The organism is Leuconostoc sp. C5 (assembly GCF_056530425.1).
The window spans coordinates 1132916-1190586 of the sequence record NZ_CP134351.1; the positions used below are offsets into that span (position 1 = coordinate 1132916).

Sequence of the window (57671 nt, forward strand, 5' to 3'; positions counted from 1 at the left end):
ATATCTCCTCAGCACATCCCTCTCCTAAATAAAAAGACTTGGATTTATCCAAGTCAAGCATGATCGCAATATCTTACGAAAATCAAATTGTTAACAATTCTTTTTCTTTTTCAGCTGCTATTTCATCAATTGCTTTAATGTTTTCATCAGTCAACTTTTGTGTCTGATCTTCGGCCTTGCGGGCATCATCTTCAGGCATGTCTTTGTCTTTTTTAATATCATCCATAATATCACGACGAACATTACGAACTGAAACTTTAGCTTTTTCAGCTTCAGCCTTCACTTCTTTAGCAAGTTCTTTACGACGTTCTTCTGTCATTTGTGGAATCGCCAAGCGCACAATATTTCCGTCAGAAGCAGGATTCAAACCAAGATCGGACACGTTAATTGCATGTACAATTGCTTCCAAGGCACTTTTATCAAACGGCGTAATTAGCAATATTCGTGCTTCCGGTACTGAAATTGAAGCCACTTGGTTCAATGGTGTCATTGCCCCATAATATTCAACTTCGACGCGATTCAAAATATTGGGATTCGCACGACCTGTACGGATGTTGGCTAATTCACGTTGAAGTGCCTCTTGTGCCCCCTTCATACGCTCTTTAGCATTAGTTAAATCAAAAGTCATTATTTTTCTCCTGTTACTGTTGTTCCGATGGCTTCACCAAGCACAACTCGTTTCAAGTTACCTGGTGTGTTAAGGTTAAACACCACCAATGGCATATTATTATCCATAGATAGTGAGCTTGCTGTCGAATCCATTACTTTCAAACCTTTTTGCAAAATGTCAAGGTGAGTTAATTCCGTAAACTTCACCGCATTAGCATTTTTATTTGGATCTGAGTCATAAATACCATCAACGCCATTTTTACCCATTAAGATGGCATCAGCATTAATTTCGTTTGCACGCAAGGCTGCCGTCGTATCTGTAGAGAAATACGGAGAACCTGTACCTGCTGCAAAAATGACAATTCGTCCCTTTTCTAGATGACGAATCGCACGACCACGTATGTAAGGTTCAGCAATCTGCTGCATTGTAATAGCAGTTTGCACACGTGTTTGGACACCAGCGCGTTCCAATGAATCTTGCAAAACTAGAGCATTCATTGTTGTACCAAGCATGCCAGTATAATCAGCACGAGACCGTTCCATACCAATTTTTGATGCTGGCTCTCCACGCCACAAGTTTCCACCGCCAACAACAATGGCAATTTGAGTACCTAGGTCATGGACATCTTTTAGCTCTTCAGCAATTGCAGAAACAGTCTCAAGATCGATGCCTTGACCTTTGTCCCCTGCCAATGCTTCACCAGAGAGCTTCATCAAAACGCGTTTGTACTTAATATCAGTCATGTTTAACCTCTTTTATTTGCTTATACAAGTATATCAAAAATTCCGAAAAATTTCCGAAAAAAAAGTGCGCTATTTATAATAGTACACTTTTTAACTAATTAGCTGCATTGATAAAACAATCAATGGCAATTAGTAGTTTTTAAATATTAACCAAGTTGCTTAGCAACTTCTTCAGCTAAATCAGTGACTTGCTTTTCAATGCCATCACCAACTTGGTAACGAACAAATGACTTAACTGATCCATTTTGTGAAGAAATGAATTGTGCAACTGTTTGGTCGCCATTTTTAACAAATGGTTGATCCAACAAAGAAATTTCAGCCAAGAACTTCTTGATACGTCCTTCGACCATGCGTTCCTTAATGTTATCAGGCTTACCATTCAAATCTTCAGAAGCTAATTGCACTTCCTTTTCCTTAGCAATAACATCAGCAGGTACTTGATCATCAGATACAAATTGTGGTGCAATAGCAGCAACATGCATTGCGATATCCTTGGCAGCTTCTTCTGAAGCACCATCAACAACAACCAAAGCTGAAATTGAGCCTGCCAAGTGAGAATATGAACCAAAGTTTTCTGAATCTGACTTTTCTACTACTGAGAAACGACGCAAAGTAATCTTTTCACCAGTAATTTGAGTTGTTCCGATAATTTTGTCGTTCAAAGTTTGACCTTCTTGAACTTCAAGTGCCAAAGCAGCTTCAACGTCAGCAGGCGCAAATTCGACGATTGTGTTGGCAACTGCGTTTAGCAATTCGTTAAATTCAGCGTTACCAGCCACGAAGTCAGTTTCTGAGTTTAATTCAATGATTGCAGCGCGGTTACCCTTAACGGCAACAGCTGTCATGCCTTCGGCAGCGACACGATCACCCTTTTTAGCGGCCTTTGCCATACCCTTTTCACGCAATAAATCAATTGCCTTGTCTAGATCGCCATCAGCTTCAACCAATGCTTTTTTAGCATCCATCATTCCAACAGATGTTTTATCACGTAATTCCTTTACTTGTGCAGCAGTAATTGCCATTATAGTGCTCCTCTAAAATAGTTTAATGTATTTTTATTATAACATATTAAAATACCATTCCGCGTCCCGAACAGGTCCGCTAGGAACGGTATTTATAGAATAAAATTAATTAGTTATTGCCTTCTTCAACGATGTTAGCAATTTCTTCGATTGATTCTGTGTTTTCGTCACCTTCAACGAATGCATCTTCAGGTGCTGAATCTTGGCCTTGACGACCTTCAATAACAGCATCGGCAATCTTTGATGTGATCAAACGTACGGCACGAATAGCATCATCGTTAGCAGGAATCTTAACATCGACTACATCTGGGTTAGCATTTGTATCGATCATAGCTACAACTGGGATATTCAACATGTTTGCTTCCTTGACGGCAATTTCTTCCTTCTTTGGATCAACAACAAACAATACATCTGGCAAGCCAGGCATGTCTTGAATACCACCTAAGAACTTTTCCAACTTTTCACGTTGCTTGTTCAACAAAACAACTTCTTTTTTAGGCAATTGCTCAAATGTACCGTCTTCGGCCATTGTTTGCAAATCCTTCAAACGTTGGATACGTGTCTTGATAGTGTTCCAGTTTGTCAATGTACCACCCAACCAACGATGGTTGATATAGTATTGGCCAGCACGTGTTGCTTCTTCAGCAATCGCATCAGAAGCTTGTTTCTTTGTACCAACGAATAATACGTTAGCGCCATCAGTAGAAGCGTTACGAATAAAGTTATAAGCTTCGTCAACTAACTTAACTGTCTTTTGTAAATCGATGATGTGAATACCATTACGTTCTGTAAAGATATATTCGTCCATCTTTGGGTCCCAACGACGTGTTTGGTGACCGAAGTGTACTCCTGCTTCGAGGAGTTCTTTCATTGAAATAACTGCCATGATATGGCCTCCTAGGTTTTTCCGCCGACAAATTCGTTGTTCACGCTGACATTTCTGCACCTACGTGTTCTCATTTATCGTGTGTATTTGCTGCTTTTCACAACATATTACATTTTACATTATTTTTGGTTCCTTGACAAGCATATTACCAAATTTTGATTACGTGGTGTACTAATAAATACTTTTCCTTGTTAATTCGTGTTAATTTCTTAAAATTTGCCTCTGCTTTTAACGCTTCGCTCTTTGTCTGGAACTCTTCATAGTGAATCAATTTTAATGGATGCCGCGACTTTACGCGGGTAAACTTAGCCCCTTTACCAGACTCATGTGTCGCTAGACGACGTTGTACGTTATCCGTGAATCCACCATAAAAATAACCATCCGCTGTATATAAAACATAAAAATAATAATACTTCATTCATGCCACGCTTTACCATAAAGGATGTCGTGAACCTCTGATGTATAGTCATTGTCATCAGTATAGGCGATAAGGGGTGGCATAATGCGCACGCCACCTGGTCGGCCAGATTTAATGGCTTCTATTAAAACCATATTGGCTTCGCGGTTTGCCTTTCCATAAACAAATTGAACTCTTTTAATCATAAGCTTTCGTGCAGCAAACGCTGCAAATATATCTGCTAGCCTTTCCGGCCGGTGTACCATATAGACCTTACCATTATTTTTCAGCAGTTTATTGGCAATTTGGGCCAGTTCAGGTAAGTTAATCATCAACTCGTGGCGCGCAATTTCATAATGTTTATCTATATTAGTCTTGGTAGTCTCAGTTAAGGGAAAATAAGGTGGATTAGTCAGAACAGTTTCAACAGATCCAGGTTTAATTTCATTAAATATATCTTTCATGTCAGCCTGAACGACTGAAACACGTTCATGTAAATTGTTCAGTTCAATGCTACGTTGTGCCATTTCAGCTAATTCTGGTTGTATCTCGACTAACTTTATTTCCCCAGTCACTTTTGGAGCGTAAAAAAGCCCAACCGCGCCAGTACCTGATCCCAAATCAACAGATAACCCTTTACCTTTTCCTTTTACATCAGCAAAATGTGCTAATAAAATCGCGTCTAAGGAATATGAAAACATGTCTGGATTCTGGATGATATTAATATTTTGTGATGGAAGTCCATCAATACGTTCATTTGCTTTAAGAAATGGTTGTGTCATTTGCGTTTCTTTCTGTTTATCTGTAAAATTGAAATGATTAATTTATGAGGTAAATAAATATGAAATTCTATGATTTTTTACGCGGCATTGCTGTTGCTTTAATATGGGCAGTTACTGGCCGCATTAAATACATGAATCGCGACAGAATACCCCAAAACGATAACTATGTGCTAGTTGGTCCACACCGCACTTGGTGGGATCCAGTATGGTATGCTGTGGCAGCCTACCCAAAACACTTTATTTTCATGGCAAAAATTGAATTATTTAAATTCAAGCCACTTGCATGGTTAATCAAATCAGCCGGCGCATTCCCAGTTGATCGTGAAAATGTTGGCCCAAGCGTCATCAAAATACCTGTACGCGAATTAAAAGATGGCAAGCGCTCTTTAATAATGTTTCCTTCTGGTTCTAGACACAGTGATGATTTAAAATCAGGTTCCATTCTAATTGCACGAATGGCTGGAAAGGCAATCGTACCAGCTGTATATCAAGGCCCTGTTAAGTTCAGTCAACTTTTCAAACGTAATAATACCACAGTTAATTTTGGTGAGCCAATTATTATTGATCGTAAAGACCGATTGAACAAGGAAAATATTGCTAAATATACTGAGCAGATGCAAGCAGCTTTCCAAGAATTAGATGCTGAGATTGACCCAACTTGGAAATATGTAGATCCAAAACGTTCAGAAAAAAAATAAGCCGATTGGCTTATTTTTTTTGCGAATTGGCACTTTGTTGCTTCATCTGAGCCATCATTTGGTTCAATTTCTTTTGAGATGGTTTTTGTCCCATTGACATCATCATTGATTTCATCATTTCTTCTGAAATAGGTGGGTTTTTTGCAAGATAACTCTTCATTGAGTTACGTGCCAAGAAAAAGCCACCGACCAAACCAATAATTAAAGTTAACACTGCAATCAAAATTGCTAGCCATGTGCTAATCATGCATATTCTCCTTACTAAAATGTCTGATAATTATTATAGCACAGCCAGCAAAGGCGTGCTATAATAACTTGCAGAGTTAACGTTTTCAATATGAACCATTTTGTTCGTTATAAAAATAAATAACACGAATTTTTTATTATTTATTTAATATTAGGTTGAATTTTTAAAAAAATAACGAACAAACGTTTGATTTGTTCGTGTTTTTCCGTTATACTGATGATAGTAAATTTAACAAGTAGGAAACCCATCATGGCAATTACACAAGAAAGCAAACAAATTCAAGTGCTTCGATTTATTCATGAAGCACAATCAGAAAATGGTTACCCACCAACCGTCCGAGAAATTGGTGAAGCTGTTGGATTATCATCTTCTTCAACTATTCACGGTCACATCGAACGTCTGGTAAAAAAAGGTTATCTTTTAAAAGATGCTTCTAAACCAAGAGCTCGTGCGATTGAAGTAACCGATATTGGTTTAGAGATGCTTGGGATTTCAACCACACCCGGAAAAATTCCGGTACTTGGAATGGTTACAGCGGGTACACCAATTTTGGCAGTAGAAGAAGAAGCAACTGAATTTTTCCCTATCCCAGATAATTTAATGCAATTTGATGGTGACCTATTCATGCTTAATGTTCATGGTGATTCAATGGTTAACATTGGCATTCTAGATGGAGACAAAGTTATCGTACGTAAGCAAGAGAATGCTGATAATGGTGATGTTGTTGTCGCAATGAATGATAACAATGAAGCGACAGTTAAGCGTTTTTTCCGTGAAGCCGATCATTATCGCTTACAACCTGAAAATAACAGCATGGCGCCAATTATTTTGCAAAAAGTCTCTATTTTAGGAAAAGTAATCGGACTGTATCGCGACGCTATTTATTAAAAACCAAATAAAAAGGCTCATCTCTGATGAGCCTTTTTATTATGCTTGCCAAGCATTTGGATTTTCCTTCCAGTTTTGTAAGGTTTCAACTTGTGATTTATCGAGATCCCCACGCTTAACGGCTGTTTCAATTAGTTGTGAATATGTTGTCAGTGAGTTAAATGTTAGTCCTGCTTCAGCAAAATTTTTTTTACCAGCTGGTAATTCATAAGAAAATATGGAAACAACACCAAGGACACTTGCTCCCTCCTTACGCACCGCATTTACTGCGGCCAACACAGACCCACCTGTTGATATCAAATCATCAATCAGAACGACTTTACGATTTTTTACCAATGCACCTTCCGTTTGACGACCTGCCCCGTGATCTTTGGGTTTTGAACGTACATAGACCATTGGTTTATTTAATTCTTCAGCTACCCAAGCTGAATGTGGAATACCTGCAGTAGCCACTCCACCAATAATCTCAACGTCACTATATTCTTTTTTTATTAGTTCAGACAGCCCTTTGTATATATTTTGACGTACCGAAGGGAAACCAATGGTCATCCGATTATCTGTATATATTGGACTCTTAATACCCGAGGCCCACGTGAAAGGTTCTTCTGGCGAAAATTTTACGGCACCAATTTCAAGTAAATCATTAGCTACTTGTTGTTTATAGTCTGTCATTTATTTTCTCCATTCATTGACAACACGTTGATATGCAGCCACTGGGTTGGTCGATTGTGTAATTGATCGACCAACAACTAATCCAGTTGAATTCAACTTCTTGGCTTCCCCTGGCGTAGTCACACGCACTTGATCTCCAGCTTCATCACCAGCTAAACGAATACCAGGTGTGATACGTAAAAATCGATCATTCGTGTGTGACTTAATTAAACTAGCCTCTAAGGGTGAACTAATTGTCCCGTCTATGCCCACCGAGTAAGCAAGCTCAGCCAAATGTGCAACACTTTCTTCAATAGTTGCTGTGGTTAATTGTATCTCTTGTATCTCAGCTTCAGAAAAAGAAGTTAGCTGCGTCACTGCAAGTAATTTTAACGCTTCACTTTTATTGGCAACAGCTGCTTCTAGCATTTTTTTCCCTCCAGCTGCATGCAGAGTTAAATATTGTACATCTAGTTTTGATATATTAGCGACTGCACGACCAACAGTGTTTGGAATATCGTAAAGTTTTAAATCTAAGAAAATCGTATAGCCCAATGCACGTAGTTCTGTGATGAACTCTGGTCCCGTACGATAAAAAAGTTCCATACCAACTTTCAATGCTGGCTTTTCTACTAAATCTGAAAAAGGCTTCAAAAATTTGTAAGTAGTAGTTGCATCAGGAAAGTCCAAAGCAATAAAAACTGGCTGTTCTGTCATTATGATCCTCCTATGTACATAAGCCGAAGCTTATTTGAAAAAGTTTAGTGCATTTCTTTCACTGTAAAACTGCGCGACTCTAATACTTCTAAGAAGGCACTAACTGTGTCTAAGGCAGTAAACAAAGGCACGGCATTTTCAATCGCAGCATTTCTAATCAAGCGGCCATCGCTTTCAGCACGGTCATCTGCTTGAGTTGTGTTAATAACAACCTGCACTTTTTGTTGACGCAGTGCTGCAACCGCATTATTATCTGATTCCGAAATTTTATCGAGTACTTCCACAGGCAAGTCATTGTCTGACAAGTAAGCACCCGTACCGGCAGTTGCAAACAAAGCAAATCCCAAATCATTGAATCTCTTTGCTAATTCGAGCGCCTCTTCTTTGTCATCATCAGCAACTGTGAATAAGACATTGCCGTAACGTGGTACTTTAATGTTAGAAGCAATAAAGGCCTTATACAACGCCTTGGACAGGTTAATATCTGACCCCATGACTTCACCAGTAGACTTCATTTCTGGGCCGAGCAAAGAATCAACATCGGGCAACTTTGTGAACGAGAATATTGGTGCTTTAACGTGCACCATATCATCGTTAGGAACAAGTCCCGTCTCAAATCCCATTTCTGACAATTTTTCACCTAACATAACTCTTGTTGCTAATTGAGCGAGCGGAAGATGCGTGACTTTCGATATGAACGGTACTGTACGTGATGCACGTGGATTTACTTCGATAACATATGCCGTATTTTCATGGATAACAAACTGCACGTTCATCAACCCTATTGTGTTCATAGCTTTAGCCAAATTAATAGAGGCTTGCACCATTTCATCTTGAACCTTTTGTGACAAGTATTGTGGTGGGTAAACTGACATAGAATCCCCTGAATGGACCCCCGCCCGTTCAATATGTTCCATAATACCGGGGATTACAGCTGTTTCACCATCTGACAAAACATCTACTTCTGCTTCTTGTCCCACTAAGTACGAATCAATCAATACCGGATGATCATTTGAAACCTTGACCGCACGCTGCATGTAGTCCTGGAGTTCATCGTCAGAAGAAACAATTTCCATTGCTCGACCACCCAAAACGTATGAAGGACGAATCAATACAGGATATCCAATGGATTGTGCAGCTGCTAATGCACCGTCTACTGTGGTTGCTGTTTTACCAACAGGTTGTGGTAAAGCAAGTTCTTTTATGACCTGATCAAATGCTTCACGATCTTCGGCACGATTTAGATCCTCTACAGAGGTTCCTAAAATGTTTACGCCATTGTCTAACAAAGGTTGAGCTAAATTAATTGCAGTTTGTCCGCCGAATTGCACCACCACACCGACTGGATTCTCTAAATCAATCACATTGAGAACATCTTCCAAGGTAAGTGGTTCAAAATACAATTTATCTGAGATAGAGAAATCCGTTGAAACGGTTTCTGGATTAGAATTCATAATAATCGCTTCATATCCAGCCCGTTGAATAGCCTTAACAGCATGAACAGTTGCATAATCAAATTCAACACCCTGCCCGATGCGAATCGGTCCAGAACCTAGTACAAGTACCGATTTTTTTGTACTAATAATCGATTCATTTTCCTGTTCATAGGTTGCATAATAATACGGTGTTGCCGATTCAAATTCTGCCGCAACAGTATCAACCATTTTATAAACTGGCTTAATTTTTTTATCTTTGCGTAGTGTTCTAATATCAGCAGCTGTCTTGCCCCAGATTTTAGCAATTGTTTCGTCAGCAAACCCATTCTTTTTAGCATATTGCAACTGATCAATATCTCCAACATGGCTGGCAAGGTCTTGCTCAATTTCGATAACATGCAATACTTTATCCAAGAAGAATTCATTGATTAGTGTTTTATCATGAATAGTTTCAATTGAAACACCTCGGCGCAATAAATCAGCAATCATAAACAAACGATCATCTCGAGCAGGCATTAATGCTGCTAGCAGTTCATCATCTGAAAGATCCTTATAGGTTATATCATCTAAACCAATAGCCCCAATCTCTAGTGAGCGAACAGCCTTTAACATGGCTTCTTCCATATTGCGACCGATAGCCATCACTTCACCAGTTGCCTTCATTTGCGTGCCTAGGCGACGATCTGCTGTTGAAAATTTGTCAAATGGCCAGCGTGGAATTTTAAACACAACATAATCTAATGCTGGTTCAAACTCTGCCTTTGTCGTGCCAGTTACTGGATTGATGATCTCATCAAGTGTTAAGCCAACGGCAATTTTTGCAGCCATTTTGGCAATCGGATATCCAGTCGCCTTTGAAGCTAACGCTGAAGAACGACTGACACGTGGATTGACTTCAATAATATAATATTTGTATGAATCAGGATCAAGTGCCATTTGAATATTGACACCACCCTCGATTTTCAATGCACGAATAATTTTTAACGCTGCATCACGCATCATTTGAACTTCGCGATCAGATAATGTTTGAACTGGTGCAGTCACAATCGAGTCTCCAGTATGAATACCAACTGGATCAAAGTTTTCCATTGAAGCAACAACCAATGCGTTGTCATTAGCGTCACGCATCACTTCAAATTCAATCTCTTTGTAACCTGCAATCGAACGTTCAATCAACACTTGTGTTACAGGAGAAAGTTCTAATCCATTGGCCGTAATTTCCGAAAGCTCTTCATGGGTTTGAGCAATACCTCCGCCGGTACCGCCTAACGTGTAGGCTGGACGAACAATTACTGGATAACCATGTGTGTCAGCAAAATTAAGTGATTCTTCTAAAGTAGTTGCAATGATGGACTCTGGAATGGGCTCATTCAAACGTTCCATCAAGGCTTTAAATTCTTCACGATCTTCGGCCTCTTCGATTGCTGATAGCTTAGTTCCAAGTAACTCGATATTGAGTTCATCCAAAATTCCCGCTTCGGAAAGGTCTTTAGCCATATTTAATCCAGTTTGACCACCTAGCGTCGGCAAAATAGCATCTGGACGCTCTTTACGTAAAATACGTTCAATAAAGTCAATTGACAAAGGCTCAATGTATACCTTGTCAGCAATTTCAGCGTCAGTCATAATCGTTGCCGGATTAGAATTTACTAAAATAACATGATACCCTTCTTCCTTTAAAGAGAGCGCGGCTTGTGTGCCAGAATAATCAAATTCGGCTGCTTGACCAATAACAATTGGTCCAGAACCAATCACTAATATTTTACTAATGTCTTGACGTTTAGGCATTTGTAGTCTCCTTCTTTGAATCAGCTATCATATCCAAAAATTCATCAAATAAATATTCAGCATCGTGTGGACCAGGTGCTGCATCTGGGTGGAATTGAACAGAGAAAGCATTGTAGCCTTTTAGACGAACACCTTCAACAGTCTGATCATTAATTTCCTCGTGTGTCACAACTAGATCTGTTTTCTCTAAGCTTGCTCGTTCTACTGCGTAGCCGTGATTTTGTGACGTAAAATCTAATCTCGCTTTGGAAATCGTGCGCACGGCATGATTAAAACCACGATGACCGAATTTCATTTTGTAAGTTTCTGCGCCATTGGCGATTGCGAACAGCTGATGTCCCAAGCAAATGCCCATTAGCGGTAAATGCTTTTGTAGCTTCTGAATTGTTGGAATGGCATATTTTACATCTTTGGGATCACCAGGTCCATTCGACAATAAGATACCGTCAGGGTTCGCTGCCAATACTGTTTCTGCGTCCACATTAGCAGGAAATACCATCACGTTAACACCGCGCTTCGCAAGCGAGCGAAGAATTGAATTTTTCAGTCCAAAATCAATGAGCGCGATTGATACACCATCAGTTGGGTTTTGATACTGTGTCTTTGTTGTTGCATCTGCAACCATTGTTTTCGATGTTTCAAACGCTTTTAGTCTCGCAACGACTTCGTCCGTTATTTCATCAACAAGCGCTGCTTTCATGGAACCCTGATTACGTAACTCTTTTGTTAAAGCGCGCGTATCAATGCCCGTTATACCGGGCATTCCAGTTTTTTCTGCCCATTCAGGCAAACTCATTGTTTTGCGCCAATTGCTTGGTCGTCGAGCGATTTCGTGCACCACAATCGCAGATGCAGCTGGTCGCAAACTTTCAAAGTCATCACGATTAACCCCGTAATTACCGATTAGTGGGTAAGTAAATACAATAATTTCACCTCGGTATGATAAATCTGTAATTGATTCTTGATAGCCGGACATACCAGTATTAAAAACTAACTCGGCCATGATATCAACATCAGCACCAAAAGCTTCCCCTTCATATACTGATCCATTTTCTAATAATAAGTAGCGTTTTTTCATTTTACGTTATCCTTATATACAATTTCACCGTCAACCCATGTGGCCAGTGTTTTTCCATACACTTTCCATCCAATAAATGGTGAGTTTTTTCCCATCGATTCAAAGCTTTCAGTATCGATTTCATAGTTATTATCTAGATCAAACAGAGCGAGGTCTGCTCGCGCACCTTCTTCGATACTAGTGGGCGCTTGCAAGTGGAATGCACTGACTGGAGCAGTGACCGTTCGCTCAAGCAAAGTTTCTAGAGTCATCACACCATTTTTAACCAAATAAGTATAAAGCAGTTGGAAACTCGTTTCGATTCCGGTAATGCCAAATGGTGCCTCTCGGAAAGACTTCTGTTTCTCTTCTTTTCCATGTGGCGCATGATCAGTAGCAACCATATCGATGGTTCCATCCAACAATCCAGCAATGACTGCTTCACGATCTCTCTGAGTTCGTAGTGGTGGATTCATTTTAAACATTGCATTATCAGAATTGATATCTTCTTCTGATAATAATAAGTGATGCGGAGAAACCTCTGCAGTAACATGAACACCTTCATGTTTAGCAATTCGCACCAATTCAACCGATTCCTTAGTTGAAATATGCGCAACATGGTAATGAACGCCAGCAGCTTTAGCTAGTACCAAATCTCGAGCAAGTTGTGAACTTTCCGCCAATCCTGTAATTCCTGGTAATTCTAATTTTGTTGATGCTTTCCCCTCGTTCATGACACCATCATGAACCAGCGTATCGTCTTCCAAATGCGCGGCTAAAGGTTTGTTAACCGATGCAGCGGCGACCATTGCTTCGAGCATAGTATTTGCTGTCTGTACCCCTTTACCATCATTTGTGAATGCTTTGGCCCCAGCTGCTGACATTCCTTTAATATTGGTTACTTGAGTTGACGTCAAATTATTTGAGATTGCCCCGTACTGTTCAATATGAATCACACCATTTTGTTTATTTCGTGCGATTTGATTCGTTATCTTCTCTTCGTTATCAGGAACTGGATTTAAGTTAGGCATAGCAATCACAGTCGTAAACCCACCGCGTGCAGCCGCCTTAGATCCGCTATTAATCGTTTCCTTATACTCAAAACCAGGTTCACGAAAATGTACGTGCACATCTACTAATCCCGTTGAAAGGAAGGCCCCTTTGGCATCAAAAACGGTAGCTGCTTTACTTTCAAGATGATTACTAATCTTTTGAATAATTCCTTGGTCAATTAAAATATCTCGAAGAACGAGTTGATTGTTCCATAAAATTTTAGCATTTTTTATTAGTTGCATTTACTTACTCCGTAACGTATTCTAAAATGGCCATTCGTGCATAAACGCCATTGGTCATCTGGTCAAATATGCGTGATTTTGGTGCTTCAACTAAATCATCGGCAATTTCAACGTCTCGATTAACTGGGGCCGGGTGCATAATAATACTATTTTCTTTCAAATTTTCATAACGTGATTCAGTCAAACCATACACTTCATGATACTTTTTTGCCGAAAAATTTTGATTTTCAGTATGTGTAATTCGTTCATGCTGTACTCTAAGAAACATCACAACATCTTGTTCCGACCAACCAACATCAAGGTCCACATGTTCGCCAAATGAATCAAAATCAACTGGTTGCCAGTCTTTTGGTCCACTGAATGTCACTGTTGCGCCAAGCTTGTTGAGTATCTCTGCATTTGAACGCGCTACTCGTGAATGTGCTAGGTCACCAATAATTCGAACCTTCAAACCTTCAAAATGTCCAAACTCTTGGTAAATTGTCACTAAATCTAACAAACTTTGTGAAGGGTGTTGGCCGCTGCCGTCCCCCGCATTTACAAGTTGTGGAATTGCATGCCCTTCACTCCGTAAGACGCTTTCATACCATGAATTTTGAGAGTGACGAATTACTGCAACATCCACACCAATCGCTTTAAGGGTTTTTAATGTATCAACCAAACTCTCTCCTTTTGTCATTGAACTAGTTTGAGGGTCGATTTGTATCTGTTTCCAATTAAGTTGATTCTCTGCCATTTGGAAACTACTATGCGTTCTCGTTGAATTTTCAAAAAATAAATTTACAGCCGTTATCGATTTTGTTTTAGGTTGCTCACCTGATTTTAACGCCAACGCACGTTGTATTAAGTGTAGCACGTCATTTTTATTAATTGCATTTATATTCAAATAATTTCGCATATTACCCTTCTTTATACAAAAAACCAAGCGATCTGAGCGACCGCTTGGTTCTAGAAAATGAGGGTAAAAGTGTACACTTCACCAAAAGTATCTAAAGCCTTGCAGGTCTCTCTGGACCTGATTAAAGGTTTTATTTTATTGATAGTAATCATAGCATTTTTTAAAAGTTAATGCAACTTACTTACTAAAGAAATTTTTATTCCCTTGATTGACATTTGCTTTAGCCGTTTTGTTACTATTCCAAAATGGAACAATGACTTTACCAACAACGTGCTTTTTATCTACAAATCCAAAATACCGACCATCATTTGAAACTGACCGATGATCGCCCATGACAAAATACTTACCTTTTGGAACTGTAGAATTATTGCGATCCTTTTTCTGCCATAGCGTACCGGAGGAAAGTGTCTTAAGAGACCATGTGCTACCAAAAGACATTTCCGTTCCCTGTGTACGTTCATTCAAACTAATGAAGCTTTGATTAACTTTCTTGCCATTGACGTACAGATTAGACGCTTTGTATTCAACTGTATCACCTGGGATCGCAATAATACGCTTCACGTACTTATCGTCCCCAGACTGGTACCTAGGATCTTCATCTTTAGCGTTAAATACAATAACATCTCCACGCTTATAACTTGCCACTTTGTTTAGAAACACATTCTCGTTATCTTGCAAATTTGGTTCCATTGATGGCCCACTAACTTTTACGCGTGTGAATAAAAATGAGCGAATAAGCACAACAATAAGAATTGCAATGGCAATTGGAAAAACCCACTCCTTCAAAAATTTCATAAACATAAATAACTTCCTTTACATAAAATCACCAACAGCATAACTGTCGGTGATAGTGAGCTTAATTTACTTCTGCAACTTAGAATATGCTTCGGCAACGGGTTTTGTAACGATGTCATTTAATTCCGTTAGCAAAGTGTTCAAAGCCTGTTCTGCTTCCATCAGCGCATTAATTTTTTCGTCTTTTTGTACTTTTGCAGCAACAGCATCCCATTCCTTTTCTTGTTCAGGTTTTGGTTGTTGCTGACTTTGCATCATTTGTTGTACTGCCATTTGAATTTCTTGGAATTCACCAAACAACGCCTTAGAATCAGTGTCATTTTGTATTGCGTTAAATGCATTTTGCCATGCAATATATTGTTGTGTTTCTGTCAAAATATTTGCCATTTCATTGGCGTTATCGTAAATATTTACTGTCATGTTATTTTCCTTTTTTTAACGTTATTCTATGTCACTAAAATCATATCACAACCCATAACTAATGTGAAACACTAATCAATCTAAACGATTAATTACCAAATAATCCTTTGACATTATTCCACAATTGACCCGCTCCTTCAACAGCTTTGTCAACACCACTATTGAAATCATCTTGAATCGTTCCCCATAAGTCACTACTTTGACTTATACTACTTGATGTAGTGTTAGGATTTGTTACTGTAAAGGCGGTTTGATCCGTATTTGGCAAAATTTGTTCCAAAGACGTTTTAACCAGTGGTCCCATTGTAGACGTTAATCCTAACGGTAAAGAACCAGTATTGTTCCCTTCCAGTCCCATCCAAGTTGCTTGAACAATGTCTTTCGTATACGCCATTGCCCATGAATCCTTTGACGAACTAGCATTATTGGTACTATTAGGATTTTCAGTAGTACCGGTTTTACCAGCAATAGTGTAACCCGATGGTGCAGATCCAACACCTGTACCATCCGTATAGGTACCTAGCATCATACGTGTCATATTATTTGCAACCTTACTACTGATGACCTGTGTTTGTTTTGCCTTTGGTGAGCTAACAATTACTTTGCCACTCGCATCAACTATTTTAGTAATATAATGTGCCTGACTCATCACACCACCATTGGCAAAAGCTGTGTATGCTTGTGCCATTTGTTGTGGGGATACACCTTTGGTCAATCCGCCTAGTGCTAGTGATAGGTTCTTATCCTTTTTGGTTAATGGTAAGCCAAACTTAGTACCACTCTTATAACCAACCTCTACACCCATTTTATTAAGCAAATAAACTGCCGGAATATTATACGAATGTTCCAAAGCTGAATACATAGGAACATCAGCCGTTTCAACGTTCATGGCATTGTTTGGTGTATAATTGTTCGTCCCAAAACTCATCGATTGGTTAGGCAATTTTGTACTAATACTATAACCTCGTTGTAGAGCTGGTGCATAAACGACCATTGGTTTGATTGCTGAACCAGGTTGTAATTGTGATTGATTAGCACGATTAAAGCCACGGAAAGTATGAGATGTTTCACGACCACCAACTACAGCCAATACCCCACCAGTTTTAGCATTCAAAACAATAGATGCTGCTTGTGCGTCATCAACATAGTTAAATAATGCTGAATTATCGAAATCATTTTGTAAATTCGTTTGATCCTTTTGGTTTAACGTTGTGTATATTTTATACCCACGATTCATAACATCGTTTTCTGTTAAACCGTAGGTATTAATGGCTTCGTTAATCACTGAATCGAAATACCAAGGATAATTATAATCACCAGAATCATCATAAGTATCATTTAGCGTATCCGTCGTCGATTTGGCTGCACTAGCCTGCGCTGAAGTGATCTTTTTATTCTCAACCATGGTTGTCAAAACTAAATTACGTCGAGCCTTGGAAGCTTCTGGATAATCGATAGGATTAAATTTGGCGGGACTAGTTAACATACCCGCTAGTGTAGCCGCTTGTGTTGTCGTTAATTCACTAGCATGAACACCAAAATATTTCTGTGATGCATCTTCTACGCCCCAGACACCATGACCAAACCATGCATTATTAAGGTACATCGTAAAAATTTCATTTTTAGTGTAATCTTGTTCAACCTGCATGGACAAAAAGATTTCTTTGGCTTTTCTGGTAAATGTCTGTTCTTGCGACAAATAAGCATTTTTAACCAATTGCTGTGTTAACGTAGAACCGCCACCAGAAATAGTATTAGATCCGGTTATTTTGTTTTTAACCAATAAAACAGCTGCACGTGCAATCCCTTTTACCGAGAAGCCATACTCATGATAAAAATTACGGTCTTCGATTGATAAAACTGCATCTCGCATGTTCTGTGAAATCTTATTATACGAGACATAGGTGCCTTTTTGTGAATATAATTCGCCTGCTTTTTCACCCTGATCATCGTAAACTGTTGCCGTTTGAGAGAGCGTTGCTTCTAAATTTTTAACGTGTGCAGTTTTAGCTAAAATTGCTAAGTAGGCACTTGTGACCAAAAATAATGTTAAAAATAAAATAATCAGCAAGCGACCAAATTGCCAACGATGCCAAATTGGTCCAAACTTATCCCACACTTTTTGACTTATTGCTTTCAACCACTTCATTCATCAACCTATCAATTCCGCCCAATGATCAGCTAGCTTTGCGGCATCTGTTTCATTTTTACTTGTAACGTAAATTGTGTTAAATCCCGCTAGTGTCGTAATAACTTCAGGTAAATTCGCGTCATCGATAATGCCAGCAACTGAGTTACCACTACCATCAGTCGTTTTAATAATCGTTAAGAACTCAACGTGAGTCACGAATGAAGCATATTCTTTGATTGCTTCATCAACGGCGTTAGTCGTTACCAAATTTTGAACATTTTTCGTTGTATCATTGAGTTGCTGGTAACGTAACTGTCCGCTGTCGCTCTTTTGGCGAATAATATTCATTGCTCGAATATCACGTGATACGGTTGTTTGTGTTGTCTCAACACCATGCTTGATAAGTTGAGCAAGCAATTCTTCTTGGCTGGCAATGATATTATCCTGAATAATATCTAAAATAAGCTTTTGCCGTTCTTGTTTTGAAATCATTGATTTCTCCTTTGTATCATGATGCACGGTTATCTAAAAATATATCATTTACTACCGTTTTGTGCATCACTTTAACAGTTAGCTTAAATAGCACTTGATCTGTCCAGATCAGTTACATTTCTTCAGGTGCCTTGACACCTAATAATCTCAAACTTTCTGTCAAAACAATAGACACTGATTTAACCAACACCAAACGAGCATTTAATTGAGCGTCTTCTGTTAATATTTTTGAGTTGGCATAGTACTTGTTAAACGCTCTTGACAAATTTAACGCATATTTAGCAATAATGCTGGCCTCGCGTTGTTGCCAAGCACGTTGCACTGTCTTGGGGAAGTTGTTCAGTGTCGTAATAATATCCCATGTTGCTGGATCAGTCAAATTCAAGTCATCACTCGTCAATTGAACCGACGTCTTGCGTAAAATTGATTTTGCTCGGGCATTCGTATACTGTACGTATGGTCCAGTATCTCCTTCAAAACGGACAACTTCTTCTAAATTAAAGTCAAAGTTGTTGGTACGATCATTCATTAAGTCATGAAACACAACAGCACCGGCGCCCACTTCTTCTGCCACTGTATCTTTATCACCCAAAGCAGGATTTTTCTCTTGAATTTGCTTCAAAGCCAATTCATGAGCATCATCTAATACATCCTTCAGTAAAACAACATCACCCTTACGTGTTGACATTTTTTTGCCATTAAACGTAATTAGACCAAAGGCAATGTGTTCAATGTCATCAGACCACTCAAAGCCCATCAATGATAAGACGGCCTTCATCTGCACAAAATGTTCTCGCTGCTCACCACCGACAACATACAACGATTTCGCAAAATCATATGTTTCTTTTCTATAAAGTGCGGCTGCTAAGTCACGAGTCATATATAAAGTTGCACCATCTGAACGCTTAATCATGGCCGGTGTTAGATTTGGATTGATATGGCTCAAATCAACAATCTGTGCCCCCTGTGATTCAACTAGAAGATTTTTTTCTTCTAAGAGATCAACTACCTTGTCCATTTTATCATTATAAAATGCTTCGCCGTTGAATGAATCAAACGTTATATCTAAGCGGTCGTATATTTCAGAAAACTCTTTCAACGACTCAGCACGGAACCATTGCCACAAACGATGTGCCTCTTCATCACCATCTTCAAGTTTCTTAAACCAAGCACGACCTTCATCATTTAGTGAGTCATTTTCCTTAGCTTTTTCGTGAAACTCAACGTAGTACTTTAACAAAGTGGCAATTGGGTCTGATTTGACTTCTTCTTCAGAACCCCATGCTTTGTAAGCATATATTAGTTTACCAAATTGCGTACCCCAGTCACCTAAATGATTTATTTTAACCGGTGCATAACCATTTTTTGCTGTGATGTTTGCTAGTGCATTACCGATAACAGTCGACCGTAAGTGTCCCATCGACATTGGCTTGGCGATGTTTGGGCTGGACATGTCAATCGTGACTTTGGCACCCTGTCCATCCACATTGTCACCGTAGGCACCTTCCAAGTCAAATACTGTCTTCAATACTTGATTAGACGTAGCTACTTTGTCCAAGAAAAAGTTAACATAAGGCCCAGTAGCAACAACTTTTTCAAATCCTTCTTGATCAATTGCAGCAACGATGTCTGCTGCAATTAATTGCGGTGCTTTATGTAATGTCTTGGCTAATGTAAATGTTGGAAAAGCAACATCTCCAAGGTCAGATGATTTTGGTGCTTCTAGTTTTTCAGAAATTTCTTGTAAAGTAAGGTCAGTTAGCACTGCGTTAAGTGCCTCAACAATTTGTATATTATCTACCATTTTTTTTCCTTTTGGTTTTTAATTATGATTTTTAGTAAAAATACATTATAATCAAAAATTCGATATTCTTATTATACCGTATTTTAGGCATTATTCATCTAAAAATAAATAAGCTCGCCTCTTGTTTTCATCAACAAAGAGACGAGCCTAGCCCGCGGTACCACTCTAATAGCTTTCGCCACTCAAATTTATTAACTTTGGACTCTTAGTACGCGCCGTTTTGACTATGGCTTGACTTCCATCAACTCAAGCTCGCTTAATCATAGTTCCAAAACATCTTTACTTATCTTCGTCTTTTACAGATTTTTCAGGCGCAGGGCCGTGTTTAATCACTTCAACCTCATCCATGCGAACAACCGCACGATGGTTCATTTCGTTAACTGCTGGTTGGTCAGCTGGAGCATTTTCCGTAATCTCAACCAACAATGAGTTTTCATAAATTTTTTCAACTTGACCTGTAAAAGGTTTTTCTAAGTTACCATAAGCTGGTGCTAATAAAACATCTCCAAGGTTAAATCCAGAGGTATTTTCTTCTACTTCTTCTGCCATGTTTGCCTCCATTTTAACGTTATTTAACAGTTTATTCTAGCATAAAACAGATGTTTATGCGAGTGTTTTAACTACTCTATCTAATATAGCCCGCGCAATGTCAATTTTTGGTAACAATTCAATTTTTTCTGGGTCTTTATCACGTGATAAAATCGTTACTTTATTATTATCAGAGTCAAAACCACTATCCACATTACTAACATCATTAGCAATTAAGAAATCTGCATTCTTCTTTGATAGCTTTTTTTGTGCAGACGCGAGAACATTTTGCGTTTCAGCAGCAAATCCCACAACAATTTGCCCGGCTTTCTTCATATGACCAATATCTGATAATATATCAGGATTTTGAATTAATTCAATCGTTAAATTCTCGTGACCTACTTTTTTTATTTTGTTTTCAGCTTGTGAAGCAGGCCGATAATCAGATACAGCTGCCGAACTAATGAAAACATCCGCATCAGAAAATTCTTGCACAACCGCTGTATGCATGTCACGTGTAGAAGTAACAACTATTTCTCGGACGCCGTACAATTCTTCACGTTTTGTTGTGGTTATAAGTACCACCGTTGCACCTAACTCTGCAGCTACCTGTGCCAAAGCATAGCCCATTTTTCCTGAAGAACGATTTGTTAAATACCGCACTGGATCAAGCGCTTCACGTGTCCCGCCAGCTGTAATAACAAGTTTCTTTCCTTTTAGTTCACCGCCACGCGCCTGTATACGAATAGCTGCCTGATTTATAATTGTCACAGGTTCCGGTAGGCGACCTTGCGACTCGTAACCTTCGGCTAAGAAACCAATCGCTGGGTCAATAATAAACCAACCATCACTTTTTAATAAATTCAAATTACGAACAACCGCGTCATTATTAAACATAACATCGTTCATCGCTGGGGCGATAACTTTAGCCGCAGGTGATGCCATTACCGTCGCAGTCACAGCATCATCAGCGATACCATTTGCTATTTTTCCAATAATGTTAGCAGTGGCCGGCACAACAAATATCATGTCTGCCCACTTAGCCCATTCAATATGAGTAACCGCAGCCTTCTCATCACGAAAAAGATCAGTTAACACATCATGTTTAGATAAAACAGCTAATGTTTGTACAGTAATAAATTTTTGGGCCGCAGCCGTCATTCCTACACGAACATGAGCACCGCTTTTAACAAATTCGCGTACTAATGTTGCTGACTTGTAAGCCGAAATGCTACCTGTCACAATCACTAATATATTCTTATTTCTATAGAAATCATTCATGCCATTTATTATATCATGGAATGTTTTAAACACGATTCAAAAAGCGATATTCTAAGAATATCGCTTTCTTCTAGGAAGTTGCAGAACTAGAATTGTGAGATTGTGCTTTAACATAATCAATTGCTACCACTACCGCCACAACAACAGATTCCAAAGACTCGTCCTCAATTTTAATGTCATAGGTGCTTGTCATTGCTAACCAGCGCTGATCAACAGAGCCAATTTCACGTCCATCTTGCAGGATGGCAAAATTCATGTCCCAGATATTACCTTCTACACTTAGACCAAGTCCTTCAATTTCGTATCTTGGTTTTAAAAAGGAAAAACGTTTAATGATTTCAACTTCTTCTGGAAACTCATTAATAATTAACTTAAACTTTGGTAAAAAAGTAAACACTTGATGCGTTAAACGCGCAATAGGTATACTGTTCAAATCTAGAATATCAAAATACTTTGGAATACTAAATGTACTGCCAGAAACGGTGTAGCGTGTGTTCTCACTGTCGTCAGTTATATCAAACTTTCCGCCCAACGAAAACAAGTGTTGTCTCATCAGTAAATGTTTCATTTAAGTCCTTTTTCTAGTAATTTACCAGCAACTGGTATTTGACCCAACTGATCTAATTCCTGACCATTCACAACTACCAAATTGCTAGATGATTCAGCCAAAGTTGAGAAAGCATTGATTGACTGGTTTTGGAAATACTTATCATCAGCACCAGCTAAACCAGCCTGAACAGTGTCAATACGATATTTTTCAGCTTCAGCACGAGTTTTCGTAGCATCAGCTTCAGCCTTGGCAGTAGCCATCAATGCATCGTTTTTAGCTTTTGTTGTCAATTCAATTGAACGTGCTTCACCTTCAGCCTTAGCAATTGTAGCAACTCGCTCACGATCTGCCGTTAATTGCTTATCCATTGCTTCTTGAATTGAAGCAGAAGGGCGTAATTCATCAATATTGATACGATCAACATTGATACCGTACGTATTCGTTAAATCACCAATGGCATCCGCTAATTGGACATTAATTTTGGTAGTAGAACCAAGCGCTTCGTTTAACTCCATGCGACCAATAATATCACGTAAGTGCCCACGCACAAGTTGTGCCATAGATTCAACTGAATCCGTGTTTTCGTACATATATTTAACTGCGTTAGTTACATGATAATTTAAAGTAACACTTGCCTTGATATCAGCGTTATCGGCAGTAATCACCGAGTAATCAGGCAGACGTAGTGGGCGCATAGCCAAACTTACCTTACGAATTGTTTGAAAGAACGGTACATAAAAATGTAATCCGGCCTCTCTTCGGGCACGATATTTTCCCAACGTCTCTACAAGACCCGCATTGTTCTGCGGAACAATCTTAAAAAAAAGCATAACTTCTCCCTCTAATCTTTCATGATTTGTCGTAATGTCAAGATATTCCCGTTTGCCTCGAGAATCACGTAATCTTCATCACTTTTAGCAACAGCACTATTATCAATCAAATATCGATAATAGATACCAGAAACGTTGACCAAACCGCTTTTAATATCAATATTTTTACCTGAAATGACCTGACCCACAAATTGACGGTCTTCAAAGTTGCTTGGATGATAGTTAGCCATCAGTAATTGGGTGATGTAATTATTTAATGACCTCCCCTCCTTGCTGGCCTGTTCCGCCAAAAACTCATGTAGTTTGGGATCAATTCTCAATGGTATGTTGCCTGACTTCATGTTTTTTTCTTTAACCATATCTTTATGATATCACATTTAAATCATTTTGCAATTATTAAAATTTTTTTTACATAATAAAAACGCCTAACTACTGCAAGCTAGGCGCTTTTTATTTGTTAATTACTTTTTATCGTTCTTTAAATTGTCAATACTATCTTTGACAGCATCTTTGGCTTCCGTTACGGCATCCTTAGCTTTTCCAAACAAGCCTTGGGCCTTACCTTCTGCTTCACGCTGCTTATCACCGGTAACCTTGCCTTCAACTTCTTTTGCTTTACCAGCAACCTTGTCCTTAGCATTATCAAACTTTTCTTCAACTGACATATAATACGTTCTCCTTGAGGTTTATTTGATGTTACAAGTTCATTGTAACATTTCTAATAAAAAATGACAGTAAAAAAGAACCACTAGAGAAGTTAGACGCGGTTCTTAACATTGGGAGTTGTGATTTTCGGGATAATTAAAAACCACAATTTTATTCTATGCCTATGCAAAGGCTAAAACAACGTATTTCCCTGGTCAATTGACTATCTTATGTTCAAAAAAACCACGTGGCATGAGCAGACACGTGGTTTAAAGATTAGAGTTCTGGTTTTCGTGGCAAATAACAAATCAGAAACCATACACACATTTTAGTTTTATTGATGGCAGAATACAACAGTATTTGCTGGGCAATATCATTTAGTTTGTTCAAAAATAATTTTATTTTAATTCTTGGTTTTCCAGATGTTACACACTGGCCATTTTATACACAAATCATTAGCTATAGTTGAAAAGACTTTTTGCGAGTTTTGCTTGACGTAGATATCCCAATTCAGTCCAATTATTATTTGTTTAAATAGTATTGACAATGAGAAAATTTCGCTATTCACATATGTACGATGCCCCCGAAGGGAAGAAGCAATACATTTTGGGAGTGTATTTAATAATTTCTAGGGACATCTTACCTAAATGTTAGCACGCTAATTACATTTTCTCTAGCAATAACACTTATAACAACTGGTTAAACGTTCGACAATACATCAATTAGAATTTAATACACAATAAAATGCCCAACCTGAGTTTCGGGATAAAACATACAAATGGTTGGGCATTTGATAATGTCTAAATAACATTACAAAATTTAGTATATCGGATCAATCATTTAAAGATATAAAATATGTTAACTTTCTTGACAAAATTGACAAAACAAATACCGACCAGAATGTCTTCTAGCCGGTATTCTTTGCAATGAGTTTCACTCGTTCTATTTGAGATATTCACTCAAACTAAATTCTTCCCCATGCATAAAGCATATCATGAAACATCGATAGAAAATTCAATTGTTTATTATTAAAATTAACTTATTTAATTCAAATTTAATTATCATTTTAAGCATTTAAATAGCCAGGATTTAATTTTTTCATCAATATCATTAACAAACTTCAACTTGCCGTAGTAAATATTATCTAACGCGTCTATTGCGTAGACCTTAAGTTTTTTCGCATCTTGAGCCGTGATAATTACTCCTAACTCCTCCTCAACCCACGGCATATTAAGAGGCAAAGCTGTTTTTCCTATAATTTCTTTGTTGGGCTCAAAGCTATATTTTGCATAGTTCTTTTCTCGCAGATCTTGCCAAGTATCAGCATAAGTAAACTCTTTGTCAGTAATACCAGCCTCAACTATTTTCATATCAATATCACCAACATTTTTAACATTGATTTTAAAATATGTATTTTCGTAATTTTCCTTGGACCGATGATCTTTGTTTTGTGGAACAGGACGTTTGATATCTTTTTTGAAATGATACAAATATCCCTTTATCTCAATCTGAATTTTTTTATCATGAGAACGGTAAAAGGAACCCACAAAAATAGAAATTATCGCCCCTAAACCACCCAATCAGCAAGTGGTCCCATTTCACTTGTTGTTAAAGTCGTCATAGTATAGCGCCCTCCAATAGACAGCAAAAAAAGCATCCGAAGATACTTTTAAGTGATCCAAACAACGGTGTTATGATTTTGTATATTAATCAAGTTTCAGGAAATTACATAGTGCATTTGGATCACCACGAGCTAAATATTAGCACACTAAGCCTGTCTTGTCACTAAAATATTTGTACAATACAAATAATTGGAAATGTAGTAGTCTTTATAAATCGCCTTGCTTATGAAAAACCCTTAGCGAATCTTTCTGGTTGCAGGCTTTTGGTAACAAAAAACAAGGCTTAATCCTCACTCAAGAAAAAGCCTTGCAAACTCAGTAATTCTCGGCTTACCAAGCTTATTGATATACATTTATGGATGAATATCATTCTTGTAAACATTTTTTGGTAACGCTTACATAATGATTATATACAATTTTAATATGCTTGGCAATAATTATTTTGCTTAGTTTCTTATAGGTAGTTATTTGATTTTCCATTCATTGTTTTAGTGATATACTTTTAATAAATCAAATAGGGGGAAACATGTTAAATATTATTACTGAAATACTAGTTCTTATCATGTTTGTAAGTGGCGTTGGTTCATTTCTCACCTTAAGGCCAGCATATGAAATACGCTCAAAAACACAAAAAATATGGGTGTCTATTTTTCTTACAGCAATTATTGCCGCATTCATAATAACATTATTAACTGCAGTACCTGACTTCATTCACGGCTTTATAGACGGAATATCAGGCAAATAAATAATGAAACATCATCTTAATTGATGGTGTTTTTTACTTGATTTAAAAATAAAAAACACTCGAGTGCTCAATTAACCCTGGTACAACAAACATTTCACAACTATTAAGTAATACTCTTCCAACTCAGAAGTTAATTCTAACTTGATCATCAATAAAGAAACCAATGTATATTACTACAATAACGAGCGGATAAAAAACTGGCCGGAAACATTCCGGTTCAATACCGAAATCTTGCCAACCAGTTAGCCACTTAAATTTCACACTCAATTTTCGAGGTGAAGTTCATATTTTTTGTTTATATAAAACTCTATAAACCTTGTCGCTCTAAAAGTGAGCTTTAATCTTATAAATTGGTTGACCCTTAGCCATAAACTTTTGTTCATACTCGGTCTCAACGTTACCCTGTACCTTGTCATCATCAGCATGCAAGTCCAGCGTGTAATCTTCCGGTGTCCATCGCATGCCATAGTCCATAAAACTAACCATTGAATACTCAAATAAATGACGATTATCTGTTTTGAACTCAACTTCGCCATGTTCTGGCAAAACTGCTTCATAAGATTTCAAGAATGACTTATACGTTAATCGACGGGATTCATGACGCTTTTTTGGCCAAGGATCAGAAAAGTTCAAGTAAACTTTGCTAACTTCGCCTTTTTCAAAATAAGTCTCAACACCATTACCATTACCATAAATATAACGCAAGTTTGGCAATGTGCCGACCTGATCAAAGCTCTTACGTGCTGCAATGGCAATTGCCGTCTCCTGAATTTCCATGCCAATATAATTAATTTCCGGATGTGCCAAGGCCATGCCAAGAATAAACTGACCCTTACCAGAGCCAATCTCCAAATGTATTGGTTGTTCTTGGTCAAATAATGATTGCCACTGTCCAATTTGTGCTGTTGCACGATCTTGATCAATCACTATATCTGAATGCTCAGCCAGCCAATCGCTAGCCCAAGGTTTTGAGCGTAAATGCATAAAATCTCTCCGTTACTTTTTCATTTTTTTAATCATGTATGGAATATAACTTTTTTGTAGCGCAATAGTAACTACAATCAACAATACAAATAATAACAATATCCGTTGTAAAGAGCCACTTGTCACGGCTACCGTAACAATCAACAACGTGCAAACAATGTAGTTCACCAATCTATGCACCTGAATAAATGCGCTCTGTTTCTGAGAATTGGTGATTGGCATCAAACGCGTCCAAATTTTCTTTTGCGTATCTGAAAATAGTGGCAATAACTGAAAATTAACAAGATATACTGTCAATGCACCAACTACAGCAACAAGCCAATCGGGTGCAGTCTGCAACACACCTACGATAATCATCCCCACAATTATTAATCTAAGAACCAAAGGCAATATTTCCGTGTCTCGCGCTAAACGTGTCCAATATAATCGCAACATTGCTGGTTTATTCTTTATCAAACGTTGCAGACAAAAATCTAGGTAACGTCGTCTTTTAATTGATTTAGGTTGATTGGGGATTTCAGCAAAAAGTGCAAAAAAGTGCAATACTCTTTGCTTTTGTTGTTGTGCTTGTTGTGTTGCGATGGCCCAATTGATTGCGAATGAGTTTGCCTTATGATTGCTGATATGAAAATAGTAAGCCGTTACTACCATCAATACCAACCAAGCACTCATCAAAATATATACTTGCGTCTGGGTCAATATAAGGATAAATTCTAAGAAAATGCTAGGCAATAAAACACGGAAGAGAAGCCCCTCAGCTGTTGAATTTGCTTCAAATATCGTAATCGTTTGCACGCGTTGCTTCAAGAATAGCTTATCTCGTTCAAATAACAATAGAAGCAACTTATAACTAATTGCAAAAATCAGCAACGAACTAATTCGTAATAAACCACTGACATAAATTCGCAATAGAATTGGTATGATAGCACTGACAAAAACAGCTTGCCATACGCTAGCATATAAAATACTCAAATTTACAGAACGCGTCAAATATTTCTTGATAATTTCCGAGTCGTTTCCTAATAAGTAAAGCCTATCTGCTGGCTTGAAGTACGTAATTAAATCACCTATCTGTAGCCCTATCAGTAACCACGTAATGATGATTACTTGCCACCAATTAGAGCGCCAAAACATCATCGACTGCGGCGTACTGAGCAGTTCGCGATAAGCAAGCACAATACCACCCAAAGCAATAATCAAAAAAATCACAAAATGATCATTAAATAATAATCGCAGATATTTAGCACTTGTCCGCTGTTCGTCTCGAAAGCGCCGCCAAAATAAATCGCTAGCCTTCATTAGCTAACTCCTTTTGCATTAAATCAAACAAATCATCAAGATGATCAACTGTTAACTGATTTTCTTCTGCTAAAGCGGAAGGTGTGCCCACGAAACGTACTTTACCATCATGTAGAACAACGAACCTGTCCACAAATGTTGCCGCTGAAGCTAATAAATGAGTTGTCATCAAAATACTATTTCCAAGTTTTGCTTGTTCTTTCATCAAAGATACAACATCCCTTTGCGCTAATGTATCTAAGCCCAAAAAAGGCTCATCAACAATTAGCAATGGGGCGTTCAACATAAATGCAGACACAAGCATTACTTTTTGTCTCATCCCCTTAGAAAAATGGATTGGTAGCCAGTTTAACTTATCCTCTAATCTAAACATGGTTAATAATGACACAACACGTTCCCAAGTATTCTCATTGTCTTTTTCATGCGCCGCTAGCATCAAATGTAAATGTTCAGCCAACGTCAATTCGTCATACAATATTGGTTGTTCGGGAATATATGCAAGTTGTGATTTAAAAGCTGTCGGCTCTGATACTATATTAGTATCATTAAGAACTATTGATCCCATCTGAGGCTGTAGTTCTCCGATAATGTGATTAACTGTCGTTGATTTTCCAGCACCATTTAGACCAATTAAGGCAACGATTTCACCATTAGGCACGTCAAAAGAAATGTTTTTCAATATATTATTGCCTGCGTACCCGCCAGATATATTGTTAATTTTTAATCCCATACATTTATTATAGCAAGCATTACATGATATTTGTATGAAATCTATAAATATAGATAATGACCGTCTCTTTTCAATTTGTTTACTAAAAATAACACTTCATTTTTGTTATATAACCTTATTTGTTATAATGAAAGATAATAAATAGAAACGGAGATTATTACATTGGATATTTTTGACAAAATTATTACAGGTGAAATACCAAGTTATAAAGTTTATGAAGATGAAGACGTTCTCGCCTTTTTGGATATCTCACAAGTAACCCCTGGACATACACTCGTTGTACCAAAGAAAAACGTTGATAATATTTTTGACTACGATGACGATACCGCCAAAAAAGTTTTGTTGAAGTTGCCTGTCATTGCGCGCGCCATAAAAGCCAGTGACGACAAGATTACAGGTCTAAATGTCCAATCAAACAATGGTCCTTCTGCTGGTCAAACCGTTATCCATTCTCACTGGCACCTAATTCCTCGTTATGATGATGATAATCTAAATAGCGTGTTAGCACCAACTATTGATAACAGTGCTCATTTTTCAGCAGAACAGTACCAAGCCATTGCTGATAGTATTGCTTCACAATTTTAAAACATCCGACGTAACGATGTTTGGGAGAAATAATATGAAATTATTTGATCAATTCAAAAATCTCATCACGAATATAAAAGAAATAACATCTTTGCTCAAACAACTCCAGTTACAACAGCATGAATTAACAGAACAATTAAAAGAGATACAGAGTGTTTCTGAGGACATTCAGTCAGACATCGAAAAAATGAATTTCAAAAATCAACCACATATTTCACGTATTAATGAAGCTACTGAGCATTTAAATACTGAATTATCTAAGTTTAAAGCGCATTAGATTCATTTATGGTAAAATACTTAGTATTGTATCTAGAAAAGGAAAGTATTATCACATGCGAAAATTTATTTGGGGGCTTCTCGTCGTTGTTTTTGTCGGCGGACTGGTCTTTCTTGGTTTTAACTCGTCAAAAACATTAATGACTTCAAAAGTTGGTAAAATTACTGAAAAGCAATTTTACGAAGATATCAAAACATCATCAGCTGGTCAGCAAGAATTTGCTAATATGGTTATTAATAAGGTCCTAGGGGCCGAATATGGCGACCAAGTTTCTGACACAGATGTACAAAACGCCTACGACGCACAAAAGGCACAGTATGGTTCATCGTTCAAGACTGTTTTGGCATCAAACAACACAACTGATGCCCAATTTAAAAAGAATATCAAAAATAATCTGATCATCAACGCTGCCATCAAGGCTAACTATAAGGTAACCGATAAGCAACTGAAAACTGCTTATACAAACTACCACTCAGACACGACGATTTCGATGATTACAGCCAAGAATGAAGCTAAGGCTAAAGAAGCAATTGCTGCATTGAAGAACGGTGATAACTGGAATACAGTGTACAAAAAGTATTCTACAGATAGTACTTATAAATCATCAAATGGTAAAATGCCAGCGTTTAATTCAACAAATACAAGCATCGACTCAGCCGTGCAAACTGCAGCATTCAAGCTCGATAAAGTTGGCGACTACTCAACGGAACCTGTAACTGGTACAAGTGGCAGTTACTATGTCATTAAATTGAATAAGAAAACAACAAAACCTTCAATGAGCAGTTTGCGCAGTACCTTATCAACTCAGATAGTGACTGACTTCATTAATGATTCAAGCAACACCAGTGAAATACAAGCCATTGTCGGAAAGATTTTGCGTAAAAACAATGTTAGTGTTAAAGACAGCGACTTGAAAACTGCTTTGAATACCTATCTAACGGCTGGTATTTCTTCTTCAAGTTCTTCAAGTTCTTCAAGTTCTTCAAGTTCTTCAAGTTCTTCAAGTTCTTCAAGTTCTTCAAGTTCTTCAAGTTCTTCAAGTTCTTCAAGTTCTTCATCAAAATAACTGCTGAATCATTTATTGTCAATGATTGTGCAAAGAAAAACGATCTAATTGCTTAGATCGTTTTTTTATACCAATTTTTTTATGTAGGAGCCGTTGAATTGTCCAGTTCTCCTTTCTTCAATAATACGTAACTGATCATTAAGGCACCACTAGCAATGTAAAATAGATTATTCAACGGCATAAATTGACTCAGGTATGCACCAAGAATAGATCCAGCTAAACTACCAAGTGATTGTGCCGATAAACTCATACTAAAAACCGTACTCAATCGATTACTAGCTTTTGACAATAATACTTGTATCATTGGCGTCATACCAGCGTTAGCAATTCCAATTAAAAATCTTAGTCCTGCAAAAAACATTAAACTGGTGGTCATACCAAGCAAAGCATAAATTATTATTGCTGCAAGTTCACACAATTTAAGTATTTTTAAAGTACCAAAATGGCTACTCATTTTACCAACAAAGGTTGCAAATACAGCTGTTGAGACACCTGGCAAAGCAGAAACAATACCCGTCATGATAGTCAAATAATGCTCTGAAAATAACAAATATTTAATCATCAAACTAACATAAGGAATTATGGCACTCTCTACAAACTGAATTAGCATGGTAGCACTGAGCAATATTAAGATTGGCACAGTCCAAACGCTTTCCTTTTTAGATGAGGCTAACTTTTCGGTCGGACTTGTATTGATTTTCTGAAAGTTTTCCTGAATACCATAAAAACTGATGAAAGCTACGCATAACAAAATTATACCCGTAATAAAAAAGGTCATCCTAATGCTAAATATTGTAGCGAGTACGCCGCCAATTAGCGGGCCCATTAACCCACCAATAATATATCCGGTGGACAATTTACTAATCACTACGGATCGCTCCTCAAGTGGCGTTTCAGCAGCAATTAAGGCAATTACACTGGGTGTATAACCATCAAAAAGCCCTTGACAAAGACGGAGAATAATAATCTGCCAAATATTCGTCACACAACTCAATAAGATGATTACAATCCCCATCCCCGCCGCTGTGCGAAGCAGCATTGGTTTTCGCCCGTGTTGGTCTGCAATTTTACCCCAAATTGGTGAGACTAATATCACTACTAAATACGAAGCCGCATATGAAATACCGGCATAAAAACTAACTTGTGCCTGATTAAAATGACTAATTTGCATGATATAAAGAGCCAAAAAAGGCATGGCTTCACTAAATGCCATGCCCGCCATAAATGTTCCTATCCATGCTATCTTGAAATTTCTAATTCTTTGTTCACTTTTGATTTGCCCCACACTTCCACCTCTTAGCTGAGGCTTTTTTGATTGTTTAATTTAGCCACGGCAGCTTGAAACCTGTCCAAAGCTTCTTTTAGAATTGATAAATCCATTGCATAGGAAATTCGAATAAATCCTTCACCAAATTCAGTAAAAGCGGAGCCATGAACAACAGCCAAATCCACTGTCTCTATTAGAAACTTCACGAAGTCTAATGAAGTCATGCCAAACTTTTCAATATTTGCAAAGACATAAAATGTTCCCTCTGGTTTAATATAGCTAATACCAATTTCATCCAATCGTTTCAGAACATAGTCTCGCCTTTCTCTAAATATGGGCACGATCTCAGACGGGTTATCGCGATCCACTGTTAAAGCTGTCATTGCAGCTTCTTGAGAGATACTTGAGGCACAGCCAACATCGGTTTGATGGATTTTATATAATTCATGAATTAAACATTCTGGCCCTAATAAATAACCAATGCGCCAACCCGTCATACTGTGCGATTTAGATAAACCGTTTAATACTAAGGTTCTTTCCTTCATATCGGGCACACTTGCAATAGATGGTGCGAAATCTTGATCGTAAACTAAACGATTATACACATCATCTGTCAACACATATAAATCATGTCTCTTGATGACATTAGCTAATTCTACTAACTCTTGAGAAGATAAAACAACGCCACTCGGATTATTCGGATAATTGAGTATAACTAATTTACTTTTCTCACTAATGACCTCCTCTAATTGATTTGGTAATAGCCTAAAATTACTCGATCGTGTATCAACAACTACTGGAACACCCCCTGCTAAAGTAACGGCTTGCGTATAAGCAGTATAACCAGGTGAAACAAGGATGACTTCATCACCAGGATTCACTAGTGCTCGGATTGCTAGGTCAATGCCTTCACTTGCACCAACTGTCACTAGTACCTCTGTAACAGGATTATAAGGTTCACTGTAAAATTCTTGCGCGTACTCAGTGATGATTCTTCTAAGTGCTAATATACCCATATTATCAGTATATTTTGTGTGATCTTGCTCAATCGCTTTAATGCCAGCTTGCTTGGTAGCAAATGGTGTTGGTAAATCAATTTCACCAACTGTCAGTTGAATGACCTCGTTTACCGGCTTTTTTATAAAATTAGAAACCAAACGAATACCTGACAGTCCTGTGTTATGAACATTTTTATTAATATTTTTTGTCATTAATGGCGTACCTTTCATCACCTAATTGTGCTAGTTTAATCTGTATATCGGCTTTTGGTTGTTAAAAAAATCAAGAACGCTTGCCACTACTTTTTCAGCAGTCAAGTATTCGGATTCTACTGTATTTGCACCAATATGTGGTGTAATCACAATTTGATCATGATTCAATAAAGGACTAGCTGTTTTTATGGTCTCATAACTTGTTGTGTCTAGACCTGCACCTGCTATTTTTCCAGTATTTATTGCCTCAACCAACGCCTCTTCATCTACTAAAGCAGCTCGTGCTGTATTAATTAGAATAGCGTTCGTTTTCATCTTTGAAAACGCTTCATGATTTAAAATACCACTTGTTTCTGGTGTAGCAGGAATATGTAACGATATGATATCTGATTGTGCTAGTAGTGTGTCATACGATACAAATTGACCATAAAGCGTTTCTCGCTTTGTTCGACTATAAACCAATACATGCGCCCCAAAACCATGCAATATTTTTTCTAAATTTTGCGCAATTTGACCATACCCGATGAGTCCTATTATTTTCCCAGATAAATTATGACCCATTAAACTTGCTGGATATGTTAATGCCTCACCTTTTTGCACGCTATTGGTTGCTTGGTTGACCTTACGCAAAACTGTTAATATCAAAGTAACAGCCAGTTCCGCAACAGCAATAGCATTTGCACCGGGTGTATTTGTCACCCACACACCGTGTTTGGTAGCTGATTCCACCGGAATGTTATCATATCCTACACCACGACGGGCGATTAATTTTAGATTTGGCAAGGCATCAAACCAATTCTTGTCAAATGCCATATCAGTCATAATAATGACCGCTGCATCAGAAGCTAAGGACAATAATTTTTTTTCATCATAATTCGGGCTATGCGATACATCATATCCTGCACTGGTAAATTTTTGAATAGCAACTTCGTGTAAATCACCTACAATGTGTATGCGTTTTTCTGACATATATAGTTCCTCAATTTTTCATAATACTTTTCCCAAAAATTCCTTTGTTCTGACATGCTGTGGTGCGCCAAATATCGCATTTGGAGATCCTTCTTCAACGACCACACCATCGGCCATAAAAATAACCTTATTAGCTATTTCTCTGGCAAAGCCCATTTCATGGGTCACTACAATCATGGTCATGCCCTGCTTAGCTAAATCCTTCATTACTTCAAGAACATCATCAACCATTTCTGGATCTAAGGCCGAAGTTGGCTCGTCAAACAATAAGTAGTTAGGATGCATCGCAAGCGATCTCGCTATTCCTACACGTTGCTGCTGCCCACCAGACAAAGATTTAGGATAGGCATTCACTTTGTCAGATAAGCCGACTAATGCCAACAGTTTTTTTGCCTCTTCATTGGCCTCATCAACACTCAAGCGCTTCACGCGCTTAGGCGCTAATGTTATGTTTTCTAACACGGTTAAATTTGGGAACAAATTAAAATGTTGAAAAACCATTCCCATCTTGGCTTGAATACTAGAAATATCGTTATTCTCATCTGTTATATCTTCACCATCAACATGGATATACCCGCTTGTTGCAACATCTAAGTGATTGATGAGTCGCAGCAATGTTGATTTACCAGACCCTGATGGTCCAATGATAACAACGACTTCATTTTCTGGCACTTCTAAGTTAATATCTTTTAAAACATCATTGGTACCAAATTGTTTTGAAATGTGTTCTACTTTAATCATTTTGCGCCATTTTCCTTTCCCATAGTTTCATTAGTCGACTTGCTGACAAGGTCAAAATCAAATACAGTACGGCAACTGTGAGATATGGCGTCCAAACAACATAGTATTGTGCATTCATAGCTTGAGCCCAATACGTAATTTCTGGTGCGGATATTGCTGATACCAAAGATGAATCTTTGATTAAACTAATAAATTCGTTTCCTAATGCCGGTATCACTATCTTTATGGCTTGCGGCACTATGATAAAACGCATCGTATCAAATTGAGACAAACCCAATGTTCTAGCCGCCTCACGTTGCCCTTCAGAAATGGATTGAATACCTGAACGAAATGTTTCAGCAATGTAGGCCGCTGCATTCAGGGACAAGGACAGGGCACCGGCTATATATGGATTGGAATGTCCAAAAATTGCCGGTACGACACCAAAGTTGGTAATCAAAATTTGTACAAACAATGGTGTGCCACGAAACAAACCAATATAGGTTTTAAATATTCCAGAAATAACGGGGTTTTTCGACATACGGCCAAGTGCAATAATCAGTCCAAATATCGTTCCAAAAACTACCCCACAAAGGGAAAACAGCAAAGTGTATAGTAAACCATGCATGAAAAATGGGGCGTAATCTAAAATCATTTCATAACTAAAACTCATAGATCATCTCCTCATTGCTGTGACTTTATGACATCAAGTGATGGCTTACTACCAAACCACTTTTCATAAATTTTTGTATATTCGCCATTGTCAATTATTTTTTTCAAAGCAGCGTTATATGTTGAACGGTATTTTGAATTTTTAGTAAACATCAAACCAAAATATTCTGGTTCAAAGTTTTTATCGTCATAAATAACTTTTAATTTGTATGAGGGATTACTTGCCACATACTTTTTAACAGTGGTTTCGTCACCAATTGCAGCGTCTGCTTGCCCATGAACAACCTGTAAAAATGTTGTGCCGCCTTTGTCTTTGCTAATATTTGAACTATTCTTGCCAAGGATTGATTCAGCAGCTTCCTCTCCGGTTGAACCTAGCTGAACAGCAACTTTTTTATTCTTCAGATCAGTTGCATTTTTAATTACTGTGTCAGTTTTCTTAACAATGATTGCCTGTCGAGAAACAAGGTAAGGCTTTGAAAACGAATATGTTTTTTGACGATCTTTTGTAATTGTAATACCAGAAATAGCTGCATCAGCTGAACCAGAATTTAATTGTGTAAACATCGAGTCCCAACCAGTATTCTTAATCGTATACTGATAGCCCGCTTCTTTAGACAAAGATTTTAAGATATCTAAATCAAACCCAACAACCTTACCATTTTTTATGTATTCAAACGGGTTCCAGTTAGCATACGTTAATACTGATATTTTCTTTTCTGATTTACTTTTGGTGGTTGCTGAATGTCCCACCAATTTTGTTGTGCCTATGACAATCCCTACAATAACGACACCTAAGACAATATACACAATATTATTGTGTGACTTTTTTTGACGTGGAGCTACCATGTTTATTCACCTTCCTCTAACTCTATCTGAGATAATGCATACTCAAAGTCATGAATTAAGTCTGCTTCATCCTCAATACCGACACTAACACGCAGTAGTTGGTCAGTAATACCAATCTTTGCTTTCTCTTCTTCTGGCGTATCATAATGAGATGAAGAGACTGGATGTGATATTGTTGTTCGTATGCCTCCAAGGGTCATGGCATACTTCGTCAAGTTTAGCTCCTGTAAAAACTTATTAATTGTTTGACGATCGCCTTTTAATTCAAAACTCAACATGCCCCCATATTGGTTAGAAAATTGCGCTTCCGCTAAGTCATGTTGTGGATGGCTCTTTAAACCAGCGTAATAAACCTTGCTAATTAGCTGATGGTTTTCCAAAAATGTTGCTAATGACAAAGCATTACTTGATTGTTTTTTAACACGTAAGTCTAAGGTTCTGATACCACGTGTTGCTAACCATGAATCAAAAGGATCCCCCGTCGTACCCAGTAGCACCTGAAGGTTATAAATTTTTTCTATTATCTCAGCCTTAGCGCTAATTGATCCTAAAGTTACATCACCATGGCCATTTGCAAATTTAGTTAAACTATTAATCACAACATCTGCACCATCAGTTAGTGCGTGAAATAAAACTGGCGTCATAAAGGTGTTGTCAACAATAAGATAACTTTGGTGGCTATGCGCTAAATCTGCAATTGCCTTAATATTTGCAACTGTCATCATGGGATTGCTAACTGTTTCTGTATAAAGAATTCGAGTGTTCGCATTTATAACCGAAGCAACCTCATCTAGGTTTGTAATGTCAACAAAGTCAACTAAAATTCCGTATTTACTTAGTGTCTTAAGAAAATCAATTGATTCACCATACAGCGTTTTATCAGCCACAACGTGATCACCTGATGTCAAAAGTGCTAAGAGTGTTGTTGATATAGCAGACATACCTGTGTTCGTGATGACACTATTTTCTGATTGCTCCAAGTAGGTCATAAGTTCTGCAATCCCATCACGATTCGCATTATGGGACCTCGTATACGCATAACCTTTTCGATCATAAGTATTTTGCAGATCATCTAAATCTGCCACATTGTGAGCTGTTGACAAATATAAAGGCATCACTTCTGGATCACTGACACGATTGGGGTTAATTTTATTCCCTTTGTACAATATGTTTGTATTTTGTTCATTTTTGTATGTCATTACGACAATACCTCCCTTAAAATAAAAATAAAAATGCACTGATTTGTATCAAAGTTCGTATTTACGGATCCGCTATTTGATATTGCAGTCTACTCTACATACTTATCTATTTTATTTCATTAGTTAAATTGCCTTTTTAAAAATATAATTTGTACAAATTGCACAAATAACATCTCTTTTCAGGAACAAAAAACAGCATACCTAAGTTAGGTATACTGTTTTTAGAAAACTATTTACTCGCAATGTTTAAATAATCTTATCTTGGTTCCACTGAATAAATGCTATAATCGATTAACAACTTTTTTTGAAAGTGTGGTGCGTATGGAAATTAAGCAATTAGAATATTTTGTTACTGCCCATAACTGTGGCAGTTTGAGCAAAGCTGCCGCTAAACTGTTTACAACCCAACCCAATGTCAGCAGGGTCATCAAACTTTTTGAACAAGAGTTAGGCTCTCCTCTATTTGAACGAACTAGCAAAGGATTGAAACTAACGGCGTATGGCAAATCAATTTATAGTTATGCTGAAAATATTTTGAAAAACGTAAATTTGATTACTGATACAAATTCTATATCAAGTAATAATAATTTTTCCGTAGCAACCTATCCCAGTAATATCATGTCATGGCTGTTAGTTGAACTATACCAGAAAAACCCAGATATGATTCTTTCTCACCAACAAGGTACCGTTGAAGAAATAACGACTCAAGTTTCCCAAGGATTCTCTGAGCTAGGCATTCTATACGTTTCTCAAAACCAGTTAAAGGCTTTTCGACATATTATTTCTCACAAGAAACTCAAATTTATTGAGATTGAAAAAAGAGAGGCGTGTATTTATGTCGGACATAACAACCCTCTTTACAATAAAACCTCAATCTCGTTTGAAGAACTACTAAAATTAAAATTTGTCCGCGGATTAAATGATTTTTTTTCTATGGAACACCAATTGGAACAAGTTAATGTTGGTGGCTTCGCTACAGATACGCTACAACCAACTGTTTACACCAATAGCGAGCATCTTTTAACAAATATCATTTTAGAAACAGATGTCGTTGAGCTAGGTATTAATATGGTTTCTCCTAGCCATAAACAATATGATATCAAAAATTTAAAAATTGAAGGAGAAGATGCCTACTTAACATTTGGCTACGTGATCCAACAGGATCACAATCTTAGTCATAATGCGCAAGAACTACTAAAAAGTCTCGAAAAATTACTAAAGCCATAACAAAATGTTATGGCTTTTTACCTATAAACTGGTAATTGTTCTAAATAATTATATCAGGTATAGTGATTGTATATTAATCATTCGAAAAAGGCCACTTTTGAATGAAGCCATCATTATACTTTAAAACTTCAAATCAGCGATAACCCACACTCATGCAAAAATTCATCTGCCAGTAAATAAATATTATAATACAAATACTCTTTAAATCTAATTTGTCTACCCTTATTTAATTGTGACATGGATTGACTATATTATATGGAAGAAAAAAATATTTTTTGTTCAATGTCCTAATGTCCAACCACCGTCAATTGGTACTACTGTGCCATTAATATAGTCAGCTTGTGGGCTTGTCAAAAACATTGTTAAATCAGCGACTTCCTGTGGTGCAGCCCAGCGCTTTGCGGGGGTTTGATTGGCAACTTGTTGGGCCATACTAGCATCGCCAGCAAAATCTTTGGCATTCATTGGTGTTTTAATTGCTCCCGGCGCGATAGCATTAATATGTAATCCCTTTGAAGCATAATCAAAAGCCAACTGTTTGGTATATCCAATAATTGCATGTTTACTGGTTGTATATGCCGCCCCGCCCCCACCAGCAGTAAAGCCAGCTATAGACGCCATGTTAATAATATGTCCATATCCAGAGGCAATCATCTTGGGTAATACAGCATTCGATAAAATAAACATCGGTGTTAAGTTTGTATCCATCACCCGTTGCCAAGTCTCCAAGTCAATGGTTAAAGATGGCTGATAATCATCTAAGATTCCTGCTGTATTCAATAGAATGTCAATTGAAACATCACTAGTTATGTGTTCCACCAACATTTCTAGTTTTTTGTGTTGTCTAATGTCAATTTGATACGTATGCAAATGTTCGTGTGCGTACGTAATTTTTTCTTTGTCTAAAGCGTACACTGTTGCGCCTTGAGACAAATAAGTTTTCAATTGCGAAAAACCGATGCCTGAAGCAGCACCGGTTAATAATACATTTTTATTTGTATAATTTTGTTCAATCATTTGTCTAATTTAATAATCTTACTAAGTGCAAAAATCAAAATACCACCAACAATCAATGACACAATTTCTCCTGGCAAAACACTAATATAGTACGCCAACCATTGTGAAAAAAGACCGCCTGATGCGCCTGAAGGAAATGAACCACTGGCACCAATATTAAAGGCAAATGTAAACTCTGCTGCTAAAATACCCATTCCTAATGTAGAAACTACAAAAGAGCTAATTAAAATTTTTACCAACGTGCTTGTTACTTTGCGAGTCAACAGATAAGTTACAGTGGTCATAATCAAGGTACCTGCGGTACCAAATATCCAATCAACCCAACCTAATGGCGAAATGAGATTGGCGATAAAAACGCCTAGCCCCAATGCCAAAATATATCGTTTATTCCATGCGGATAAGTGATTTAAGCCCTCAGATAAACGTAACTGAACTGGTCCAAATCCGATTGGTGCTATAACTAACGTAATTGCTGCATACAACGCAGCAACAATCGCTGTTAATGTGATATTTCTAGTGCGATTGCTTTGTCGCGCACTTACTGTTTTTTGCATAAATAGTATCTCCTAGTTTTTTTAAGCGGGATGGTTGATGAACCGCTATTATTAAGTCTCAGAACACAATCAATTAATTCGTACTCTCATCCATGAAATCCTTCAATTGTTTTGAACGACTTGGATGACGTAACTTTCGTAACGCTTTCGCTTCAATTTGACGAATGCGTTCACGTGTTACACCAAATACACGGCCAACTTCTTCCAATGTACGTGTACGTCCGTCTTCTAATCCGAAGCGCAAACGCAAGACATTTTCTTCTCGATCAGTCAATGTATCCAAAACAGATTCCAATTGTTCCCTGAGCATTTCATATGCTGCAGAATCAGCTGGAGAAACTGCCTCATTATCTTCGATGAAATCACCCAAATGAGAATCATCTTCTTCACCAATAGGTGTTTCAAGAGATACTGGTTCTTGAGCAATTTTTAAGATTTCACGTACTTTGTCGGCCGTCAAATCCATTTCAGCACCGATTTCTTCCGGAAGAGGTTCACGTCCCAAATCTTGTAACAATTGACGCTGTATACGAATCAGCTTATTAATCGTTTCAACCATGTGGACTGGAATACGAATCGTACGCGCTTGATCGGCGATAGCACGTGTAATAGCCTGACGAATCCACCATGTAGCATACGTTGAGAACTTAAATCCTTTGGTATAATCGAACTTATCTACGGCTTTCATTAAGCCCATATTTCCTTCTTGGATTAAATCCAAGAATTGCATACCACGACCAACGTAACGCTTGGCAATCGAGACAACCAACCGCAAGTTGGCTTCTGCTAACTCTTGCTTGGCTTCGACGTCCCCATTTTCAATACGCTTAGCGATATCAATTTCTTCATTTCCCTTCAACAAATTGACACGGCCAATTTCTTTGAGGTACATACGCACTGGATCGTTAATTTTAATACCAGCTGGGGTTTCCTCGGCTTCTGCTAACTCTTGATCAGTGGGTTTGTTCTGCTTGGCCTTTAACACTTCTGGCGCTGGATCGCCATTGTCATCAACAATTGCTATACCGGCATCTTCAACTTTTTCCATCAGACGTTCGATGTTTTCTTCATCTAAGTTAAAGGGCTCAGCTAAACGCTTTGAAAGTGCTGCATATGTTATTTGTTTTGCTGCTTTATACTCAGCAATTAACGCTTTGGTTGCCTTGTCGTACTCAGGATTTTTTAGTGGACCAGACTTTTTGGCTGATTTTGGCTTTGAAGCTTTTCCAGCTGCTGCCGCTTGTTCAGGAGTCTTTCCTTGTGCCAAAGCTAATAGTTCAGCCTTCTTTGCTCGACTATTATAAGCAATTTTTTGCTCATCAAGATAATCTTTAATATCTGAAATTTTACTTGAACTTGAAATAATTGTCATTTTTACTCCTATATTTTACAATGAGGCTATTTAATTAACATCGATTCGACTAATGTTGTCGTTTTTTTATGTTAATTAATTCAGTTGAAAGTTGAACTAGTTTGGCATCATCATGCTGTTGCTTAGCAATTTCAATTAGTTGTTTTAATTCCTGAACACGATTTGACACAGGTGCTTCTTCCATAATTATACGCAAATAATCTTGAACCGCATCATTTTCGACCTTTATATCGCCAAAACTGTGATCAATGGCCATAATTTTTTGATTCAAATTTGGCTTTTGTATAAAATCCATAAATTGAGCAATATCAAATGTCCCCAAATGATCTCGTTGATAAATTTCAGTCAACATCATTAGCAATTGATACTCAGGATGAACAAAAGCAAATCCCGCTGTCGATTTAACACGTTCCAGCGTATACGGATCTTTAATCATTGCCATGATTAAGGCACGCTCTGCCAACTCTACCTTTGAAATTTTTTGATATCGGTTAGGCTCAACTGGAAAACCAAATTCATATTCAGGGACCTTTGGGCTAAAGTCACTCGCAACATGAGATGATTGCGAAACTGATTGATGACTATTTTGCACTTTTACTGACTGCTTAGTTTGTTGTAGTTGTGCTTGTAATGCTTGCTTTGATGTACCAAACTCATTTGCAATCCGAGTCAGCTGAATATCTTGTTCAACTGGCGTAGCTGTATATAATATTTGCATGACTTCATGCAAGAACGTTAGGTACTGCGCTTGATTACTTAGATTCTTACCATTTCTGGCTGCATTGACCAAAAACTCAATTGGTGTTAAAACGCTTTGATTTAGTGACTTTTTTAAAACTTGTAATCCGCGCTGTATTCGAACTTCATCCGGATCAAGCAAGTCAGGCAGATGGACAACACCGACTTCTATATCTTTAGCATTATTTTTAAAGAGCTCAATTGAACGCCTTGCAGCATTTTGCCCCGCTTCATCACTATCATAAACAAGAAGTATTCTTTTCGCAATACGTGAAAGCTGTCGGACATGATCAGGTGTTAGCGCGGTTCCCATGGTTGCAACGCCAACTTTTTCATCGGCCATGTGTGCTGAAATAACATCCATAAAGCCTTCAAAAATCATCGCCGTACCCGTTTGTCTAATGACATTTTTGGCTCGATCTAGATTATATAGAATACGCCCTTTAGTAAAAAATGGGCTTTCTGGACTGTTCATATATTTGATTGAATTTTCAGCGTCTAGCGATCGACCAGAAAAGCCAACAACTTGACCCCGTTCAGTTTTTATTGGCCAAACGATACGCCCTGAAAAACGATCACGCATGTCACCACTCACAGTATTCGTGATAAATAGCTCGGAAGCCATTAATATTTCATGAGATAAATTTTTCTCCTTCGCATAACTCAATAGAAGGTTATCGTCCGGAACAAAACCAATCCCAAATTCCTTAATAATCTCATCACTTAATTGCCTTTTATCATGAAGATAGGCTAGTGCCTGTTCACCAGAAACGGTGTTAAGCAATGTGTGTTGGTACAATCGTTGCGCATCAGTGTGTAGCTGATAGATTGCTTGTGTTGTGCCATCAATTTGATTACCATTATTCGCAGAAATACTTGAGTCAATTGGAATATCAACGCTTTCCGCTAATGATAAGATTGCCTCAGGATAGCTGTATCCTTCCTTTTCCATAATAAAGGAGAAAACGGAACCAGAGCGACCACATGAAAAGCAATTAAATACTTGCTTGTTTTCTTCAACAAATAAGGAAGGATGCCTGTCATCATGAAAAGGGCATGAGCCCGTCCATTGTCGGCCTTTTTTTACCAATTGTGTATATTGGCCGATAACATCAACGATATTTACTTTTGATCGCACATTATCAATAAAAACTTGCGGAATACGATTTGCCAATGGAACCACCTTTCAAACAATAAAAGTCGCAAACTATTTGGTTTGCGACTGAAATCATTCAACTGTTTTAATTATAATAGTTTAAACAAATCTTGTCAACCCCTGTTTTCGAGGCAGGAATACTTCTATACCAGTGTTTAAAGCTATTTTCATTTTAAGGTAATTAGGTATTATGTTAACTAAAAATTTTAAACCTTAAAAAATTCAAACATACGTTTGGATTTTTTAGGGTACTTACTTCTGTTGTCGTCGAACTTCACTTGGCAATGATCTGTAGTACTCTAAAAATATTTTAGTGCCTAATCTAATATTCGTTATACCACTATCTGTAAAAATTTTTCTAATACTTTTATTACTATTTACTATTTCAAAATATACATGTGCCAATCTGACAACGTAAATATAACGACCCAAAGAGATTCCTGATTTCTTTTTAAAAATTCGACTTAAATAATCTGCATTATAATTAAATTTTTCCGACAACGCTTTGACAGTTAATGTTTGTAAATAATTATTGTTGACATAGCCTATAACTTCTCCAAGCCTCTTATCATGTATGGAATCAATCAATATTCCCCGTTGCCTATATTTAGTAAATAGGTGAAAAAGTGTCCTCAAAAGAAGCTCATTAAATTTGAATCGATACCCAGGATATTTACTTTCGGAAACCTCAAACATTTCTTGGATCAGTGATACCACTTCGTGATATTCTTTGTCCTCGTAATTATTATGAATCGTGAACAAAATATTTTCTGGATTATCCCAATAGTGAGATATATATGTCACAGGAACTTGCAATACAATTGAGGAGTTGTTTGAATGAGAGGATGAGTGAAGGATACCGGAGCCAATAGCGATAAAATTTCCAGGATTTAAGACCGTTGTTTGCGATTCATAATTAAACGTAACAGAACCTTCCAAGACTAATACAATCTCAATATGTCGATGCCAATGAAGTGCCCTTGTCCCAGCAAGCTCGTTAGATTTGAAAATTTTAACGTCCAAATCGGTATTATTCAAAACTAATTCATATTCACTATCTAAATCATTTTTCACTTTGTTTCACCTAGAATCGAGGTATTATTGAATTTTTTGCCATACTGGCAAGCTCAAAAAATCATATGTTTCTGAGAGCCATTGCCCTTGACTTTCAACATGAATGTCACGTCCATCAATTAGGTGGTGCCATTCACCTTCTGGCAGGTAGTAGTCGACTACGCCGCTTTCTTCCATGATTGGAGCGACTAAAATTTGTGATCCAAGCATGTATTGTCTATCTAATCCAGAACAATTGCTATCGTCAGGGAACTCCATATACATTGGTCTCATCAACGGAATGCCTTGGTTCACCGACTGTGCTGCTTGTTTGTATATATATGGCATTAAATCTTGTTTCATTTTAGAAAACTTACGTGTAACTTCAACTGCTTCTTCATCAAACAGCCAAGGTACTCTATACTGTATATTGCCATGATAACGCGAATGACTAGAAAGTAACCCAAATTGTGTCCACCGCTTATATATTGCTGGGCTAGCATTTTCTTCAAAACCACCAATATCGTGACTCCAAAAAGTAAATCCTGATGACATTAAGCTAAGACCACCTCTTAAAGTGTCCGCCATCGAGTGAAATTGGCTGAGATTATCCCCACCCCAGTGAACTGGGTATTGTTGACCACCAACTGTAGCAGACCTCGCAAAAACAACAGCTTCTCCATCGCCTTTTTCTTGCTTCAATAAATCAAAAACTGCTTTATTATAACGATACGTGTAAAAGTTATGTTCTCCTTCAGGGTTACCGCCATTATTATAAACAGCCCCATGCATCGGAATTCTCTCACCAAAGTCAGTTTTGAAACAATCAACTCCCATGTCAAGCAATTTTTTCAACAGGCTTTGATACCATTCAACTGCATCAGGATTTGTAAAATCAACAATAGCATTACCAGGCTGCCATAAGTCCCATTGCCAAACATTTCCATCTTCCTTTTTGATAAAATATCCATTCTCTTTTCCAATTTCAAATAATCTTGACTTTTGAGAAATATAAGGATTTATCCATACACACACTTTTAAACCTTTGTCATGGATCCTTTTTATCATACCGACTGGATCAGGGAACTTTTCAGCATCCCATTCAAAGTTACTCCATTCAAAGCCTTTCATCCAAAAACAATCAAAATGGAATACAGACAGCGGAATATCTCTTTCAGCCATTCCATCAATAAACTTCATAACTGTTTTTTCAGAATAATCAGTCGTAAAAGAAGTTGATAACCACAATCCAAATGTCCATTCTGGTGGCAAAGTTGAACCACCAGTTAATTTATTATACTTTCCAATAACCTCCTTGGGAGAATCGCCTGGAATGACATAGTACTCCAGGCTTTCCCCTCTCGTTGAAAAGCTAACCCTATCAACTACCTCTGTGGCTACTTCAAAACTTGTCGTTTGGCTCTCATTCACAAAAACACCATAGCATTTACCATTTTTTATATTCTTAATTCCTGGCTGAACAGCCAAATAAAATGGAATTGATTTGTAACTTTGATCTGAACCCGTCCCACCGTCTCGATTAATAATATCAATACTTTGCCCATTTTTTTCAAACGGTCCGAAGGTCTCCCCAAATCCATAAACTTTTGTTCCTGGTAAAAGGCTTAATTGCTCTCTCATGAAATGATCCGCCCAAGTAATGTCGCTATCCTTGAATAGTGCCTGCGCTCCAGTAACAGTATTAGGATGCATAACTTTTCCTAACTCATGACCTGATAAGTCGTCAATAGAAGCTTGAGCTTTCAGTTCAGATGCTGTAATTTTTTCACCTTTATACTTAAAATCCATGCGAAAATTAGTATGTAAAGGAATCTCAATTTCTAATGATCCGCTTTTATATTTAATTGCGTCCGATGAGCGAGTGATTTTAGTTTTTACTGGTGTCTGCGCTAAATCATATAAAGGATTGCCATCCTGCTGATCAAAATGTTTGATTCTTACGCCTATAACATCGTGAGTTGGACTAAATAGCGAAATAGTCGAGTTACCCACATCTAACATATCGCTGCGAGTATTCAATCTCTGATAACTTGCGTAGACATTCAAATCTTTACGATTTTGACCTGAAATTTCTGTATCAGTGACTTCTGTATCGTAGGCTTCAATTGGAGAGTTAATGATATAATTATCTTTTCCTAACCAATACCCATCTGAAAACTTCATAATAATTCTCCTTACTTAATCATTCACCTTGCTCTAATTGATGTTTCATTCTTAAGTCTTTAGTCATTTTATTTTCAATCTTATCTACATTATTGAATAGTAGGACAACGCCTGATGCAATATAACCAAACATAGGGATCCATATAAATCCCATTCTTATAGCATTTAATGCCGACAAGCTTTGTGCTGAATCGGAAACATTCGACAAGGCAACGTATCCCCCAGCACTTAACACTGCTGAAAGAAGCATACTTCCTAATCCCATACCAAGCTTTGCACTGAATGAGCTGAATGATGTCACAAGCCCCTCGGCACGAACACCATTTTTCCACTCACCAAAGTCAACAGCATCTGATAACATTACTGCTATTAATGCTCCAACAAGACCATAGCTTATATAATAAATTAGCATTCCAAATAAAATCATTGGCACATTACCACCCATTTTGTCAGCAAAATGCAAAATTAATTGTGATAATGCGGTTCCAATCATTCCTAATAGCATTGTATTCCGTTTTCCAATTAATCTAGAAAAGAAAGGAACTAAGGCAGTAGATATTAAAGTTATAATCGTACCGGCAAGCACTGCGCTACCGAGTTCTTCATTATGGAGTACATATTTGAAATAATATGGCAAAGAACTTTGCCTAATAGCGAAACTCCCCCAGTATACAAAATTAATAAATATAATAATTGCCCAAGGATAGTTGCCTTTCAAAGCTTGCACTGATTCTCGTAAAGGAATTGCGCGATTAGAGTCTTTAGTGACAACACGTTCTCTGGTTCCCTTGAAGGCTGTCATCAAACAAACAACCGTCACCACTCCAAGCAGTAATGCCCATAAAAACCAACCTATTGCCGAAGTTGAAGGATTACGATTGCTTTTATCAAAAAAACTTGCGAAATAAGCAACTGCCGGTAGAGTCAATGGCAAGAATATTGCGGCACCTAAATTTCCAAAAAACTGTCTAATAGTCGACAGTGTTATCCGCTCCGTTGGGTTGCTTGTCATAGCCGGCAGGATAGATGTTACTGGGATATTAATTCCCGAATAAAGAATCTTAGATCCCAAATATGCAATATAAATCCACACAATTTTCCAAACCATCGGAATATTCGGAGCAGTAAATGACATTACACAAAACAAAGCAAACGGAATTGAAAACCATAGCCAATATGGTCTGGATTTTCCCCACCTCGTATGGGTCCTATCAATAAATTGTCCCCAAATAACTCCGTCAATAGAATCAATAATTGCTGAAACAGCGAATAATCCACCAACTACCGATGCTTTTATTCCCATTGTATCGGTACTAAAAACCATAAAATACGTTCCTACAATTTGAAATATAGTGTTACATCCGAAATCTGAAAGGGCATAGGATAATCTTTCAGACCAACTAACTTGTTTATTATTGTCCATATTAATCTCCTTGATTTACATCAAATAAATCTAAATATGTAAGCGCTTACTAATTAAGCATATTATAATTTTTATTTATTTCAACCTTACTAACCAAACAAATCAGATAACGTAACATGATATGTCGGAAACGTACATACTATATTAGTCATAATTAACATAATTTAAATTACTTGTGTAGCACTTCCAACTCGTTTCCTAATATTTATAACAACACATTCCCCCCAGCCCCCCCTAATCATTAACTTGACAGGCGTGGTTGATACCACACCAGTAAAGTTAATTGGGGGTTCAAAAGGCTCCTTCCGTTTGCATCGCACCAAATTGTTCTGTTTGCTCTGTGCCGCTTTCACAATCGCATGATAAAGAGTCTGTAAGGCGCAAGCGCCAAACAGTCTCTACAAAGAAACACAAGGACGTGACAAGTTGCTGCGCAATCCTTGTGTTTCTTTGGTTATCATGCCAATTGTTACCCGTCACGACGCAACCAGCTCAATTGGAGCGATTGCCAACAGGAAAAAGTTTTGGAATGGAGAAAAAATAATGACAAAGCAATTCTATGATGACTTTAGCAAATTACCAATCGCCAAAATGGCACAATCAATCGCTGATATGACTTATTTATTTAATGAGACTAAAGTGCCGACTAGTCACTATAAAGCGCAATTAAGTAAAGGCTTTGAAGAAATGGTTGAAGCAAGCTTTAGTGTTTCATTAGTCAACACCATTTTCAACACTTTGCAAGCTTTGCAAAAAGAAAGCCCAAAGTTGTTTTACCAAGCTATGCTCTGCCTTGATACCAAAGTAAAGCCTAGCAGTATTACCCCCAGTCAATATCAAGCAATGGAATTTACTTGGTCACAATTTGAATTGAACAAAAAGAAAAATATCCTTGATAAGGACTTTATCCAAATGTTCAATCAAGTTGAAGAAAACGGACTCACCTATTACACGCAAAACCAACAGGAGATTAATGACAATGAATGATGAAGCAATTGAAAATATAGCCCTACGTTACTTTTCATGGTCTGATGAACAACCTATGGGTGGCTCAGAAATACTGGTAAGCGAAAATCCAAGCAATAGTTCTGGCGAAATTGATTTATCAGATGATGAAGCATTGCGATTAAGTGCATTTATCATGCAAGAATTATCTGAGGGTAAACACGTTACCCTTAGAACCACCATTTAAGGAGAAAATTATGGCAATCGTCAACGTTAAATATATGGAAACATTGGTTAAAACAGTGGCAGTTAATGTCCCTGATACACTCACAGATGAACAGAAACTGACACAAGCTGTTGAAATTGGTAAAAGTCACTATTTTGATGAAAAAGTGATTTTAGGAGCAGATGATTTAGATTTACGTGAAATCAGTGCGGAGTACAAACAAGAGACAACGGACTACGAGGAATTTTAATCACAGATAGGAGTGTGTGCTTATGATTGCGCGCGAAGATGATGAGCGGTAAAAATCTTTTGCCGTGTTCCCCAGACCCACAAGCGGGATCAAACACGCTACGCTTGTCCTGCCAAGCTCTTGGGTGCCACTTCGCTTTGAGTCAAACATTGTGCCACAACCATTGACTTGTAAGCCGTGGTGGTGATACCACAGCAACAAGCACTAGCCCAGAATAAAAGGGCTTCGTAAATTCGCTACGCTCACCCTTGTATTCTGCGCTGCTTGTGTCCCCATGTTCTTCGTCAAAACGAAATAACACACCAATCACAGGCAAGGCCGACAGGAAATGGTTTCTGCCTGGTGCGTACATAATCAAGGAGAACTACTATGAATCGAATTACCAAAGTTATCACTACTATTGCCGCATCAATTATCAGTGTGGATGTCATCTTGATGGTCATCAATGGCACAATGTTGTATGTCTTACTCACCCTGGCTGGCTTTTATGTCTTAGCTAGCTTGTCTTTTAAGCAGTCCGCTTATAAAACGATGCGTAGCTGGATTAACACTGGTCACCTGCCCCATAAGGAGGAAACTCATGTCAAAACTCACAACTAAAACATTGTCTACCACTACTAATGCCAACAGGTTAGTCATTTTAGAAAGTAATGGCCAATATATTTATCCAGGTTTAGCACAAGCAATCTTTGACGATGCTATTTTTAGTCCGCGTATTTTAAAGCGACTGCAACGTCTTTTTGTTGACCACCCAGATGGTCTGAGTGAATCAGGTCATGATTGGTATTTTGGTTATCTGGTCTGTGCTTATACGCAAACGCATTTTGGTATTAAGAATCTATTAAACTATCCCTCAGTGACAAAGGAACTTTTTCACTTTGTCTCACACAACTCTCTAATTAGGAGGAACCTAGCATGTTAATCTTTTGTTTATGTTTATTAGCAATGTTTCTGTTTTGGCTATTTGGCCACATTTTAGGAACCTTACTTTATATGTTAATCCTTATTTTTGGTCATCTTTTTAACTACTGGCACCTGTATTTACCAGTTTTTATCATTGCTTGCATCTGGCATCATATTGGCACCCTGAATGTGATTGTTGTCATGCTATGTTTAGTAGCAATGAGATGGTCATATTTAGTCATGCTGATTCATCTTGGCAAGCAGAAGTGAACTTGAAGAAAAAGTGTGGCATACATGCAACATTAATTTATTATCTGTTATAGTCTACTCGTGATAGAAATTATTAACATTTGAGTTTCACATTTTGAGCTTCTAGTAAGCCATTCGCTCTTGCTTAATATATATGGTCAAAATGTGTTGGGTTGACTCTTCCTCGGTTTATTTTTATCACTAGACATTGTGTGGTTGTGTGATTGGAGCATTGACGAGTAGTTTATCTACTCGTCAATTAAACTCATAAATACTTTGTCACCCACAAAAGGCGCTAACTTGCTTAAATTACAAGTTAGCGCCTTTCTCATGTTCTCCAACATTTACCCATTACTAACAGGTCTGTAGTAAAAACGTTTGAAGTAGTCATAGTTATTCCTAAGAATATCAGAAAAAGAATTGTAAAACATTAGTTAAATTAATTTGTCAAGCCCTGATCATTGGCATGTTGAAAAATCAAGAATGGCAATTTTTTTTGCTTTTTAATACTCATCTATGATTCATTGTAAAATTTAAAATAATAGTACTAAAAGTAATTCGTTAACCCATCGTGTTCTAATAAGGCTTTTAATATGGCAGTATTAAAAAAAGTCTGACACTTATATCAATACAAGTATCAGTCACTGGGAAACTGGTTGATATTCATACACAATAAGTTTGGAATTAACTGGGTGTGATGCAGCGTATATTTTTCAACCAACATATCAATAGGGCTTTTCTGTGTGCAAAAATCCGTTACTAAACCTACCGTTGAAAGTTTTGAAACATTAATTAATTCAACGTTATTCAAGTATTTTTGTGGAATTAACGGACTTAAAAAAAAGTTTTCCGAATATGCAAATATTAAATAGTTAATAACTTCCAATTGCTTTTCTCTCACCATTGTACGAAATTTTTTATAAACATTTCTGTATCTACTCATGTCATCATAGTCAATGAACATAATAATTTCCGTAGTATTTTCAAGCGGTAATACGCAAATATGTAAATCCTTCGTCTGATATTTTTCGTCCTTGCACATTATATTATTCACAATTTCGTCATCAAAGCCAGTTACTAAAGTTATCTTGTCTTGAAAAGCTATAGGCACCCTATAATCAAGCACCATATGGCATATTAAATAATACGAATCCCATTCCTTTTCAATACTTCTCTTGACTTTATTATAGCTATCAAGAAACTCTTGGTAATCAAGATAGATGGTTAACAACATTTCATCGGCGGGAGTAAATTCTTTCCCTTTCAAATCAGAATATATCTTTTCTTCAAAACTTCTTTTACTAAGGGCCAATAAGTAGTTTTTTAACGCTATTTGAGCCATCATTTTTTGTGTTATATTTTGGCCATTATAATTTAAAGGGTTTTCATAGTCTGAGAAAATTTTACTATCGCAATTATTACAAATGAAATGAAATGTCCCTGCATTATTCACGCCACTCTCGGTCGGCATCATTGATAAATTGATAAGTGTGTTCAGAGTTGAAAGTTTCCCATTATGAGAAATATCTCTTAACGTGAAAGCAGGTACAGAATGTGAATTGCAAAATTTACCCACTTGTTTCCCACAGTAAAAGCACCTATCCCTTTTTGATTGATAGCGAGCTTCTTTCATAATGGAACTTATATTTTTTTTAATATCAATGGTCTCAGTAACCGGCATTTCATGATTATGTACCAATTGAAAAATACTTTGCATTGATGAACTGTTCTCATTTGAGTCGACCATATTTATTTCCTCACAGCATTATTTGTTTAACATTTTTTAAGACAACTAGGTTTGAAATTTAGAAAGATAAACTTATGTGACGAATTATAACATTATTCCTCAGTTAAGTTCCTTGGGATTCCAGACAAACCAATCAGGATGAAGCTCTGTGTATTTTAAAGGATTTTCTACGAGAAATGCAACACTGTATTTTGCTCTTGTAACTGCAATATAATATTTAACAGGACTTTGTAAAGGTGTTCCTTTCTTCAAAAATTTATCTAATGGTCCATTTGGAACAATTAATGTATGATCAAAAGTCATTCCCTTACTTTCCCCAAAATTAATTGTTCTACTATGTCTCTGGGGCAATTTCTTTAAAGAATTTTTGTCCATTATTAATAACTGAGGTTGGTATAGCTGACAATACAGGTCAATGTCTTTTTTGGAAACTAACAATATACTATTAATTCTTTCTGGATTAGATTCATTAGAGCCACTCAATAGCTCCCCACTAGGATCAACACTATTTGCGAGTTCGGCAATTTTAACCCCAAATCTACGTGTGACTTGTTTATACTCGATTTCGATTTTATTTTCTCGCAATAGTTCATTAAAGAATACGGAAATATTTGCGCCCGAACGCTGTTTATTTTTGCTTTCATAGTGTGTACTATACGTAAATTGTTTCGGGTCACCTACCATAACAATTCTTATTGGCGATTCAATTAACTTTTTGACAAAGTCAATATCAGTTCCTATTAAATCTTGAACCTCATCAAAATATATTGAATCAAACTGTTGATGAAGCCTGCGAATAACTTTTTTATTAGAGTTGCCAAGCAAATAATTTGCCAATACAACCGTTTCATTATGACGTAACTTATGGTTTCCACTTGTAAAGTATTTTAACGTATTCTTTATATTATAATTTCTTTGATGTGTAGTTGAAAAATCGATTTCTTGAAAATAATTTAAGGGTGCGGGAAAAGTGCTGGCTTCAGCTCGTAAATAGTCAGTTTGATACGGTTTTATAATTTCGTACATCAAAAAATGGAACCATGTCATTATCCTTACATGATTACTTAGGACACCATCGTTCAGCTCTTTTATCTGTCTAATAATGTTGCTTTTACCAAAATTTGTATATGTGATAATTAAAGATTCCTTTTGCAAATCTAAGGCAGATTTGCAAATAGAGTATGTTTTTCCCGCCCCAGCGCAGGCTATAATTGCTTTATTTAATTTTGACATATTCTATGGCCTCATTTATATATTCCGGATAAGAGACCACACGATCGCTATCGAATATTCTCAAGGCCCATTCAGCCTTATTATTTGTCATATAATTCAAAAGATCATTATCATCTCTAAGTGTAATATGTCCAGAAATATTAATTATTTCTTTCAAAGTGCTTATTTTTCCAGCAACAAAATTTGCATGTATAAAGCTTGGCTCTATGGTTTTCAATTTTTCATCTTTTTCATAAAATAAATGTATTAAGTCATCTTTAACGTAATCTTTATATCTTGTTAGCAAACTATCAATGTCCCCATCATTATCAATGATAACTGCAACTGACTTATGAATTTGAAGGGCTATATCTAAATAACGTTTGAAAGCCAACGAATCAACAACAATAACATCTATACCTTGATTAATGGGTAAAGTCCCTTCTTGATCCATAAATGCTTTGTTAAATACTAATTCGTCGGTTGGCCCTTCAACTAGGACAACCTTCTCAGAAAGTAACAATCTAAGCGTATTATATCCAGGTAACTTTTTAAAATATTTGAAACTTCCAGACGGGATAGAACCAAAAGGAGTTATTGCTCCATTCTCGCATAACATTAAATCATTCAATCCGATTTTGTTAGCTACAAAACTGCTATGTGTAGAAATAAACTTTTGCTTATTTTCATTTTTTTCAATAAGATTGATTAGCTTAGACATGTTGCTATAGGATAGATTGTTTTCAGGTTCTTCAAAAAGCAAAACTCCATCGTTTTCAGAATTTTTTTCTACCGCGAGCTCCATCTCTATCATTTTTTGCAACCCAAAACCTATGTTATCAAAAGGATGTTCATTAACGTTAACCGTAATTTCATTCAGCCAGTCATCTGGTAAACTATCTTTAATAGTGATAGATAGTTGACTATCAGCAAGTATTAGCGAATCTTTTTTTTCTGTGTTTAAATCATTTAGTATTTTATGATTTTTCATATTTTGACGAATTCCAGAATAAACCGATTTAATTTGAGATATTTCGGTAGTAGTTAACATACTTGAAAGGCTGTCATAAACAAATCGTCCAATATAGTTAGCATAACTTTTTTTTGTTCCGTCCACAAAAAAAACTTTAAACGGATTTTTTCTTTGTATAACCCAATCTCCGTTGAAATATTTTCTTTGAACAGAATAGTATTCCGTTGGAATATCATGAATAACAAATTCTTGATCATCAGTCTTTAGTCTATCTTGGTAATCGCTTTCAAATTTTTCGTCAAAATCAATGCACATTGAGATGCCAGGTAAATCAACATTTAAAGTGTTTTCTTGACCCTTATAATGAGCAAATTTATCCTCATCTTTAAAGTATATTTCAATGAGTATTTTAGGCAGAATTGGTTTTTTTCCTTCTGAAATTTCATGTATATATTTTTGACGGACTTGCTTAGTGAAAAGATTAGCACTAATAGAATGATCTATTGTTTGGCTATCAAGTCTGCCTGTCAAAGTCAAAAATAGCGCCTGAAGAAAGGTAGATTTACCAGATCCATTATTACCTATCAAAATATTATTCTTTTTTAAATTATCAATATTTAGATTTTGATAGATTTTATAATTTTTAATTAAAATTTTTTCAATTTCCATACACTTTTTCTTTCTTCAAAAAATATTTCTTAATTGTTATTCTACCTCTTTTCGCTCAAATATATGTATCCTCATACCAAAAAAAATTACCAACATTTCAAAATTAAGATGATTCTCGACAGCGGAATATTCATATCAGTCATTAGTACGTTCTATTACCGTCTTTTAATAACTCAGCAACTAATTCGATTTACACCAAGGTGAACGCATCAAAGTTAATCATCAGCTATAAGAAATCGGTTACGAATACTTGACCACTCCTCTCCTAAAAGTTTGATTTAAAGCTTTCAGTCTATAGGGACCACGTTCATTTAGTATAAGCGTCATTTCACCTTGTTTGCAGTGACTAGGAAATCATGGTCCAAGATATGAATTGGTCTAAAACACAAACGCTTGTGAAATTTTAAAAGATGGGTATTAAAATCAGGCTTCCAAAGACTTTGTGAAAGTTTTTTTGGAAGCCTGATTTTTGACAACTTGAAAGGTTGATATAGCGTTACTTATGATAGGACATGTTATGTAAAGTTCAATTGGTATACAGGAAAATTATGATTTTCTTTCCCTAATTACCCCTACGCTCTATTAATTACTCTTTATTTTTATAGCAAGTTATTTTATATTAAGATTTTGAGATATCATTCACAACAATCGCTCAAAAAATGTTGCTACTGGACTTCGAACTCAATTAATTAAAACTCGAAATTCCCATAAAAATATTTTTTTAATAAAAAATGTAAATAATTATTTTATTGGTTTCCAATGATAGTAAGACGCTTTTTTAAGTGTCTCGAATTCTTTTATTTTTTAAAAACTTAGTGATTTCTACCAATGTAAACAAAATCAATTAGAGAATGTAATTTTTTTATTTCAGAATTAAATTCAAAACTTTTATTATTACTGTAAAAAGTAAATGCTGACTCGAATGAATCATAAAGCTTTCCCTGCTCATTAACCGAAGTATTTGGATCATCAATTTTGTTTTCCAATAAATCATAAACATTGTCAAAGCAAGGAAATTTTATACTGATTTCAATTAGTCCGGAACTATTTTCAACCCCACATTTTTCAATATAGTTAGTAATTTCTGAATTAGTAGGATATTGTATACTTCTGATTCGTGACTCGTTATTCTGGAGCCATAAATAAGCAGACACTTTACCAGTTGTCTTTATTATTGCCAGTATAAATTTATTTAAAACCTGTATATTTTCTGGATCATCTCTCAATAATCTATCAAGCGTTTTAAATCGTATAATAGGGGGTAACAATGAAAAATCACTCATGACTTCATTTTGACTAGTGAGTTTCATTGGATACTCATTAAAGTAATCAACAAATTGGTAAGCAATTAGGTCAAATATAGCATCTAATGCTTCATCGTATTCTTCAAATGAAAACTCCTCTGTGCGTTGAGTATGTGTTGCTTCATTCGCCAATTTTTTTATTCTATCAATAATTTCAATTAGTTCATTCTTTCTCTCTTTGGACAGATTACCGTCATTCAGCCTTCCCCAAAATTTTTCATTCTTTAACTCACCTAGTGTAAAAGGAAAATCAGAACCCAAGTTCAAAATTCTTCTGACGTTTATTTCTGCATACTTTCTTAATTCAGTTAGCTTTGTTTCTATAGAGTTATCATCGTTATCCGCTGCTTTGATCATATTTAAGATTCTTGGAGTATATTCGTTTTCATCAAAGTTATCCATAATTATTTTTTTCCCCCCCAACTATTCGAAATACCGTTAACAAAATTTACGTTCCGTTATATTCCAACATATCGGTTAACCTTCAAAATATTGCTTTTTTGAATTAATATTTCTTAGTGTTAAGATGCTTTGAAACATGGCCAACAAATATAGTTTTTGGTGAATTATCAATGTAAATAGACCAATTTCTAGTCAGCTTTAAGTGAAAATATATTATTTTATCATTCCCACTAAACTTTACTAGTCGTTGAGCTTTTAGCTTTCGGTTTTGTTTGACAGAC

General features: G+C 36.9%; 60 protein-coding genes and 1 riboswitch (1 of these 61 cut by a window edge). Of the genes, 12 read left to right on the plus strand and 48 right to left on the minus strand.

Going from position 1 to position 57671, the window contains the following annotated elements:
- Window positions 1-82: 82 nt before the first annotated feature.
- The 6 genes from frr to RHP56_RS05735 form a co-directional block, all read right to left on the minus strand.
- Window positions 83-628: a ribosome recycling factor gene (gene frr, locus RHP56_RS05710; protein WP_002814677.1), complete on the minus strand. Its 546-nt coding sequence runs from the start codon at window positions 626-628 to the stop codon at window positions 83-85.
- Window positions 628-1353: a UMP kinase gene (gene pyrH / locus RHP56_RS05715; protein ID WP_011679926.1), complete on the minus strand. Its 726-nt coding sequence runs from the start codon at window positions 1351-1353 to the stop codon at window positions 628-630. Before pyrH ends, frr begins: the two co-directional genes overlap by 1 nt.
- 146 nt (window positions 1354-1499) lie before the next feature.
- Entirely contained in the window at window positions 1500-2375 is an 876-nt protein-coding gene (gene tsf / locus RHP56_RS05720) for a translation elongation factor Ts (protein WP_002814686.1), read from the minus strand.
- Between the two features lie 109 nt (window positions 2376-2484).
- Entirely contained in the window at window positions 2485-3261 is a 777-nt protein-coding gene (gene rpsB / locus RHP56_RS05725; protein WP_002814693.1) for a 30S ribosomal protein S2, read from the minus strand.
- A gap of 145 nt (window positions 3262-3406) precedes the next feature.
- The gene (locus RHP56_RS05730; protein WP_011679927.1) at window positions 3407-3679 is read right to left on the minus strand and encodes a GIY-YIG nuclease family protein; all 273 of its coding nucleotides are present in this window, start codon (window positions 3677-3679) and stop codon (window positions 3407-3409) included.
- Entirely contained in the window at window positions 3676-4440 is a 765-nt protein-coding gene (locus RHP56_RS05735; RefSeq protein ID WP_014324814.1) for a tRNA1(Val) (adenine(37)-N6)-methyltransferase, read from the minus strand. The genes RHP56_RS05730 and RHP56_RS05735 overlap by 4 nt, the downstream gene beginning before the upstream one ends.
- A gap of 59 nt (window positions 4441-4499) precedes the next feature.
- Here RHP56_RS05735 and RHP56_RS05740 point away from each other — a divergent pair, with 59 nt between their 5' ends.
- Window positions 4500-5138, plus strand: coding sequence for a lysophospholipid acyltransferase family protein (locus tag RHP56_RS05740; RefSeq protein ID WP_011679929.1), 639 nt, complete (start codon window positions 4500-4502; stop codon window positions 5136-5138).
- A gap of 10 nt (window positions 5139-5148) precedes the next feature.
- Here RHP56_RS05740 and RHP56_RS05745 read toward each other — a convergent pair whose 3' ends face one another.
- The gene (locus RHP56_RS05745) at window positions 5149-5385 is read right to left on the minus strand and encodes a YneF family protein (RefSeq protein WP_002814697.1); all 237 of its coding nucleotides are present in this window, start codon (window positions 5383-5385) and stop codon (window positions 5149-5151) included.
- A 249-nt stretch (window positions 5386-5634) separates the two neighbouring features.
- Here RHP56_RS05745 and lexA point away from each other — a divergent pair, with 249 nt between their 5' ends.
- Window positions 5635-6273, plus strand: coding sequence for a transcriptional repressor LexA (gene lexA, locus RHP56_RS05750; protein WP_011679930.1), 639 nt, complete (start codon window positions 5635-5637; stop codon window positions 6271-6273).
- 39 nt (window positions 6274-6312) lie between these two features.
- On the opposite strand, the gene pyrE is transcribed toward lexA, so the two are convergent.
- The 18 genes from pyrE to RHP56_RS05840 form a co-directional block, all read right to left on the minus strand.
- A complete protein-coding gene (gene pyrE, locus RHP56_RS05755; protein ID WP_011679931.1) occupies window positions 6313-6945 on the minus strand; it encodes an orotate phosphoribosyltransferase in 633 nt (210 codons plus the stop codon).
- A complete protein-coding gene (gene pyrF / locus RHP56_RS05760) occupies window positions 6946-7641 on the minus strand; it encodes an orotidine-5'-phosphate decarboxylase (RefSeq protein WP_102753408.1) in 696 nt (231 codons plus the stop codon). It lies immediately after the preceding gene.
- A gap of 44 nt (window positions 7642-7685) precedes the next feature.
- Entirely contained in the window at window positions 7686-10865 is a 3180-nt protein-coding gene (gene carB, locus RHP56_RS05765) for a carbamoyl-phosphate synthase large subunit (RefSeq protein ID WP_102753407.1), read from the minus strand.
- On the minus strand, window positions 10858-11943 hold the full coding sequence (gene carA / locus RHP56_RS05770) for a glutamine-hydrolyzing carbamoyl-phosphate synthase small subunit (RefSeq protein ID WP_011679934.1): 1086 nt from the start codon (window positions 11941-11943) through the stop codon (window positions 10858-10860). The genes carB and carA overlap by 8 nt, the downstream gene beginning before the upstream one ends.
- Window positions 11940-13217: a dihydroorotase gene (locus tag RHP56_RS05775; RefSeq protein ID WP_102753406.1), complete on the minus strand. Its 1278-nt coding sequence runs from the start codon at window positions 13215-13217 to the stop codon at window positions 11940-11942. The genes carA and RHP56_RS05775 overlap by 4 nt, the downstream gene beginning before the upstream one ends.
- Window positions 13218-13221: 4 nt before the next feature.
- A complete protein-coding gene (locus RHP56_RS05780; RefSeq protein WP_102753405.1) occupies window positions 13222-14115 on the minus strand; it encodes an aspartate carbamoyltransferase catalytic subunit in 894 nt (297 codons plus the stop codon).
- A gap of 177 nt (window positions 14116-14292) precedes the next feature.
- Complete coding sequence (gene lepB / locus RHP56_RS05785; RefSeq protein ID WP_011679937.1) at window positions 14293-14916, minus strand: signal peptidase I; 624 nt, start codon at window positions 14914-14916, stop codon at window positions 14293-14295.
- Window positions 14917-14976: 60 nt separating this feature from the next.
- Entirely contained in the window at window positions 14977-15330 is a 354-nt protein-coding gene (locus RHP56_RS05790; RefSeq protein ID WP_010290990.1) for a YlbF family regulator, read from the minus strand.
- An 88-nt stretch (window positions 15331-15418) separates the two neighbouring features.
- On the minus strand, window positions 15419-17479 hold the full coding sequence (locus RHP56_RS05795; RefSeq protein WP_462794666.1) for a PBP1A family penicillin-binding protein: 2061 nt from the start codon (window positions 17477-17479) through the stop codon (window positions 15419-15421).
- A gap of 3 nt (window positions 17480-17482) precedes the next feature.
- Entirely contained in the window at window positions 17483-17953 is a 471-nt protein-coding gene (locus RHP56_RS05800) for an arginine repressor (protein WP_011679939.1), read from the minus strand.
- A 112-nt stretch (window positions 17954-18065) separates the two neighbouring features.
- The gene (gene argS / locus RHP56_RS05805; protein ID WP_129870157.1) at window positions 18066-19757 is read right to left on the minus strand and encodes an arginine--tRNA ligase; all 1692 of its coding nucleotides are present in this window, start codon (window positions 19755-19757) and stop codon (window positions 18066-18068) included.
- Between the two features lie 279 nt (window positions 19758-20036).
- Window positions 20037-20306 carry a hypothetical protein gene (locus tag RHP56_RS05810; protein WP_010292892.1) on the minus strand — a complete coding sequence of 90 codons (270 nt, stop codon included), beginning with the start codon at window positions 20304-20306 and terminating at the stop codon, window positions 20037-20039.
- A 54-nt stretch (window positions 20307-20360) separates the two neighbouring features.
- Window positions 20361-21566, minus strand: coding sequence for a bifunctional phosphopantothenoylcysteine decarboxylase/phosphopantothenate--cysteine ligase CoaBC (gene coaBC, locus RHP56_RS05815; protein ID WP_011679941.1), 1206 nt, complete (start codon window positions 21564-21566; stop codon window positions 20361-20363).
- Between the two features lie 70 nt (window positions 21567-21636).
- Entirely contained in the window at window positions 21637-22134 is a 498-nt protein-coding gene (locus RHP56_RS05820; protein WP_102753812.1) for an LURP-one-related/scramblase family protein, read from the minus strand.
- Window positions 22131-22946 (minus strand): SPFH domain-containing protein, encoded by an 816-nt coding sequence (locus RHP56_RS05825; protein ID WP_011679943.1) that lies wholly within the window; start codon window positions 22944-22946, stop codon window positions 22131-22133. The genes RHP56_RS05820 and RHP56_RS05825 overlap by 4 nt, the downstream gene beginning before the upstream one ends.
- Window positions 22947-22957: 11 nt before the next feature.
- Complete coding sequence (locus tag RHP56_RS05830) at window positions 22958-23305, minus strand: toxin-antitoxin system HicB family antitoxin (protein ID WP_102753811.1); 348 nt, start codon at window positions 23303-23305, stop codon at window positions 22958-22960.
- Between the two features lie 102 nt (window positions 23306-23407).
- A complete protein-coding gene (locus RHP56_RS05835) occupies window positions 23408-23611 on the minus strand; it encodes a CsbD family protein (protein ID WP_011679945.1) in 204 nt (67 codons plus the stop codon).
- 1041 nt (window positions 23612-24652) lie between these two features.
- Entirely contained in the window at window positions 24653-25171 is a 519-nt protein-coding gene (locus RHP56_RS05840; protein WP_041775162.1) for a hypothetical protein, read from the minus strand.
- 568 nt (window positions 25172-25739) lie between these two features.
- On the opposite strand from RHP56_RS05840, the gene RHP56_RS05845 reads away from it, so the two are divergent.
- On the plus strand, window positions 25740-25958 hold the full coding sequence (locus tag RHP56_RS05845) for a hypothetical protein (RefSeq protein WP_011679947.1): 219 nt from the start codon (window positions 25740-25742) through the stop codon (window positions 25956-25958).
- Window positions 25959-26282: 324 nt separating this feature from the next.
- Here RHP56_RS05845 and trmB read toward each other — a convergent pair whose 3' ends face one another.
- Genes trmB through RHP56_RS05860 form a run of 3 tightly spaced genes read right to left on the minus strand, consistent with a single transcriptional unit; the run spans window position 26283 to window position 28971 of the window.
- The gene (gene trmB, locus RHP56_RS05850) at window positions 26283-26942 is read right to left on the minus strand and encodes a tRNA (guanosine(46)-N7)-methyltransferase TrmB (RefSeq protein ID WP_014324828.1); all 660 of its coding nucleotides are present in this window, start codon (window positions 26940-26942) and stop codon (window positions 26283-26285) included.
- Between the two features lie 12 nt (window positions 26943-26954).
- Window positions 26955-28241, minus strand: a complete 1287-nt coding sequence (locus RHP56_RS05855) for an ABC transporter permease (RefSeq protein ID WP_025268170.1) — start codon at window positions 28239-28241, stop codon at window positions 26955-26957.
- On the minus strand, window positions 28231-28971 hold the full coding sequence (locus tag RHP56_RS05860) for an ABC transporter ATP-binding protein (protein WP_014324830.1): 741 nt from the start codon (window positions 28969-28971) through the stop codon (window positions 28231-28233). Before RHP56_RS05860 ends, RHP56_RS05855 begins: the two co-directional genes overlap by 11 nt.
- 162 nt (window positions 28972-29133) lie before the next feature.
- Here RHP56_RS05860 and RHP56_RS05865 point away from each other — a divergent pair, with 162 nt between their 5' ends.
- From RHP56_RS05865 to RHP56_RS05875, 3 genes are read left to right on the plus strand one after another with little or no spacing between them, the layout of a single operon-like run.
- Entirely contained in the window at window positions 29134-29556 is a 423-nt protein-coding gene (locus RHP56_RS05865) for an HIT family protein (protein ID WP_014324831.1), read from the plus strand.
- A 34-nt stretch (window positions 29557-29590) separates the two neighbouring features.
- A complete protein-coding gene (locus RHP56_RS05870) occupies window positions 29591-29833 on the plus strand; it encodes a hypothetical protein (RefSeq protein ID WP_010289169.1) in 243 nt (80 codons plus the stop codon).
- Window positions 29834-29888: 55 nt separating this feature from the next.
- A complete protein-coding gene (locus RHP56_RS05875; RefSeq protein WP_025268172.1) occupies window positions 29889-30899 on the plus strand; it encodes a peptidyl-prolyl cis-trans isomerase in 1011 nt (336 codons plus the stop codon).
- Between the two features lie 79 nt (window positions 30900-30978).
- Here RHP56_RS05875 and RHP56_RS05880 read toward each other — a convergent pair whose 3' ends face one another.
- From RHP56_RS05880 to RHP56_RS05910, 7 genes are read right to left on the minus strand one after another with little or no spacing between them, the layout of a single operon-like run.
- Window positions 30979-32184 carry an MFS transporter gene (locus RHP56_RS05880; protein ID WP_102753713.1) on the minus strand — a complete coding sequence of 402 codons (1206 nt, stop codon included), beginning with the start codon at window positions 32182-32184 and terminating at the stop codon, window positions 30979-30981.
- 11 nt (window positions 32185-32195) lie between these two features.
- Window positions 32196-33377: a pyridoxal phosphate-dependent aminotransferase gene (locus RHP56_RS05885; protein ID WP_025268174.1), complete on the minus strand. Its 1182-nt coding sequence runs from the start codon at window positions 33375-33377 to the stop codon at window positions 32196-32198.
- Window positions 33378-33407: 30 nt separating this feature from the next.
- The gene (locus RHP56_RS05890; protein WP_011679955.1) at window positions 33408-34346 is read right to left on the minus strand and encodes a D-isomer specific 2-hydroxyacid dehydrogenase family protein; all 939 of its coding nucleotides are present in this window, start codon (window positions 34344-34346) and stop codon (window positions 33408-33410) included.
- Window positions 34347-34364: 18 nt separating this feature from the next.
- Window positions 34365-35087 carry an amino acid ABC transporter ATP-binding protein gene (locus tag RHP56_RS05895; RefSeq protein ID WP_102753712.1) on the minus strand — a complete coding sequence of 241 codons (723 nt, stop codon included), beginning with the start codon at window positions 35085-35087 and terminating at the stop codon, window positions 34365-34367.
- Complete coding sequence (locus RHP56_RS05900) at window positions 35080-35739, minus strand: amino acid ABC transporter permease (protein ID WP_011679957.1); 660 nt, start codon at window positions 35737-35739, stop codon at window positions 35080-35082. Before RHP56_RS05900 ends, RHP56_RS05895 begins: the two co-directional genes overlap by 8 nt.
- 11 nt (window positions 35740-35750) lie before the next feature.
- Window positions 35751-36587: a basic amino acid ABC transporter substrate-binding protein gene (locus tag RHP56_RS05905; RefSeq protein WP_102753711.1), complete on the minus strand. Its 837-nt coding sequence runs from the start codon at window positions 36585-36587 to the stop codon at window positions 35751-35753.
- A gap of 2 nt (window positions 36588-36589) precedes the next feature.
- The gene (locus RHP56_RS05910; RefSeq protein ID WP_011679959.1) at window positions 36590-37786 is read right to left on the minus strand and encodes a trans-sulfuration enzyme family protein; all 1197 of its coding nucleotides are present in this window, start codon (window positions 37784-37786) and stop codon (window positions 36590-36592) included.
- A gap of 321 nt (window positions 37787-38107) precedes the next feature.
- Between RHP56_RS05910 and RHP56_RS05915 the strand changes: the two genes are divergently transcribed.
- Window positions 38108-39013: a LysR family transcriptional regulator gene (locus tag RHP56_RS05915; RefSeq protein WP_011679960.1), complete on the plus strand. Its 906-nt coding sequence runs from the start codon at window positions 38108-38110 to the stop codon at window positions 39011-39013.
- 279 nt (window positions 39014-39292) lie between these two features.
- Here RHP56_RS05915 and RHP56_RS05920 read toward each other — a convergent pair whose 3' ends face one another.
- The 7 genes from RHP56_RS05920 to RHP56_RS05950 form a co-directional block, all read right to left on the minus strand.
- Window positions 39293-40030 (minus strand): 3-oxoacyl-ACP reductase, encoded by a 738-nt coding sequence (locus RHP56_RS05920; protein ID WP_042251547.1) that lies wholly within the window; start codon window positions 40028-40030, stop codon window positions 39293-39295.
- The gene (locus RHP56_RS05925) at window positions 40027-40584 is read right to left on the minus strand and encodes a QueT transporter family protein (RefSeq protein WP_011679962.1); all 558 of its coding nucleotides are present in this window, start codon (window positions 40582-40584) and stop codon (window positions 40027-40029) included. Before RHP56_RS05925 ends, RHP56_RS05920 begins: the two co-directional genes overlap by 4 nt.
- 6 nt (window positions 40585-40590) lie before the next feature.
- Window positions 40591-40636, minus strand: a riboswitch (PreQ1 riboswitch).
- A 21-nt stretch (window positions 40637-40657) separates the two neighbouring features.
- A complete protein-coding gene (rpoD, locus tag RHP56_RS05930; RefSeq protein ID WP_011679963.1) occupies window positions 40658-41956 on the minus strand; it encodes an RNA polymerase sigma factor RpoD in 1299 nt (432 codons plus the stop codon).
- 49 nt (window positions 41957-42005) lie between these two features.
- Entirely contained in the window at window positions 42006-43868 is a 1863-nt protein-coding gene (gene dnaG, locus RHP56_RS05935; RefSeq protein ID WP_102753776.1) for a DNA primase, read from the minus strand.
- 234 nt (window positions 43869-44102) lie between these two features.
- Complete coding sequence (locus RHP56_RS05940) at window positions 44103-44924, minus strand: helix-turn-helix transcriptional regulator (protein ID WP_011679964.1); 822 nt, start codon at window positions 44922-44924, stop codon at window positions 44103-44105.
- Between the two features lie 24 nt (window positions 44925-44948).
- Window positions 44949-47087, minus strand: coding sequence for an alpha-xylosidase (gene yicI / locus RHP56_RS05945; RefSeq protein ID WP_102753702.1), 2139 nt, complete (start codon window positions 47085-47087; stop codon window positions 44949-44951).
- A gap of 19 nt (window positions 47088-47106) precedes the next feature.
- The gene (locus RHP56_RS05950) at window positions 47107-48510 is read right to left on the minus strand and encodes a glycoside-pentoside-hexuronide (GPH):cation symporter (RefSeq protein WP_102753703.1); all 1404 of its coding nucleotides are present in this window, start codon (window positions 48508-48510) and stop codon (window positions 47107-47109) included.
- Window positions 48511-49053: 543 nt separating this feature from the next.
- Here RHP56_RS05950 and RHP56_RS05955 point away from each other — a divergent pair.
- From RHP56_RS05955 to RHP56_RS05965, 3 genes are read left to right on the plus strand one after another with little or no spacing between them, the layout of a single operon-like run.
- Entirely contained in the window at window positions 49054-49497 is a 444-nt protein-coding gene (locus RHP56_RS05955; RefSeq protein ID WP_011679967.1) for a hypothetical protein, read from the plus strand.
- On the plus strand, window positions 49490-49702 hold the full coding sequence (locus RHP56_RS05960; RefSeq protein ID WP_102753704.1) for a hypothetical protein: 213 nt from the start codon (window positions 49490-49492) through the stop codon (window positions 49700-49702). The genes RHP56_RS05955 and RHP56_RS05960 overlap by 8 nt, the downstream gene beginning before the upstream one ends.
- Before the next feature lie 10 nt (window positions 49703-49712).
- A complete protein-coding gene (locus RHP56_RS05965; protein WP_011679969.1) occupies window positions 49713-49931 on the plus strand; it encodes a hypothetical protein in 219 nt (72 codons plus the stop codon).
- Window positions 49932-50073: 142 nt separating this feature from the next.
- Here the strand turns inward: RHP56_RS05965 and RHP56_RS05970 are convergent, their stop codons facing one another.
- Window positions 50074-50283: a hypothetical protein gene (locus tag RHP56_RS05970; protein ID WP_102753705.1), complete on the minus strand. Its 210-nt coding sequence runs from the start codon at window positions 50281-50283 to the stop codon at window positions 50074-50076.
- A 17-nt stretch (window positions 50284-50300) separates the two neighbouring features.
- On the opposite strand from RHP56_RS05970, the gene RHP56_RS05975 reads away from it, so the two are divergent.
- Both RHP56_RS05975 and RHP56_RS05980 read left to right on the plus strand, forming a co-directional pair.
- Window positions 50301-50531: a hypothetical protein gene (locus tag RHP56_RS05975; protein WP_102753706.1), complete on the plus strand. Its 231-nt coding sequence runs from the start codon at window positions 50301-50303 to the stop codon at window positions 50529-50531.
- Window positions 50512-50853 (plus strand): hypothetical protein, encoded by a 342-nt coding sequence (locus tag RHP56_RS05980; protein ID WP_242512464.1) that lies wholly within the window; start codon window positions 50512-50514, stop codon window positions 50851-50853. Before RHP56_RS05975 ends, RHP56_RS05980 begins: the two co-directional genes overlap by 20 nt.
- 867 nt (window positions 50854-51720) lie before the next feature.
- On the opposite strand, the gene RHP56_RS05985 is transcribed toward RHP56_RS05980, so the two are convergent.
- The 5 genes from RHP56_RS05985 to RHP56_RS06005 all read right to left on the minus strand — a co-directional run.
- Window positions 51721-52800, minus strand: a complete 1080-nt coding sequence (locus RHP56_RS05985) for a hypothetical protein (protein ID WP_207216229.1) — start codon at window positions 52798-52800, stop codon at window positions 51721-51723.
- A 129-nt stretch (window positions 52801-52929) separates the two neighbouring features.
- Window positions 52930-54063, minus strand: a complete 1134-nt coding sequence (locus tag RHP56_RS05990) for a UvrD-helicase domain-containing protein (RefSeq protein ID WP_102753709.1) — start codon at window positions 54061-54063, stop codon at window positions 52930-52932.
- Complete coding sequence (locus RHP56_RS05995; RefSeq protein ID WP_129870160.1) at window positions 54047-55684, minus strand: ATP-dependent nuclease; 1638 nt, start codon at window positions 55682-55684, stop codon at window positions 54047-54049. The genes RHP56_RS05990 and RHP56_RS05995 overlap by 17 nt, the downstream gene beginning before the upstream one ends.
- 812 nt (window positions 55685-56496) lie before the next feature.
- A complete protein-coding gene (locus RHP56_RS06000; protein ID WP_129870161.1) occupies window positions 56497-57390 on the minus strand; it encodes a hypothetical protein in 894 nt (297 codons plus the stop codon).
- Between the two features lie 103 nt (window positions 57391-57493).
- Window positions 57494-57671, minus strand: the final stretch of a protein-coding gene (locus tag RHP56_RS06005; protein WP_129870162.1) for a hypothetical protein. The gene runs 674 nt beyond the window's last position; 178 of the gene's 852 nt are visible here — the last part of the coding sequence; its start codon lies beyond the right edge, outside the window; the stop codon is at window positions 57494-57496.

Coding starts and splice junctions, on each gene's coding strand:
- RHP56_RS05885 (WP_025268174.1), bottom strand. CDS start 33,377: ATGACAAAAAATATTAATAAAAATGTTCATAACACAGGACTGTCAGGT.
- RHP56_RS05890 (WP_011679955.1), bottom strand. CDS start 34,346: ATGTCAGAAAAACGCATACACATTGTAGGTGATTTACACGAAGTTGCT.
- RHP56_RS05990 (WP_102753709.1), bottom strand. CDS start 54,063: ATGTCAAAATTAAATAAAGCAATTATAGCCTGCGCTGGGGCGGGAAAA.
- RHP56_RS05995 (WP_129870160.1), bottom strand. CDS start 55,684: ATGGAAATTGAAAAAATTTTAATTAAAAATTATAAAATCTATCAAAAT.
- RHP56_RS05905 (WP_102753711.1), bottom strand. CDS start 36,587: ATGGTAGCTCCACGTCAAAAAAAGTCACACAATAATATTGTGTATATT.
- RHP56_RS05960 (WP_102753704.1), top strand. CDS start 49,490: ATGAATGATGAAGCAATTGAAAATATAGCCCTACGTTACTTTTCATGG.
- RHP56_RS05970 (WP_102753705.1), bottom strand. CDS start 50,283: ATGTACGCACCAGGCAGAAACCATTTCCTGTCGGCCTTGCCTGTGATT.
- RHP56_RS05875 (WP_025268172.1), top strand. CDS start 29,889: ATGCGAAAATTTATTTGGGGGCTTCTCGTCGTTGTTTTTGTCGGCGGA.
- coaBC (WP_011679941.1), bottom strand. CDS start 21,566: ATGAATGATTTCTATAGAAATAAGAATATATTAGTGATTGTGACAGGT.
- RHP56_RS05740 (WP_011679929.1), top strand. CDS start 4,500: ATGAAATTCTATGATTTTTTACGCGGCATTGCTGTTGCTTTAATATGG.
- RHP56_RS05800 (WP_011679939.1), bottom strand. CDS start 17,953: ATGATTTCAAAACAAGAACGGCAAAAGCTTATTTTAGATATTATTCAG.
- RHP56_RS05955 (WP_011679967.1), top strand. CDS start 49,054: ATGACAAAGCAATTCTATGATGACTTTAGCAAATTACCAATCGCCAAA.
- RHP56_RS05870 (WP_010289169.1), top strand. CDS start 29,591: ATGAAATTATTTGATCAATTCAAAAATCTCATCACGAATATAAAAGAA.
- RHP56_RS05855 (WP_025268170.1), bottom strand. CDS start 28,241: ATGAAGGCTAGCGATTTATTTTGGCGGCGCTTTCGAGACGAACAGCGG.
- yicI (WP_102753702.1), bottom strand. CDS start 47,087: ATGAAGTTTTCAGATGGGTATTGGTTAGGAAAAGATAATTATATCATT.
- RHP56_RS05835 (WP_011679945.1), bottom strand. CDS start 23,611: ATGTCAGTTGAAGAAAAGTTTGATAATGCTAAGGACAAGGTTGCTGGT.
- RHP56_RS05910 (WP_011679959.1), bottom strand. CDS start 37,786: ATGACATACAAAAATGAACAAAATACAAACATATTGTACAAAGGGAAT.
- rpsB (WP_002814693.1), bottom strand. CDS start 3,261: ATGGCAGTTATTTCAATGAAAGAACTCCTCGAAGCAGGAGTACACTTC.
- pyrE (WP_011679931.1), bottom strand. CDS start 6,945: ATGACAGACTATAAACAACAAGTAGCTAATGATTTACTTGAAATTGGT.
- RHP56_RS05735 (WP_014324814.1), bottom strand. CDS start 4,440: ATGACACAACCATTTCTTAAAGCAAATGAACGTATTGATGGACTTCCA.
- RHP56_RS05780 (WP_102753405.1), bottom strand. CDS start 14,115: ATGCGAAATTATTTGAATATAAATGCAATTAATAAAAATGACGTGCTA.
- tsf (WP_002814686.1), bottom strand. CDS start 2,375: ATGGCAATTACTGCTGCACAAGTAAAGGAATTACGTGATAAAACATCT.
- RHP56_RS05920 (WP_042251547.1), bottom strand. CDS start 40,030: ATGATTGAACAAAATTATACAAATAAAAATGTATTATTAACCGGTGCT.
- RHP56_RS05915 (WP_011679960.1), top strand. CDS start 38,108: ATGGAAATTAAGCAATTAGAATATTTTGTTACTGCCCATAACTGTGGC.
- RHP56_RS05775 (WP_102753406.1), bottom strand. CDS start 13,217: ATGCAACTAATAAAAAATGCTAAAATTTTATGGAACAATCAACTCGTT.
- RHP56_RS05845 (WP_011679947.1), top strand. CDS start 25,740: ATGTTAAATATTATTACTGAAATACTAGTTCTTATCATGTTTGTAAGT.
- RHP56_RS05900 (WP_011679957.1), bottom strand. CDS start 35,739: ATGAGTTTTAGTTATGAAATGATTTTAGATTACGCCCCATTTTTCATG.
- trmB (WP_014324828.1), bottom strand. CDS start 26,942: ATGCATTTACGCTCAAAACCTTGGGCTAGCGATTGGCTGGCTGAGCAT.
- RHP56_RS05975 (WP_102753706.1), top strand. CDS start 50,301: ATGAATCGAATTACCAAAGTTATCACTACTATTGCCGCATCAATTATC.
- carB (WP_102753407.1), bottom strand. CDS start 10,865: ATGCCTAAACGTCAAGACATTAGTAAAATATTAGTGATTGGTTCTGGA.
- RHP56_RS05745 (WP_002814697.1), bottom strand. CDS start 5,385: ATGATTAGCACATGGCTAGCAATTTTGATTGCAGTGTTAACTTTAATT.
- RHP56_RS05985 (WP_207216229.1), bottom strand. CDS start 52,800: ATGCAAAGTATTTTTCAATTGGTACATAATCATGAAATGCCGGTTACT.
- RHP56_RS05795 (WP_462794666.1), bottom strand. CDS start 17,479: ATGAAGTGGTTGAAAGCAATAAGTCAAAAAGTGTGGGATAAGTTTGGA.
- RHP56_RS05980 (WP_242512464.1), top strand. CDS start 50,512: ATGTCAAAACTCACAACTAAAACATTGTCTACCACTACTAATGCCAAC.
- RHP56_RS05730 (WP_011679927.1), bottom strand. CDS start 3,679: ATGAAGTATTATTATTTTTATGTTTTATATACAGCGGATGGTTATTTT.
- RHP56_RS06000 (WP_129870161.1), bottom strand. CDS start 57,390: ATGGATAACTTTGATGAAAACGAATATACTCCAAGAATCTTAAATATG.
- lepB (WP_011679937.1), bottom strand. CDS start 14,916: ATGTTTATGAAATTTTTGAAGGAGTGGGTTTTTCCAATTGCCATTGCA.
- frr (WP_002814677.1), bottom strand. CDS start 628: ATGACTTTTGATTTAACTAATGCTAAAGAGCGTATGAAGGGGGCACAA.
- pyrF (WP_102753408.1), bottom strand. CDS start 7,641: ATGACAGAACAGCCAGTTTTTATTGCTTTGGACTTTCCTGATGCAACT.
- RHP56_RS05950 (WP_102753703.1), bottom strand. CDS start 48,510: ATGGACAATAATAAACAAGTTAGTTGGTCTGAAAGATTATCCTATGCC.
- RHP56_RS05820 (WP_102753812.1), bottom strand. CDS start 22,134: ATGAAACATTTACTGATGAGACAACACTTGTTTTCGTTGGGCGGAAAG.
- pyrH (WP_011679926.1), bottom strand. CDS start 1,353: ATGACTGATATTAAGTACAAACGCGTTTTGATGAAGCTCTCTGGTGAA.
- RHP56_RS05790 (WP_010290990.1), bottom strand. CDS start 15,330: ATGACAGTAAATATTTACGATAACGCCAATGAAATGGCAAATATTTTG.
- RHP56_RS05860 (WP_014324830.1), bottom strand. CDS start 28,971: ATGGGATTAAAAATTAACAATATATCTGGCGGGTACGCAGGCAATAAT.
- carA (WP_011679934.1), bottom strand. CDS start 11,943: ATGAAAAAACGCTACTTATTATTAGAAAATGGATCAGTATATGAAGGG.
- RHP56_RS05830 (WP_102753811.1), bottom strand. CDS start 23,305: ATGGTTAAAGAAAAAAACATGAAGTCAGGCAACATACCATTGAGAATT.
- RHP56_RS05925 (WP_011679962.1), bottom strand. CDS start 40,584: ATGCAAAAAACAGTAAGTGCGCGACAAAGCAATCGCACTAGAAATATC.
- RHP56_RS05895 (WP_102753712.1), bottom strand. CDS start 35,087: ATGATTAAAGTAGAACACATTTCAAAACAATTTGGTACCAATGATGTT.
- lexA (WP_011679930.1), top strand. CDS start 5,635: ATGGCAATTACACAAGAAAGCAAACAAATTCAAGTGCTTCGATTTATT.
- RHP56_RS05825 (WP_011679943.1), bottom strand. CDS start 22,946: ATGCTTTTTTTTAAGATTGTTCCGCAGAACAATGCGGGTCTTGTAGAG.
- RHP56_RS05810 (WP_010292892.1), bottom strand. CDS start 20,306: ATGGCAGAAGAAGTAGAAGAAAATACCTCTGGATTTAACCTTGGAGAT.
- argS (WP_129870157.1), bottom strand. CDS start 19,757: ATGGTAGATAATATACAAATTGTTGAGGCACTTAACGCAGTGCTAACT.
- RHP56_RS05965 (WP_011679969.1), top strand. CDS start 49,713: ATGGCAATCGTCAACGTTAAATATATGGAAACATTGGTTAAAACAGTG.
- rpoD (WP_011679963.1), bottom strand. CDS start 41,956: ATGACAATTATTTCAAGTTCAAGTAAAATTTCAGATATTAAAGATTAT.